This is a genomic window from Frigoriflavimonas asaccharolytica, from assembly GCF_013294015.1.
GTDB classification, from domain to species: domain Bacteria; phylum Bacteroidota; class Bacteroidia; order Flavobacteriales; family Weeksellaceae; genus Frigoriflavimonas; species Frigoriflavimonas asaccharolytica.
The window spans coordinates 1-57,671 of sequence record NZ_JABSNO010000003.1; the positions used below are offsets into that span (position 1 = coordinate 1).

49 protein-coding genes and 1 pseudogene (1 of these 50 running past the window's edge) are annotated in these 57,671 nt (G+C 32.0%); 36 read left to right on the forward strand and 14 right to left on the reverse strand.

Features of this window, described 5'->3' with window-relative positions; genetic code table 11:
* Positions 1-167 (reverse strand): annotated as a pseudogene (locus tag HNQ03_RS02405) (transposase); the annotation flags it as partial.
* 106 nt (positions 168-273) lie between these two features.
* Here HNQ03_RS02405 and HNQ03_RS16050 point away from each other — a divergent pair.
* The 5 genes from HNQ03_RS16050 (at position 274) to HNQ03_RS02430 (ending at position 3,734) form a co-directional block, all read left to right on the forward strand.
* Complete coding sequence (locus HNQ03_RS16050) at positions 274-546, forward strand: hypothetical protein (protein ID WP_194305146.1); 273 nt, start codon at positions 274-276, stop codon at positions 544-546.
* Positions 547-687: 141 nt separating this feature from the next.
* The gene (gene parS, locus HNQ03_RS02415) at positions 688-1,194 is read left to right on the forward strand and encodes a type II RES/Xre toxin-antitoxin system antitoxin (protein ID WP_173778058.1); all 507 of its coding nucleotides are present in this window, start codon (positions 688-690) and stop codon (positions 1,192-1,194) included.
* A complete protein-coding gene (locus HNQ03_RS02420) occupies positions 1,194-1,652 on the forward strand; it encodes an RES family NAD+ phosphorylase (protein ID WP_173778059.1) in 459 nt (152 codons plus the stop codon). The genes parS and HNQ03_RS02420 overlap by 1 nt, the downstream gene beginning before the upstream one ends.
* 296 nt (positions 1,653-1,948) lie before the next feature.
* Positions 1,949-3,310 carry a M20/M25/M40 family metallo-hydrolase gene (locus HNQ03_RS02425; RefSeq protein ID WP_173778060.1) on the forward strand — a complete coding sequence of 454 codons (1,362 nt, stop codon included), beginning with the start codon at positions 1,949-1,951 and terminating at the stop codon, positions 3,308-3,310.
* Between the two features lie 52 nt (positions 3,311-3,362).
* Complete coding sequence (locus tag HNQ03_RS02430) at positions 3,363-3,734, forward strand: VOC family protein (protein WP_173778061.1); 372 nt, start codon at positions 3,363-3,365, stop codon at positions 3,732-3,734.
* 36 nt (positions 3,735-3,770) lie between these two features.
* On the opposite strand, the gene HNQ03_RS02435 is transcribed toward HNQ03_RS02430, so the two are convergent.
* Positions 3,771-4,607 (reverse strand): ion transporter, encoded by an 837-nt coding sequence (locus HNQ03_RS02435; RefSeq protein ID WP_173778062.1) that lies wholly within the window; start codon positions 4,605-4,607, stop codon positions 3,771-3,773.
* 147 nt (positions 4,608-4,754) lie between these two features.
* Between HNQ03_RS02435 and HNQ03_RS02440 the strand changes: the two genes are divergently transcribed.
* Both HNQ03_RS02440 and HNQ03_RS02445 read left to right on the forward strand, forming a co-directional pair.
* On the forward strand, positions 4,755-5,852 hold the full coding sequence (locus tag HNQ03_RS02440; RefSeq protein WP_173778063.1) for a Nif3-like dinuclear metal center hexameric protein: 1,098 nt from the start codon (positions 4,755-4,757) through the stop codon (positions 5,850-5,852).
* A 3-nt stretch (positions 5,853-5,855) separates the two neighbouring features.
* Positions 5,856-6,635 carry a zinc ribbon domain-containing protein gene (locus HNQ03_RS02445; RefSeq protein WP_173778064.1) on the forward strand — a complete coding sequence of 260 codons (780 nt, stop codon included), beginning with the start codon at positions 5,856-5,858 and terminating at the stop codon, positions 6,633-6,635.
* A 185-nt stretch (positions 6,636-6,820) separates the two neighbouring features.
* On the opposite strand, the gene HNQ03_RS02450 is transcribed toward HNQ03_RS02445, so the two are convergent.
* Positions 6,821-8,596, reverse strand: coding sequence for an AMP-dependent synthetase/ligase (locus HNQ03_RS02450; RefSeq protein ID WP_173778065.1), 1,776 nt, complete (start codon positions 8,594-8,596; stop codon positions 6,821-6,823).
* 141 nt (positions 8,597-8,737) lie between these two features.
* On the opposite strand from HNQ03_RS02450, the gene HNQ03_RS02455 reads away from it, so the two are divergent.
* The 6 genes from HNQ03_RS02455 to HNQ03_RS02480 all read left to right on the forward strand — a co-directional run bounded on the left by HNQ03_RS02455 (position 8,738) and on the right by HNQ03_RS02480 (position 16,228).
* Positions 8,738-9,880: an acyl-CoA dehydrogenase family protein gene (locus HNQ03_RS02455; RefSeq protein WP_173778066.1), complete on the forward strand. Its 1,143-nt coding sequence runs from the start codon at positions 8,738-8,740 to the stop codon at positions 9,878-9,880.
* Between the two features lie 8 nt (positions 9,881-9,888).
* Positions 9,889-10,293: a hypothetical protein gene (locus HNQ03_RS02460; protein ID WP_173778067.1), complete on the forward strand. Its 405-nt coding sequence runs from the start codon at positions 9,889-9,891 to the stop codon at positions 10,291-10,293.
* 134 nt (positions 10,294-10,427) lie between these two features.
* Entirely contained in the window at positions 10,428-10,925 is a 498-nt protein-coding gene (locus HNQ03_RS02465; protein ID WP_173778068.1) for a hypothetical protein, read from the forward strand.
* 6 nt (positions 10,926-10,931) lie between these two features.
* Positions 10,932-13,187 (forward strand): reprolysin-like metallopeptidase, encoded by a 2,256-nt coding sequence (locus HNQ03_RS02470; RefSeq protein ID WP_173778069.1) that lies wholly within the window; start codon positions 10,932-10,934, stop codon positions 13,185-13,187.
* A 62-nt stretch (positions 13,188-13,249) separates the two neighbouring features.
* The gene (locus HNQ03_RS02475) at positions 13,250-14,320 is read left to right on the forward strand and encodes a DUF2891 domain-containing protein (protein ID WP_173778070.1); all 1,071 of its coding nucleotides are present in this window, start codon (positions 13,250-13,252) and stop codon (positions 14,318-14,320) included.
* A gap of 24 nt (positions 14,321-14,344) precedes the next feature.
* Positions 14,345-16,228, forward strand: coding sequence for a PEP/pyruvate-binding domain-containing protein (locus HNQ03_RS02480; protein WP_173778071.1), 1,884 nt, complete (start codon positions 14,345-14,347; stop codon positions 16,226-16,228).
* On the opposite strand, the gene HNQ03_RS02485 is transcribed toward HNQ03_RS02480, so the two are convergent.
* A complete protein-coding gene (locus HNQ03_RS02485) occupies positions 16,225-16,782 on the reverse strand; it encodes a DUF4956 domain-containing protein (protein WP_173778072.1) in 558 nt (185 codons plus the stop codon). The genes HNQ03_RS02480 and HNQ03_RS02485 overlap by 4 nt on opposite strands.
* An 18-nt stretch (positions 16,783-16,800) precedes the next feature.
* A complete protein-coding gene (locus HNQ03_RS02490) occupies positions 16,801-18,393 on the reverse strand; it encodes a peptide chain release factor 3 (RefSeq protein WP_173778073.1) in 1,593 nt (530 codons plus the stop codon).
* Positions 18,394-18,609: 216 nt separating this feature from the next.
* Here HNQ03_RS02490 and HNQ03_RS02495 point away from each other — a divergent pair, with 216 nt between their 5' ends.
* The 5 genes from HNQ03_RS02495 to HNQ03_RS02515 all read left to right on the forward strand — a co-directional run bounded on the left by HNQ03_RS02495 (position 18,610) and on the right by HNQ03_RS02515 (position 24,906).
* Positions 18,610-19,440 (forward strand): CPBP family intramembrane glutamic endopeptidase, encoded by an 831-nt coding sequence (locus HNQ03_RS02495; RefSeq protein WP_226927416.1) that lies wholly within the window; start codon positions 18,610-18,612, stop codon positions 19,438-19,440.
* A 383-nt stretch (positions 19,441-19,823) separates the two neighbouring features.
* Positions 19,824-20,390, forward strand: coding sequence for an RdgB/HAM1 family non-canonical purine NTP pyrophosphatase (gene rdgB, locus HNQ03_RS02500; RefSeq protein ID WP_173778074.1), 567 nt, complete (start codon positions 19,824-19,826; stop codon positions 20,388-20,390).
* Between the two features lie 101 nt (positions 20,391-20,491).
* Positions 20,492-21,430, forward strand: coding sequence for a ribonuclease Z (locus tag HNQ03_RS02505; protein WP_173778075.1), 939 nt, complete (start codon positions 20,492-20,494; stop codon positions 21,428-21,430).
* Positions 21,431-21,433: 3 nt separating this feature from the next.
* Positions 21,434-22,207, forward strand: coding sequence for a TIGR02757 family protein (locus HNQ03_RS02510; RefSeq protein ID WP_173778076.1), 774 nt, complete (start codon positions 21,434-21,436; stop codon positions 22,205-22,207).
* A gap of 107 nt (positions 22,208-22,314) precedes the next feature.
* A complete protein-coding gene (locus tag HNQ03_RS02515) occupies positions 22,315-24,906 on the forward strand; it encodes a choice-of-anchor L domain-containing protein (protein WP_226927417.1) in 2,592 nt (863 codons plus the stop codon).
* A 729-nt stretch (positions 24,907-25,635) separates the two neighbouring features.
* Here HNQ03_RS02515 and rsmA read toward each other — a convergent pair.
* The gene (gene rsmA, locus HNQ03_RS02520) at positions 25,636-26,418 is read right to left on the reverse strand and encodes a 16S rRNA (adenine(1518)-N(6)/adenine(1519)-N(6))-dimethyltransferase RsmA (RefSeq protein ID WP_173778078.1); all 783 of its coding nucleotides are present in this window, start codon (positions 26,416-26,418) and stop codon (positions 25,636-25,638) included.
* Between the two features lie 90 nt (positions 26,419-26,508).
* Between rsmA and HNQ03_RS02525 the strand changes: the two genes are divergently transcribed.
* The 5 genes from HNQ03_RS02525 to rluF all read left to right on the forward strand — a co-directional run bounded on the left by HNQ03_RS02525 (position 26,509) and on the right by rluF (position 30,231).
* The gene (locus tag HNQ03_RS02525; RefSeq protein WP_173778079.1) at positions 26,509-27,405 is read left to right on the forward strand and encodes a cell division protein FtsX; all 897 of its coding nucleotides are present in this window, start codon (positions 26,509-26,511) and stop codon (positions 27,403-27,405) included.
* Positions 27,406-27,407: 2 nt separating this feature from the next.
* Complete coding sequence (locus tag HNQ03_RS02530; RefSeq protein ID WP_173778080.1) at positions 27,408-27,713, forward strand: DUF3098 domain-containing protein; 306 nt, start codon at positions 27,408-27,410, stop codon at positions 27,711-27,713.
* 80 nt (positions 27,714-27,793) lie between these two features.
* Complete coding sequence (locus tag HNQ03_RS02535) at positions 27,794-28,612, forward strand: undecaprenyl-diphosphate phosphatase (protein ID WP_173778081.1); 819 nt, start codon at positions 27,794-27,796, stop codon at positions 28,610-28,612.
* Positions 28,613-28,773: 161 nt separating this feature from the next.
* Positions 28,774-29,499, forward strand: coding sequence for a tRNA pseudouridine(55) synthase TruB (truB, locus tag HNQ03_RS02540; RefSeq protein ID WP_173778082.1), 726 nt, complete (start codon positions 28,774-28,776; stop codon positions 29,497-29,499).
* 9 nt (positions 29,500-29,508) lie between these two features.
* Positions 29,509-30,231, forward strand: coding sequence for a 23S rRNA pseudouridine(2604) synthase RluF (gene rluF / locus HNQ03_RS02545; RefSeq protein ID WP_173778083.1), 723 nt, complete (start codon positions 29,509-29,511; stop codon positions 30,229-30,231).
* Positions 30,232-30,492: 261 nt separating this feature from the next.
* Here the strand turns inward: rluF and HNQ03_RS02550 are convergent, their stop codons facing one another.
* The 3 genes from HNQ03_RS02550 to HNQ03_RS02560 form a co-directional block, all read right to left on the reverse strand.
* Positions 30,493-31,125, reverse strand: coding sequence for a response regulator (locus HNQ03_RS02550; protein WP_173778084.1), 633 nt, complete (start codon positions 31,123-31,125; stop codon positions 30,493-30,495).
* Positions 31,118-32,890 (reverse strand): sensor histidine kinase, encoded by a 1,773-nt coding sequence (locus HNQ03_RS02555; protein ID WP_173778085.1) that lies wholly within the window; start codon positions 32,888-32,890, stop codon positions 31,118-31,120. The genes HNQ03_RS02550 and HNQ03_RS02555 overlap by 8 nt, the downstream gene beginning before the upstream one ends.
* 175 nt (positions 32,891-33,065) lie before the next feature.
* Positions 33,066-33,407, reverse strand: coding sequence for a MerR family transcriptional regulator (locus HNQ03_RS02560; RefSeq protein WP_173778086.1), 342 nt, complete (start codon positions 33,405-33,407; stop codon positions 33,066-33,068).
* Between the two features lie 261 nt (positions 33,408-33,668).
* Here HNQ03_RS02560 and rpsA point away from each other — a divergent pair, with 261 nt between their 5' ends.
* Complete coding sequence (gene rpsA, locus HNQ03_RS02565; RefSeq protein WP_173778231.1) at positions 33,669-35,489, forward strand: 30S ribosomal protein S1; 1,821 nt, start codon at positions 33,669-33,671, stop codon at positions 35,487-35,489.
* Between the two features lie 92 nt (positions 35,490-35,581).
* Positions 35,582-38,122, forward strand: a complete 2,541-nt coding sequence (locus HNQ03_RS02570; RefSeq protein WP_194305147.1) for a T9SS-dependent M36 family metallopeptidase — start codon at positions 35,582-35,584, stop codon at positions 38,120-38,122.
* 142 nt (positions 38,123-38,264) lie between these two features.
* Here HNQ03_RS02570 and rplS read toward each other — a convergent pair whose 3' ends face one another.
* Positions 38,265-38,621: a 50S ribosomal protein L19 gene (gene rplS, locus HNQ03_RS02575; RefSeq protein WP_173778087.1), complete on the reverse strand. Its 357-nt coding sequence runs from the start codon at positions 38,619-38,621 to the stop codon at positions 38,265-38,267.
* Between the two features lie 421 nt (positions 38,622-39,042).
* Between rplS and HNQ03_RS02580 the strand changes: the two genes are divergently transcribed.
* Complete coding sequence (locus HNQ03_RS02580) at positions 39,043-39,744, forward strand: CoA transferase subunit A (RefSeq protein WP_173778088.1); 702 nt, start codon at positions 39,043-39,045, stop codon at positions 39,742-39,744.
* 268 nt (positions 39,745-40,012) lie between these two features.
* Here HNQ03_RS02580 and HNQ03_RS02585 read toward each other — a convergent pair whose 3' ends face one another.
* From HNQ03_RS02585 to HNQ03_RS02595, 3 genes are all read right to left on the reverse strand, one after another.
* A complete protein-coding gene (locus tag HNQ03_RS02585; protein WP_173778089.1) occupies positions 40,013-41,857 on the reverse strand; it encodes an NACHT domain-containing protein in 1,845 nt (614 codons plus the stop codon).
* Positions 41,858-41,900: 43 nt separating this feature from the next.
* The gene (locus HNQ03_RS02590) at positions 41,901-43,703 is read right to left on the reverse strand and encodes an ABC transporter ATP-binding protein (protein ID WP_173778090.1); all 1,803 of its coding nucleotides are present in this window, start codon (positions 43,701-43,703) and stop codon (positions 41,901-41,903) included.
* 339 nt (positions 43,704-44,042) lie between these two features.
* On the reverse strand, positions 44,043-46,445 hold the full coding sequence (locus tag HNQ03_RS02595; protein ID WP_173778091.1) for a S9 family peptidase: 2,403 nt from the start codon (positions 46,443-46,445) through the stop codon (positions 44,043-44,045).
* Between the two features lie 148 nt (positions 46,446-46,593).
* On the opposite strand from HNQ03_RS02595, the gene HNQ03_RS02600 reads away from it, so the two are divergent.
* Positions 46,594-47,247: a 3-oxoacid CoA-transferase subunit B gene (locus HNQ03_RS02600; protein ID WP_173778092.1), complete on the forward strand. Its 654-nt coding sequence runs from the start codon at positions 46,594-46,596 to the stop codon at positions 47,245-47,247.
* Between the two features lie 319 nt (positions 47,248-47,566).
* Here the strand turns inward: HNQ03_RS02600 and HNQ03_RS02605 are convergent, their stop codons facing one another.
* Positions 47,567-48,115: a helix-turn-helix domain-containing protein gene (locus HNQ03_RS02605; RefSeq protein ID WP_173778093.1), complete on the reverse strand. Its 549-nt coding sequence runs from the start codon at positions 48,113-48,115 to the stop codon at positions 47,567-47,569.
* Between the two features lie 750 nt (positions 48,116-48,865).
* Between HNQ03_RS02605 and HNQ03_RS02610 the strand changes: the two genes are divergently transcribed.
* The 9 genes from HNQ03_RS02610 to hisC all read left to right on the forward strand — a co-directional run.
* Positions 48,866-49,972, forward strand: a complete 1,107-nt coding sequence (locus HNQ03_RS02610) for a M14 family zinc carboxypeptidase (protein WP_173778094.1) — start codon at positions 48,866-48,868, stop codon at positions 49,970-49,972.
* A gap of 32 nt (positions 49,973-50,004) precedes the next feature.
* Positions 50,005-50,541, forward strand: a complete 537-nt coding sequence (locus HNQ03_RS02615) for a C40 family peptidase (protein WP_173778095.1) — start codon at positions 50,005-50,007, stop codon at positions 50,539-50,541.
* A 37-nt stretch (positions 50,542-50,578) separates the two neighbouring features.
* On the forward strand, positions 50,579-51,391 hold the full coding sequence (locus HNQ03_RS02620; RefSeq protein ID WP_173778096.1) for a 2,3,4,5-tetrahydropyridine-2,6-dicarboxylate N-succinyltransferase: 813 nt from the start codon (positions 50,579-50,581) through the stop codon (positions 51,389-51,391).
* 187 nt (positions 51,392-51,578) lie between these two features.
* A complete protein-coding gene (locus HNQ03_RS02625) occupies positions 51,579-52,748 on the forward strand; it encodes a glycosyltransferase family 87 protein (protein WP_173778097.1) in 1,170 nt (389 codons plus the stop codon).
* A 4-nt stretch (positions 52,749-52,752) separates the two neighbouring features.
* On the forward strand, positions 52,753-53,682 hold the full coding sequence (locus tag HNQ03_RS02630; RefSeq protein ID WP_173778098.1) for a glycosyltransferase family 2 protein: 930 nt from the start codon (positions 52,753-52,755) through the stop codon (positions 53,680-53,682).
* Between the two features lie 88 nt (positions 53,683-53,770).
* The gene (locus tag HNQ03_RS02635; RefSeq protein ID WP_173778099.1) at positions 53,771-54,871 is read left to right on the forward strand and encodes a glycosyltransferase family 4 protein; all 1,101 of its coding nucleotides are present in this window, start codon (positions 53,771-53,773) and stop codon (positions 54,869-54,871) included.
* A gap of 229 nt (positions 54,872-55,100) precedes the next feature.
* A complete protein-coding gene (hisG, locus tag HNQ03_RS02640) occupies positions 55,101-55,958 on the forward strand; it encodes an ATP phosphoribosyltransferase (RefSeq protein ID WP_173778100.1) in 858 nt (285 codons plus the stop codon).
* A gap of 11 nt (positions 55,959-55,969) precedes the next feature.
* On the forward strand, positions 55,970-57,265 hold the full coding sequence (gene hisD, locus HNQ03_RS02645; protein ID WP_173778101.1) for a histidinol dehydrogenase: 1,296 nt from the start codon (positions 55,970-55,972) through the stop codon (positions 57,263-57,265).
* Positions 57,255-57,671 carry the beginning of a histidinol-phosphate transaminase gene (gene hisC, locus HNQ03_RS02650; RefSeq protein WP_173778102.1) on the forward strand. The gene runs 606 nt beyond the window's last position, so the window shows 417 of its 1,023 coding nt (coding positions 1-417); it begins with the start codon at positions 57,255-57,257; its stop codon lies off the right edge, out of view. Before hisD ends, hisC begins: the two co-directional genes overlap by 11 nt.

Sequence of the window (57,671 nt, forward strand, 5' to 3'; positions counted from 1 at the left end):
ACTTTGCTCAAAGCTTTTACAGAAAACAAATATTTATCGGTTCTTACTTTCTTTTTCCATTTCCCGTTTTCATCAATTCCACCACCTGGAACAATACAATGCAAATGCGGATGAATACTCAGATTTTGTCCCCAAGTATGCAAAATCGCTATCATTCCCAACTGCATTTGCTCCGATTTCGCGGATTTCCAATCCGTGAACTTTTGTAAACGAATCTGAATTCCAAGAATAATCTCAATTTATTTCAAAATTCTTTATTTCTTTAAATAAAAAATGTCTACATCTTACAAAGCAACAGAGATAGATACGCCGTATTATTTAACCATTACTAAAGTTGGTTGGGTAGATGTTTTCACAAGAAAAATTTATCTTTATCAAAGTATTTGTGGCTCGAAATGGGGAGATTTTGCGCAGCGGCTTTACAGTAAGCCATTCACATTTCCAGTTAAGCCATTCACATTTCCAGTTAATCCATTCACATTTCCAGTTAAGCCACCCGCATATATAGTTAAGGCAACCGCATTTCCAGTTTTGATAATAGGATAAATAATTTTAGTAGCCTAGTTTACAATATTATTCAAATCATATAGAAAATCTACAATTCAAAACTTTTATTTACAATTATTTATTATTGATATTTGTATCTAAAAGACAAATGTCGTATAATTGAGGTCAAATGTATAAGCTATGGATCCGAATTATATACAAGAATCAAATTTTCTTCTCGTAAACGAAGCAATGACGGTATACGCGAAAACCGTAAATCCTTCATCTAATTCCAATTTAAAAGAAGAAATTTCTAATGCAGATTTCTTCGGAGATAAAATGCTCGTAATTCAATTAATTAGAGCGGGTTTGCCTTATCAATTATTTAATGATATCAAAGAAATTACGCCATTTTCTGAAGAAGATTGGGCAGAATACCTCAATCTTTCTACCAAAACTTTGCAAAGAAATCGCAAAGATCCGGATTTTGTTTTCAAACCTATCCATACAGAAAAAATAATGGAATTGGCAGAAGTTACGCAGTTTGGCAACACGGTTTTTGATTCTACAGCGCAGTTTTATTTATGGCTCAATACGCCATGTTTTGCTTTAGGAAATTTAAAACCTGCAGAGCTTTTGAAAGATTCTTACGGAAAAGAATTGGTGATGGCAGAATTGAATAGAATTGAACATGGGATTTTTGTTTGATGAAAGTTTTTAGATTATCCAAGAAAAAATACGCCGAAGAATTGAGTGGAAAAGGTGCTGCAAAATTTGGAAACCGCTGGAATTCTAAGGGCACAGAAATGATTTATACTGCAGAAAGCCGAGCTTTAGAAATGGCCGAGGTTGTGGTACATCTTACAATTGGTACTTTACCGAAAGATTTTATGATGCTAGAAATTGATGTTCCAAAAGAAGTTAATATTGATATTCTAGATGAGAAAAATTTACCAATAGATTGGAACAATCATCCACCAAACAGCAGTTCTCAAAAATTGGGTGATCAGTTTATAGATGAAATGGATTTTTGCGTATTAAAGGTTCCTTCTGCTGTAGTAAAAGGAGATTTTAATTATTTAATTAATCCTTATCACAAGCAATTTAAAAAAATAAAAATTGTAGAAATTTCAAATTTTCCTTTTGATAGAAGGATGTTTGTCTAAGATTTTCACTGAAATTATTCAGTAAATGAAAAAAAATAAAATGTAAAAAATTAACCACTACTTGTTTTTTTCCAAAACGAAAACCCACAAAAGCAGTTGTGTAAGAATTTTTAAAATAAAAATAAAAATAATCAATTGCAAATGCATTTTGCTTATTTTAACTTTTGATCAGCTCAAATTTTGCAGAATACTTTTGTTCCTTTTGTGGTTTAAAATTTTTCCGACGTACTAAACAAAAATTATTAAATTAAAATACAGCAAATTTATTTGTACATTTAGCATCCAATTATTATTTCATGAAAAAAATTATCCTATTTCTTCCGCTATTTTTGGGCGGAATTTTTTTTAGCCAAGTGAAAACTGATTCTTTACAATTCAGCAAAATTTCAGATCAAATTTTAAGCGAAGGTAAAGCTTATGAAGATTTGCGAGAATTAACAAAAGGAATCGGGCATAGATTAAGTGGTTCTGCAGCGTATACAAAAGCTGAAAAATGGGCTTTTGATAAATTAAAAGCTGCTGGTGCAGACAAAGTTTGGTATGAAGATGTAATGGTGCCAGTTTGGGAAAGAGGGAAAGAATCTCTTCAGATAAAAATTGGAAATGGCAAATATAAATCGATAAAAATGCTTTCTTTGGGCAATTCCGAAGGTACAAAAGGTAAAAATATAGAAGCGGAAATAATTTTTGTTAAAAATAAAAATGAATTCGATGCGCTTTCTGAAGAGCAAGTGAAAGGCAAGATTGTTTTCTTTAATTATGCCTTCAATCAAAAATTTATAACAACAGGTCAAGCTTATGGAGATGCAGGAATTTATCGCAGATCTTCCGCATCTTGGGCTGGGAAAAAAGGTGCAAAAGCTGTGATTATTCGCTCGCTTTCTTCTGCTTTTGATGATGTTCCGCATACCGGAATGATGCGTTATGAAGCAGATGATACTACAAAAATACCAGCAGTTGCGATAGGACCAAAAAGTGCAGACGAGCTAGAAAATATTTTGAAAAATCAAAAAGTTGTTGCAAAATTAAATTCCAATTGTACGATGAAAGGCGAACAAATGGCACATTCTGTAATTGGCGAATTGACAGGAAAAAATGATCAGAGCGTAATTGTAGTTGGTGGTCATTTAGATTCTTGGGATGTTGGTGAAGGTGCACAAGATGATGGTGCCGGAATTGTGCAAAGTATTGAAGTTTTGCGAACTTTTAAAAAATTAAATATTCAGAATAATCATACGATTAGAGTGGTTTGTTTTGCTAATGAAGAAAATGGCGTGAAAGGCGGAGAGAAATATGCAGAAAATATTAAACTGAAAAATGAGAAGCATATTTTCGCCATAGAAAGTGATGGTGGTGGTTTTACGCCAAGAGGTTTTGGTTTGGTAATGTCGCCAGAAAAACGAAAAGAAATTCAATCTTGGTCATCGCTTTTTGTTCCTTATGGTGTTACCAATTTTAATGCGCAATATGCTGGTACAGATATAGAACCAATGGAAGATCAAGGTGTTGCATTGGCAGAATTGATACCAGATTCTCAAAGATATTTTGACATTCATCATACCGAAGAAGATACTTTTGAAAAAGTGAATAGAAGAGAATTGCTTTTGGGAGCTACCGTTGTGACGCAATTAATATATTTGATTGATAAAAATTGGTAAATTGCAGTAGAAAATTTTAATAGAAAATAATTAATTTTTAAAAATAAAACCCATGAAGTTAGGCGCATTCTCAATAAGTCTTGCTGTGAAAGACATCTACAAATCCAAAGAATTCTATGAAAATTTAGGCTTCAAATATAAAGGTGGAAATATCGAGCAAAACTGGATCGTTCTTAAAAATGAAAACGCCGTGATTGGTCTTTTTCAAGGAATGTTCACAGAAAATATCATCACTTTTAATCCTGGTTGGGACGGAAATGCCCAAAACGTAGAAGAATTTGACGATGTAAGAATTATACAAAATCATTTGAAAAGTTTAGGAATACATTTAACTACGGAAGCAGACGAAACTACTTCTGGTCCGGCTCATATTACTTTAGTAGATCCAGATGGAAACCAAATTTTGATAGATCAACATAGATAGAAATTGGTAAATTTCAGATATTTCACAAAATAGTATCTAAATTACGTTTGGTAATCTTTCGCCACATTTTCTGCAATAGCGCGCATCATTGCTTATATCGCCAGTTCCACATCTTTTGCATTCTCTTTCCCCGGATACTTTTTTCTGCATTTCTGCCGTCATAATTCCAGTAGGAACTGCGATGATGCTGTAACCACATAGCATCAATATCACCGATAGAAATTTCCCAAGTGCCGTCATTGGCGCAATATCTCCATAGCCAACGGTTGTAACTGTTACTACCGCCCAATAAATACTTGTCGGAATATTGGTAAAGCCATTGTTTCCTTCCTCAATCACAAACATCATAGATCCAATGATGGTTACCAAAATACAGATAAATAACAAGAAAATATAAATTTTTCGAGAGCTGCTTTTCAGCGCTTTCATGATGTATTGTCCATCATTCATATAATCTAAAAGGTTTAGAATACGGAAAACCCTCAATATTCTTAACAATCGGATGATGCTTAAAAATTTTGTAAAATGAAAAAATAAACTCAAATATAAAGGCAAAATAGAAAGCAAATCAATAATTCCCATAAAACTGAAAATGTATTGTTTTTTGTTTTTCACCACCAAAATTCTCAAAATATATTCCACAGTAAAAAATGCGGTGATTGTCCATTCCGTCCACACAAAAAATTCGTGAAATTTGATGTCTACGGCAGACATACTTTCTAGCATGATGACAATAGTACTCGTGAGAATCATCAATATCAACAAAACATCAAACAGTTTGCCTGCTTTGGTGTTGGAGTAATAGATGATAAGAAACACGCGGCGTTTCCAACCTTTTTCTGGTACGAGATTATGTTCTTTTTGAAGAGCCATACATTTATATAAAGTTCTAATGTAGGTAAAATTTTGTAATTTGCCTAAAATTTTTTAGAATGAAATCGCCATTAATTATCTTGATGAATATGTTCTAGTAAAAATATAGCGATACCATAAATTTTTTTATAAAATAAATATGTACTTATGAAACTAAATGAAATTATCCGAAATATAGAATCCGTATTTAGCATGCCTTTGGCCGAAGAATATGATAACGTAGGTTTGCTCTATGGAAATTTAGAAAGAAATATTTCTGGAATTTTAGTATCACATGATGCATTGGAAAATGTTGTAGATGAAGCAATTGAGAAAAATTGTAATCTCATTGTATGTTTTCATCCAATCATTTTTTCAGGCTTAAAATCTATTACTGGTAAAAATTATGTAGAAAAAACCGTTTTGAAAGCCGTAGAAAATAAGATTGCAATCTATGCAATTCATACTGCTTTTGATAATGATAATTTGGGCGTAAATTTTGGTATTTGCGAGAAGCTTGGTTTGATGAATCAACAAATTTTAATGCCAAAAGAAAATCATCTTTTGCAACTTACTGTGTATGTGCCGCAAGAAAATGCCATAGAATTAAAAAATAAATTATTTGAAGCTGGTGCAGGAAATATTGGAAATTATGACGAATGCAGTTTTGAAATTTCTGGAGAGGGAACTTTTCGCCCTTTGGAAAATGCGCAACCTTATGCTGGAAGTTTGAATGTGAGAGAAAATGCCAAAGAGGCACAAATTTCTGTGATTTTCGAGAAATTCAAACTCAATAAAATCCTTTCAGCCATGAAATCTGCGCATCCTTATGAAGAGGTAGCATATCAAATTCATTCTTTATTAAATGAAAATCAACATGCTGGTTTGGGGAGATTTGGAGATTTAGAAAATGAAATGGAAGAGCGCGAATTTCTTGCTTTTGTGAGAGATCAATTTAATTTAATAATAATCCGACATTCTAATTTCAGCAATAAAAAAATAAAGCGAGTAGGAGTTTTGGGTGGAAGTGGAGCTTCTGGAATTTTTGCAGCAAAAAGAGCAAATTGTGATGTATATTTAACGGGAGATTTAAAATATCACGATTTTTTTCAAGCGGAAAATAATATTCTATTATGCGATATTGGTCATTTTGAATCAGAACAATTTGTAGTTCAGCAAATATTTGATATATTGTCGGAAAAATTACCTAAATTTGCAATCTCAAAATCTGTTGAGAAAACCAACCCAGTAAATTATTTCATTTAAGATATGGCTAAAAAAATAAACGAAATTTCTGTAGAAGAAAAATTAAGAGCATTATACGATTTGCAAATCATCGATTCTAGACTAGACGAAATCCGCAACACACGTGGTGAATTGCCTATTGAAGTAGAAGATCTAGAAATAGAAATTGAAGGATTAGCAAAAAGAGCAGAAAAATCTACCGAAGAAATTAAAGAGCAAACAGATGAAATCAATACTAAAAAGGAGATCATCAATCATGCAAAATCTTTGATAGAAAAATATAAATCTCAGCAAGACAGCGTAAGAAATAATAAAGAATTTGAAGCTCTTGATAAAGAAATAGAATTTCAAGACCTAGAAATACAACTTGCAGAGAAAAGAATCAACGAATTTGACGTAAAAATCGTACACAAGCAAGAAGCTTTGGACGAATTGAACGGTAAAATTTCAAGTTTGAAAGAGCACGAAAAATTCAAGAAAATTGAGTTAGAAGATCTTGTATCTGAAACTCAAAAAGAAGAAGATTATTTGCTGAAAAAATCTGAAGATTTCTCTACAAAAATTGACGAGAGATTGCTAAAATCTTATAAAAGAATTCGTGAGAATTGTAGAAATGGTTTGGCAGTTGTAGGTTTAGAAAGAGGAGCACCAAAGGGTTCTTTCTTTACTGTTCCACCACAAAAGCAAATGGAAATTGCCCAAAGAAAGAAAATCATCATCGATGAGCATTCTGGAAAAATTTTGGTAGATGAAGAATTGGTAAATGAAGAAAACGAAAAAATGAAAAGTGTAATTAAGTTTTAATACTTATTTTTTTAAATAAAAAAATACCGGTTTGTGAATTCACATACCGGTATTTTTTATTAGTATTTTTTTTCGCCAAATTCTACGCTGATTATTAATTCATTAAAATGACGTTTTGAGTTCAGCGTTAATATTATTAAAACAAAAAAAAACCGCCTTGTAAATTTTACAAAGCGATTTATTTATTAATTATCTTTCTTGCCGTACATTTTTTCGTACAAATCTTTATAATGTTCCTTGATGATTTTTCTTTTCATTTTCAAGGTTGGTGTGAGCAAACCATTTTCTACTCCCCAAACTTCTGGCGCCAATTCTATTAGCTTTATTTGTTCCCAATTACCAAGTTTCGTATTTAAATAGTCTATTTCTTTTTCTATTCTTGCTTTTAATTCCTTGCTTTCAGATAGCTTTTTTGGATCAGCACCTAGATTCAAACCTTTCCTTTCTGCCCAAGCTTTTGCATGGTTGAAATCTGGTTGCACTATCGCACAAGGCATTTTTTCGCCTTCTCCAACTACCATTATTTGTTCTATGAATTTTGATGCTTTTGCTTGATTTTCAATTACTTGCGGTGCTATGTATTTTCCACCAGAAGTTTTGAACATTTCTTTTTTTCTATCAGTGATGTGTAAATACCCATCTTCATCAATATGGCCAATATCACCCGTCATGAAAAATCCGTCTGCAGTGAAAACAGATTTTGTTTGCTCTTCATTTTTGTAGTAACCTTTAAAAACGGATGGTCCTTTCACGGTTATTTCTCCATCTGCTTGAATTTTTACTTCTAAATTATCCAATGGATGACCAACACTTCCCACTCTCAATTTCTCCGCAGAATTTACAGAAATTACTGGCGAAGTTTCTGTCAAACCATAGCCTTCTAACACCATGATTCCAGCATTTTGAAACATTTTATTCAACCTTGGAGCTAAAGCTGCAGATCCGCAAATTAAAGTTACAACTTCACCACCGAGACCTTCTCTCCACTTTTTAAAAACTAATTTATCTGCAATTATTTCTTTCAACCCAGATGGTCTCCCGATATTTTGTTTTGCTTTATTTACGCCCAATGCCCAAAGGAAAATTTTAGATTTAAGTCCACCTGCACTTGTTCCTTTATCATATATTTTATCATAAACTTTCTCTATCAAACGTGGAACAACAGACATGTAATGAGGTTTAACTTCTTTAATGTTTTCACCCATTTTATCTATGCTTTCTGCAAAATGCAGCGAAAATCCGTTATTTTGATAAAGGTAAAAAAGCATTCTTTCAAAAATATGGCATATTGGCAGAAAACTCAAAATACGAGCATCAAAATCCTCTAATCCTTTTCTGCGTGGAATTCTTTTATTAGAAGCCAAAACATTGGAGACAATATTGGTGTGAGAAATCATTACTCCTTTCGGTTTTCCTGTAGTTCCGGATGTATAGATGATTGTGGCAAGATCTTCAGGATTTATGGTTTTAGCAATATCTTCAATCTCTGTGCTGTCATCATCTCCAAGATCCAAAACTTCTTTCCAATTTGGTTCACCAGGAATGTCATCAAAAGAAAAAACGCCTTGCAAAGTGGGAACTTCTTTTTTTATTTTTTTTACTTTATCTAAAATTTCCTTATCAGATACGAAACAAAAATTTACTTCTGCATCATTAAAAATATATTGAAAATCGTCGGAAGAAATCGTTGGATAAACGGGCACGGAAACTGCACCTATTTGTAGAATTGCAAGATCCATTACAGCCCATTCTGTGCGTGTAGCAGAGGTTATTAATGCTATTTTATCACCTGGTTTTGTACCCAATTTTAGCAATCCTCCAGAAACTTTGTTGGCAAGATTTATAAATTCTAGAGAGGATGTTTTTTTCCATTCTCCTTCATATTTGGTTACAAACATATCTTGCTTAGGAAATTCTGCGTGTGCTTGATGCGCAAAATCAAATATTCTTCTAATTGCCATATATTGTATTGTTTAAGGTAAATTTTTTTTAAGGTTTAGGTAAAAATAGTAAATTATTTTTAAATAGCTACAAAGTTCTTTTTTAGTTTTATTAAAAATCGTAAATTTACAAACATTGAAAAATTATCTAAAAAGTATTTTATGAATTTTAATTTATCTGAAGAGCAGCTAATGATACAACAAGCTGCAAGAGATTTCGCACAAAATGAACTTTTACCAGGCGTGATAGAAAGAGATACCCATCAAAAATTTCCTACCGAGCAAGTGAAGAAAATGGGAGAAATGGGATTTATGGGGATGATGGTAGATCCGAAATATGGTGGAGCTGGTATGGATAGTATTGCATACGTTTTAGCAATAGAAGAAATATCAAAGGTTGATGCTTCTGCTGCCGTAGTAATGTCTGTAAATAACTCCTTAGTTTGTGCAGGTATTGAAAAATTTTGTAATGAAGAGCAAAAGCAAAAATATTTAGTTCCTTTAGCAACTGGAGAAGCCATTGGCGCATTTGCACTTTCTGAACCAGAAGCTGGATCTGATGCTACTTCTCAAAGTACTACTGCAGTAGATATGGGAGACCATTACATGTTAAATGGTACTAAAAACTGGATTACCAATGGTGGAACTGCAAAATATTATGTAGTAATTGCTCAAACGGATGTAGAAAAAAAGCATAAAGGAATTAATGCCTTTATCGTGGAAAGAGATTGGGATGGTTTTGAGATTGGGCCAAAAGAAGATAAACTTGGAATAAGAGGTAGTGATACTCATTCCTTATTATTTACGGATGTGAAAGTACCAAAGGAAAATAGAATTGGCGAAGATGGTTTCGGATTTAGTTTTGCTATGGCAGTCTTGAACGGAGGTAGAATTGGTATTGCTTCTCAAGCTTTGGGTATTGCTTCTGGAGCTTATGAATTGGCTTTGAAATATGCACAAGTGAGAAAAGCTTTCAAAAAAGAAATTATCCACCATCAAGCTATCGCCTTCAAATTGGCAGATATGCATGTAAATATTATGGCAGCAAGATTGCTTTGCTATAAAGCAGCAGTAGAGAAAGATGAAGGTAAAGATATTTCAGAAAGTGGCGCGATGGCAAAATTATATTCCTCACAAGTTGCGATGGATACCACGATTGAAGCAGTGCAAATACACGGTGGATACGGTTACGTAAAAGAATACCATGTAGAAAGAATGATGCGTGATGCAAAAATTACACAAATTTACGAAGGAACATCCGAAATTCAGAAAATTGTGATTTCCCGAAGTATTACGAATAAATAATTTTAAAAATGGCAGATTATACAAATCCAGATAGGAAAAGTCCATTCAAGAAGTTTTTAATTATTGGGTTGCTTTTCGTTGGCCTTATTATCAGCGGGATGGTTTGGTACAATTATTTTTACGTTTTTGGAGAGGGTGTGAAAAGTGGAACGCTGAATTATGCTGTGTACAAAGGAAATCTTTTTAAAACATACGAAGGTAAAATAATCCAAGAAGGTTTCGGTGGCAACAAAACGACCGGAAATTTAACCAGTTATGAATTTGAATTTTCTATGGAAAATGAAGCTATTTTTAAACAAATGGAAAGTAATAGCGGGAAATACTTCGAGTTGCACTACAAAGAATATCACAACACGCTTCCTTGGCGAGGAAATACGGTCTATATTGTAGATAAAATAAATGCCATTAAATAAATAATAAATCCTTTCAAAATTCTTGAAAGGATTTTTTTATGATTAATTTTTAATAAAGTAAAATATTAGAAGCAAATTATCAAGCAATATTATAGAAACCTCAAAATTCCGTTAGAAAAAACTATATTTGTAATATGATGTTTTTAAGTAAACTTTCAAAATGTTTCCAAATTGTTGTATTAGTGATGTTTTTTTCTTGTAATTCACAGAGAAATATTGTCGTAAATGAGAATTTAAAATTGAATGCGCAAAATGTAAATGATTTGGAAAAAGTAAATTTTGAGGAAATCCGAAGATTAAATTTGAACATAAATTTAAAAGAAATTACTGTTTTAAATGATTTTCAAGAGACTTTAAATTTATATCAACGTTTAGAAAATGGTAAATACGCAAGATCATTTCCAATTACTAGTTTGCAAAGTGGAGAAAAATTAATCGTAATAAAGCCTTTATTATCTAAAGAAAAATATGGCGATTTAGAAATACTCAGCATAGAGAATAAGGAAGGTATTCTTAACATCAATTATAAAGAAATTGAAAACCAAGAATATTATCAAAACAAATGGAGTAATCCAATATTGATAATTAAAGTTGCTGAAAATTATAAAAAGATAAAATTGAATTTAAAATAAAAAAATATGAAAATAAAACTACTAATTTTTACATTTCTAATCTTTTTTTCTGTACCCATCTTTGCCCAACAAAATGAATGGACAAAAGCTAATGAAAGAAACATTGGAAAAAAGCATGAAAGAGGTGCAATAGTTTCAAAATTTGAACTTTTTAATCTCAATTTAGAAAATCTAAAAAATCAACTGTCCAAAGCATCAGATAGAGATATTTTGCCAAGAGCAAAAGGAGTTTTAGTAAAATTTCCCACAGAAAGTGGGAGTTTTGCTACGTATGAAGTTTTTGAATCTTCAACCATGCATCCGGATTTGCAGAAAAAATATTCAGATATTAAATCTTATATGGGGGTGAATATTGAAAACCCACTTTCCACAGTTACATTTGCTGTAGATCCCTATTTTGGATTCAACGCATCTTTTAAAAATGAAACAGATATGTTTTATTTAGAAACATATACCAAAGATAATAGCACCTATATATTATATAATAGAAACAATGCAACTTCTCTTAGTAAATTTCAATGTTTAGTAGACGAAAACAAATTGCAAAGAGAAATTTCTACGGGAGATAATTCTCAAAAAACAGTGATAGATGGTATAAAAAGAACCTACCGTCTTGCAATTACTACTTCCACAGAGTATTCAGATTTTATGATTACTGCAGCTGGAATTAGCACAGGTACAGATGCGCAAAAAAAAGCAGCGGTTTTAGCAGGTGTAAATCTTGCAGTAGCAAGGCTAAACCAAGTTTTCGAGAATGAACTTGCCTTAAGAATGGTGCTAATACCAAATACAGACTTATTGTTTTTTCTAACTACAGACACTTTTGATGCGGCAAGTACCGGACAAATGCTTGGCGAAAACGTTACCGTCACCAACGCAATTATTGGTGCATCTAATTATGATCTTGGCCATATCTTTTATTCTGGTGGTGGAGGTGGTTTAGCAGGTTTGGGCGTTATTTGTGGAAATGGAAAAGCTGGTGGTGTAACAGGAACTGGAAGCCCAATTGGAGATCCATTTGTGATAGATTATGTAGCCCATGAAATGGGACATCAAATGGGAGGAAACCATACGCAAAATAATAGCTGCAATAGAAGTGCAAACAATGCTATGGAACCAGGAAGTGCAAGCACAATAATGGGATATGCAGGTATTTGTGCACCAGATGTGCAAGGAAATAGTGATCCTTATTACCATGCGAATAGCATTAGAGAAATGTACACAATCCTTACAGGAAGTGGAAATTGTGGCGTAAAAACCGCAACTGGCAACAACGAGCCAACTGCAAATCTAGGTGAAGACAAAACAATACCTAGAGATACACCTTTTGCTCTCAAAAGTATTTCTGTAGATCCCGAAGGAGATCCAATCACTTATTCTTTTGAGCAAATGGATAAAGATGTAGCATTAATGCCTCCAAGAGGAACAAATGCTGTAGGTCCGATGTTTAGATCAATAAATCCTTCCACATCTTCCACAAGATATTTTCCGAGATTAATTACAATTGTACAAGGTTACGATCCTACAATTCTTGCAACCACAGATTTTAGAGCGTGGGAAAAACTTTCTTCGGTAAGTAGAATCTTGAATTTTTCTGTTTTAGTAAGAGATAATAATCCTTTTGGTGGACAAACCAAACGCGATGATATAAAAGTAATTGTAACTGCAGCAGCAGGTCCATTTATCGTTACTTCTCAAAATGTGGCAAATACTGTTTGGGAATTGGGAAAACCTACAACAATCACTTGGAATGTTGCCAATACCACAGCTGCACCAATAAGTACAACAGATGTTACAATACTTCTTTCTACGGATAATGGTGTCACGTTTCCTATAGTTTTAAAAGATTCTACTCCTAATAATGGAACGTACACTTTTGCAGTTCCAGAAGGTTTAGGTAAAACAGATAATGCCAGAATAATGATAAAAGCTATAGATAATATATTTTTGAATGTGAATATTAGACCTTTCAGCATCAATTCAACAATCATAGATCCAGAAGAAACATTCACTACTACAGATATTGTAGTATATCCTGTTCCTTCTTATGATGGTTTTGTATATATTAAAGCGCAGGTTTTCAAAGATTTAGCTTATACAATTTTTGCAATGGATGGTAAATTGATAAAGCCAACTAAATTACTACCAGCAGGAAATATTTTGGAAAAAATAGATGTTTCTGCTTATCCAATAGGTACTTACATCATTCAACTCGAAAATGAGACGGGAAGTTTTACTAAAAAATTAATCATCGCTAAATAAATTTCTAAATCCTTTCATTTTTTTGAAAGGATTTTTTTTATCTTCGTCTATAAAACTTATCTATGAAATATTTTTTTTTATTTTCTTTATTAATAAGCCATAGCCTATTTTCACAAAATAAAATAGAACTCACAGATGAAATTGCTTCCAAATTGGCTGAAAAACCAATACACTGTATTTCCCAAGAATACCCGAATAAAACAGCACACATTATTAATAATCCTAATGAAGCAGCTTTATCTCCTGCACAATTGCATCCCGCTTTTTTTGGCTGTTTTGATTGGCATTCTTCCGTTCATGGACATTGGATGCTAATAAAAATTTTAAAAGCAAAACCAAATATTAAAAATGCTGCCGAAATATTTAAAATCTTAGAAAATACTTTCCAAGCAGATAAAATGAATGCCGAAGCAAATTACTTCACCAAGTATGAAATTGCACAAAATTTTGAAAGAACTTACGGTTGGGCTTGGCTTCTAAAATTAGATGAAGAATTGGCAACTTGGGACAATCCGCAAGCCAAAATTTGGCATCAAAATATGAAACCACTCACCAACGAAATTTTGAGATTGTGGAAAGAATATCTTCCAAAACAAACTTATCCAAATAGAACTGGTGTACATCCAAATACCGCTTTTGCTATGGCTTTTGCAATAGATTGGGCAAGAGCAACCAACGACAAAACTTTTGAAAATGAACTGATAGAGAAGTCCAAATATTTTTATTTAAAAGATGAAAAAACACCTGCATTTCTAGAACCAGATGGCAGCGATTTCTTCTCACCAAGTCTGCAAATCGCAGATTTGATGCGCCGTATTTTACCTCAAAAAGAATTTGCAACTTGGTTTGATAAATTTTACGAAGAAAGAAGCATTAAGAATATTTCTCAAACACCAATTATCAGCGATATTAATGATTTTCAAACAGTCCATTTGGTTGGTTTATCTTTCACAAAAGCTTGGTGTATGAAGGGAATTTCTGACGCTCTACCCAATAATCATCCAAAGAAAATTGAGTTGAAAAAAACAGCAGACATTTTTCTGAATAATGCATTACCATTAGTTTTCGAAGGCAATTATGGCGGAGATCATTGGTTGGCAAGTTTTGCCGTGTACGCACTTTCTCAGAAATAGTAGTATAAAATATCAAATTTAAAAATGAAAAAATTTTTATTCGTATTATCAATATTCATATTTACAATTTCTTGCGCTCAAAAAGATTTTCAAAATACAATTTCAGATAAAGAAGAATTTCTCAAACTTGCAGGAAAGCCACTTACAGATAAGTTTACCAACATTAAGTCTGTGAAAATAGTGTACGATTTTCCTGCAAAAAAACTGTACTTTTTTAATAGTGTGAAATTTACATATCACAAAGATTTTTGCGAGCAGATTTTAAAATTCAATCCTGCTCATGAAAATTTTAATGCTGTTAGTTATAATGCCACAAACAAACGAACGTATCTTCTGGCAAATCTTAATTTTATAGAGAAATCTGATGATTGGACTGTAGAATTGGCAGCTTCAGACGAAATGAATTCGCAAATGCTTCAGTTTTTTTTTAATGAAATAAAGAAAAATGTGTACTTCGGCGAAAAATTGAAGTTTTATTTGAATACACCAAGATTAATTGCCGAAAACGAAAAAATACCCTTTAAAATTCCTGTAGTATTTTCAGATTTTATTTTCCAAAATCTTACAGAGCAATCTATACAAAAGGGTAGTGCAATCGGAATTTTAAAGTTTTATGATTTAAAAAACAAAGCAGATTTCTATCCCAATGAAAATGAAATAATCATCATCAATAAAACGCCAGAAATAATTCCTGATGTGAAAGCGATTGTGGTTACAGAGTTTCAAACACCATTAAGTCATTTAGTTTTATTAGCCAAAAACCGGAAAATACCTTTGTATGTTGATAAAACTGCATTTGAAAATAAAAAATTTAAAAATTTAGCGGGCAAAAATGTAGAAATGTCAGTTTCTGAAAATGATTATAAAATTGCCGAAACTACCAAACCAATGATCATCGATAAAAAGAAAGCGAAAATAATATTACAAAAAAATTTAACGGTAAAAAATATCCTAGATTTAAACCTAAATTTACCTGCAAATCCACAAAACATTATCGGTTCGAAAGCTTCAAATTTAGCTTATTTAAAAATTATTGAAAAAAATCTTAAATCTTTCAAAACACCAGAATATGCTTATGCAATACCGTTTTATTATTATGATGAGCACATTAAAAATAACCAATTAGAAAATAAAATTTCAGAGATTTTAAGCTTACCAAAAAATTCTGAGCAGATTAAAATTAAATTAAAAGAACTTCGAAAATCCATAAAATCTTTTAAAGTAAATCCAGAACTTTTGGCTTTGGTATATGAGAAACTTAATGCACAAAGTGAATTTAAAAAATTTAAATTCCGTTCTTCCACCAATTCGGAAGATTTGGATGGCTTTAATGGTGCAGGTTTGTATGATTCTAAATCTGCAACTTTAGGCGATTCGGAAAAAACTATCGAAAAAGCGATTGTAGAAGTTTGGGCGAGTTTTTGGAATGAAAGAGCTTTCCGAGAGCGAGAAATTTATAATATTGATCAGCTATCTGGTGCAATGGGAATTTTAATTCACAGGTCTTTTCCAGATGAATTGGCAAATGGCGTTTTGATTACAAAAAATATTTATAGAGAAAAATATAAAGGAATTACTGTAAATGTACAAAAGGGAGAAAACTCTGTGGTAATGCCAGATGATGGCGTTACTTGTGATGAATTCTATGCGCACAATTTTAATATTGATAATTATAAAATCAGTGTAGATTATCGATCAACCTCAAATTTAAATGATAAAAAACCAGTGTTAAGTTTAGCCGAAATAGAAGGTTTATTTAAATTATCGCCAAAAATAGAGCAGCAATTATTTAATATTTGGAAGAAAAACAAAGTCTCTACCAAAAAAATGCCTTTAGATATTGAATTCAAAATTGTGGGCACCAAGCGAACACTTTACATCAAACAAGCGAGAGCATATATTGACTAAAAGGTCATTTTTATTACAAGACTATTTTCTATTAAATTGATAGATTTTACTTGAAAACTAAATTTTTCGAAATTGGTGTTTTCTTTTAAAAATTCTTTTTTCTCTCCATCATTTAATTTTAAAAAATCTAAAGTTGCTATTATTTCCATCGTATTTTTCTCAGAAATAGCAGGAGATTTTTTTTCTAAATATATCAACAGAATATAGGCAGAAACGATGACTAAATTTATTCCTAATAGAAACGCGAGGTTTGAAATTGGAAGCAAAACATCCAACATAGAAAGCGTAATAGAAACAAAAAGGAAGGTAATAGTTTGTATTGAAAAACTCTCTGTCCGAAATCTTAAAATTGAAAATATAGCAAAAAGCCCAAATCCTATCCCAATACTAACTTCTACTTTCATGAAAATAAGGCACATGAAAAAAGTGCAAATACTGATTAAACTAAAAAGCGGATGCAATTGAAATTTTCTGTTTCTATTCGTAAAAAAATAAATAATTGCTATGGAAATACATAAAATTATAAAGCGCTCAACAATTTCGAAGGTTTCCATATTCGCAATTTTTTAAAATTAAGCGTTTTCGTACTCGCTGATAAAATGCAATTTTACATTCGGAAATTTCTCTTGCGTCATCGTGATGGTAAAAGAAGAATCTGCTAAAAATACAGGTCTATTGTATTTATCCCTCGCCATGAATCTTTGTTTTAATCTCGCAAACTCTTTATATTCTTCCGTACTTTCATCGGCTTCTATCCAACAAGCTTTGTGTATGGAAAGTGGTTCGTACGTACATTTTGCGCCATATTCATGCTCCAGTCTGTATTGTATTACTTCATATTGCAAAGCACCTACAGTTCCAATTATTTTTCTGCCGTTCATATCCAAAGTGAATAGTTGTGCAACACCTTCATCCATCAATTGATCTATTCCTTTTGCCAATTGTTTTGCTTTTAGCGGATCATTATTGTTTATATATCTAAAATGCTCTGGAGAAAAACTTGGAATTCCTTTGAAATTTAAATCTTCTCCTGCAGTTAGCGTATCTCCAATTCTAAAATTTCCAGTATCGTGCAAACCGACAATATCTCCCGGAAAACTTTCATCAATTACTTCTTTTCTATCGGCAAAAAAAGTATTTGGAGAAGAAAATTTCATTTTTTTCTTTTCACGTACTAAGGTGTAATTTTCGTTTCTTTTGAAGGTACCAGAAACAATTTTTATAAATGCCAAACGATCGCGATGTTTAGGGTCCATATTTGCGTGAATTTTGAAAACAAAACCTGCAAATTGCTCTTCTTCTGGCTTTACTAGACGTTCTTCTGCTTTTTTTGGTTGTGGTTTTGGCGCAATTTCTATAAATGCATCTAGCAATTCTCTAACACCAAAATTATTAAGCGCAGAACCGAAAAATACGGGTTGTAAATTTCCCGCCAAATACGCTTCTCTATCAAATGGTGGATATACGCTAACTACTAATTCTACTTCTTCTCGCAGTTCTTTCGCAGCTTTTACGCCAACAGTTTTATCAATAATTTCATCAGTAATATCAGAAATTTTCAGTGTTTCGCTAATTTTTTGTTTGTTATCACCACTAAATAACTGAATATTTTTTTCCCAAATATTATAAATTCCTTGAAAATCGCTTCCCATACCAATTGGCAAAGAAAGTGGTGTTACTTGCAAACCTAATTTTTGTTCCACTTCATCCAAAAGATCAAAAGCATCTTTTCCTTCTCTATCCAGTTTATTAATGAAAACAAGCATCGGAATATTTCTCATTCTACAAACTTGCACCAATTTTTCCGTTTGTTCTTCTACACCTTTTGCAACGTCTATCACTACGATTACGGAATCTACGGCAGTTAAAGTTCGGTAAGTATCTTCTGCAAAATCTTTGTGACCGGGAGTATCTAGAATATTAATTTTATGATCTTTATATTCAAAAGCCAATACGGAAGTTGCCACAGAAATTCCTCTTTGACGCTCAATTTCCATGAAATCCGAAGTTGCGCCTTTCTTTATTTTGTTAGATTTTACGGCACCCGCTTCTTGTATTGCACCCCCAAAAAGTAGCAATTTTTCCGTCAAAGTAGTTTTTCCAGCATCTGGATGCGAGATGATACCGAATGTTTTTCTTTTATCTATTTCTTTTTGTAAAGACATTTTATTATTTTTTTTAAAAAAGGTCGAAAATTATTCCCAACCCTAAATGTGCACTTATGTTCACTAAATTAAAACGCAATTTTAAAAACAACTTATGTATTAAAGATAAATTTGTCTTTAGTTGAACGGTGCAAAAATCGTGATTTTAATTGACAATCAAAAACCATTTTTAATAGATTAAAGTTTTACTTTATATTTGCCAAAAATTATTAGGTTTTGGAGAATAAAAATTGGTTTAAATATACCTTAAAATGGGAGCAAATTGGAATTTTGCTCGCAGGATTTTTTGTAGGGCAAATGATAGCAGCAATTGTCGCCGCATTGATGGTTTTTATATTTAAAGTAGATTATAATACTTCAACATGGTTTCAAATTGCAGCTTATGTGCTGTCTTTTGGTTGTCCTATTCTATTTTTTGATTTGTTTGTAACCAGACCAAAAGGCAATAAACTCAATTTTAATTTCGCTTCAAAATCTTTTTACACCTACGTCTTAATATTTTCTATGATGTTGGGAATGATGTTGATTTCAGAATATCTAACATCTTTTATTCCTACAGAAGGATTTATATTTGGACCTTTATACAAACTTTTTGAGGAACAAATGAATTCAATTTCCATAGAACCTTTTTCTCTAATAATAATGGTTGCTGTTTTGGCACCAATTTTTGAGGAAATTTTATTTCGTGGGATTATTATGAAAGGAATGCTGAACAATAAGATAAATCCTTATCGGGCAATAGTAATTTCGGCGTTTATTTTTGGAGCAGTACATTTTTATCCTTGGCAATTTCTAGGTGCATTTCTTTTGGGTATGGTTTTAGGATTGGTTTATTGGAAAACAAAATCTTTGCTATTACCAATGTTGATGCATGCTTTTAATAATTTCATCGCTGCAATGTTGATGATTTTTGTGAAAGTAGATAGTTTGGAAGCTTTATTTAAAATAGATGCTATTTATCTTTTCGGTATTGGAATTTTGATATTTTCAGTTTCATTGTATCTATTTCTTTCAAAATACAAAACTGCAGAAGGAAAATTGTTTTAAAACTTTTTTTTCAGTATATGACAAAAAATAAAATGTGAAAAATTAACCACAAAAGGCACAAAAGCAGATGTTTTTTAGACAGAAAAAGATAAAAAAAGTTGAAAGTCAAATATTTTCAAACTTATTTTAACTTTTGAACTACTTTTTTAGCAGTTTCCTTTTGTTATTTTTGTGGTTTAAAATTTTTGTCGTGTACTAATAACTTTTTTACTTCTTATTAAACTACAAAACGAAGATTGACAGCGTCGAACAACTTTGTTAGGTTTCTTTCGCAAATCGAAGATTCGACGAACTCAATGACAAAATAAAATATAATATTTTAAAAAATTCATCAAACCAAATAAAACAACTTCATACAAGTTGAAACTAAATAATCAAACTCAATGGAACTTTTAATAGCCACACACAACATTCACAAAAAAGAAGAAATTCAACAAATCTTAGGTTCACAATTTTTAATAAAAAGCCTCACCGATTATGAAATTTTTGAAGAAATAGTTGAAGATGGAAATACTTTTGAAGAAAATGCCTTAATCAAAGCAAAATACTGTTTTGAAAAAACTGGAATTCCGAGTGTAGGAGATGATAGTGGTTTGGTAATAAATGCATTAGACGGGCGACCAGGAATTTATTCTGCAAGATATGCCGGAGATCATGATTTCCAAAAAAACATGGCAAAAGTTTTAGAAGAATTAGATGGAGTGGAAGAAAGAAGCGCTTATTTTATTACGGTTTTATGCTATTTTAATGAAAATGGCGCACAATATTTCACCGGAAAAGTGCACGGCACTATTTTAAAAGAAAATAAAGGTCATCAAGGTTTTGGCTATGATCCTATTTTTGTCCCAACTGCTTATAATATTACCTTCGCAGAAATGGATCCTGAAAAGAAAAACGAAATCAGCCATCGCAAACAAGCATTGGATTTGTTTATGAAAGATTTCAGTTGATTATTTAAAACAGAATCCTACGTCTAAGATTAGTAATATAAGCCATTTTTAATTCCTACATTTGTAATTTAATTTTCATTCAACGTTTAGAAAATAATATTTTGAGTAATTACCTCACCATCCTCGGTTTCAATTCTGCAATTCCTACCGTAAATTCTGCAACCACTGCACAATTTTTGCAAATGGAAAGCGATCATTTTCTGATAGATTGTGGCGAAGGTACACAAGTGCAATTGCGCAAGGCAAAAGTGAAATTTTCTAAAATAAACCACATTTTTATTTCTCATCTTCATGGCGATCATTGTTTTGGTTTGCCAGGTTTGGTTGCGTCTTTCCGGCTTTTGGGCAGGGAAAAACCATTGCATATTTTTGGACCAAAAGGCATCAAAGAAATGCTAGAAACTATTTTTAGAATAAGCGAAGTGCATAGTGGTTTTAAAATTATTTATCATGAATTAGAAAGCGAAAATTCGGAACTTATTTTCGAAAATAAAAGAGTAGAAGTATATACTATTCCGCTCAATCATAGAATTTACTGCAACGGATATTTATTTAAAGAAAAAAAGAAAGACCGCCATTTGGTGATGGAAGAAATTTCTAAATATGAAGAAATTGATATTTCAGATTTTCAAAATTTAAAAAATGGAAAAGATTTTACTTTAAATAATGGGAAAATCATTGAGAATAAAATGCTAACCAAAGATCCAGACGAAAGTATTTCTTATGCATTCTGCAGCGATACTCGATATCTGGAATCTGTAATTCCAATTATTAAAGAGGTAGATTTATTGTATCACGAAGCCACATTTTTACATGAATTGAAAGAAATGGCAGAATATACAGGACATACCACGGCTTTGGAAGCTGCAAAAATTGCAAAGGCGGCCAATGTTGGAAAATTAATTCTTGGACATTTCTCTAATAGATATGATGATCGAACGGTTTTCACGGATGAGGCAAGAGAAGTTTTCCCAAAATCTTACTTACCTATCGCATTAGAAGCTGTAAAAATTGAAAGTGCCAAGCAAAAAGCTTTATAAAAAATGAATTTTGAAGAACTGAAAGATTTTCTAGACGAGAAAGCAGATTTTTACAACAATTCAGATTTTATCGCCGAAGATCCACTACAAATTCCCCATCGTTTTTCTAAAAAGCAAGATGTTGAGATTGCCGCATTTCTGACGGCTACCATTTCTTGGGGAAATAGAAAATCCATCATCAATTCTGCTACAAAAATGATGCAATTGATGGATGATTCTCCGCATGATTTTATTTTGAATCATTCTGCAAAAGAGCTAGAATCTATTAGCCAAAATACTATCCATAGAACCTTCAAAGGCGAAGATTTTTCGCAATTTATTATCAATTTAAAAAAGATTTATAGCAAAAGTGAAAGTCTAGAAAATTCATTTAAACTAGTAAAAGGAGAGACAAATTTCAAGCATGGAATTGAAAGATTCCGATCGCAATTTCTTGGCGACACATTGCACAGAAGTAGTAAGCATATAAGTTCGCCACACAAAAATTCGTCTGCAAAAAGATTGATTATGTTTTTGCGCTGGATGATAAGAGAAGATGGCAGAAATGTGGATTTTGGACTATGGAAATCTCTTCCAAAACAATTCCTATCAATACCTTTGGATGTACATACAGGAAATATTTCTAGAAAATTGAATTTAATTTCCAGAACACAAAATGATTGGAAAGCAGTAGAGGAATTGGATGTAATCCTTAGAAAAATGGATGCAAAAGATCCTTCAAAATATGATTTTGCACTTTTTGGATTGGGTGTTTCAGGCGATTTTGATAAAGTTTAAATAATTTATCTTTTTACATTATTCTTCTTAAAAGAGGGCATTTAAGATTGTGTTTTTAAAAATATCGTTACATTTGTAGCAAATCATAAAAAATGCTAAATTATAGAATGAAAAACTACTATTTAATCTTTTTCGCTTTGTTTTTTTCTCAGAACTTATTTAGTCAAGACAGAAAAGTACCTTTAAATGAAAAAATAAGCGCTGCAGCCAAAGCTGGTCAATATATTGATGTTAATGTGCCTCCATATCCAGCATCAACATTTACACCAACTCAGCTGGTAACAGACGTGCTTATCGGTGTACAAAATACATGTGCTGCGCCAAATATTTCAAATGTATCTGTTTCTCCAAATCAATCTGTTTCTAACAATGATCGTTTTTGGGGATACTTTAACAAAACAACATCAACTTTTCCATTCAATGAAGGTATAATTTTAACTTCTGGTATTGCAAGAAGAGGTGGTAACGGTCCATTAGGAAACTTGAGCGATGGGAATGGCGGAGGAAGTGATCCAGACCTTCTAGCCGCTACAGGTGTTACTGCTTCAATTATCGATGCAGGTGTTTTAGAATTTGATTTTATACCTTCAAGTACGCAATTAACTTTTAGATATCTGTTTGCTTCAGAAGAATATGAAGGTTCGTTCATGTGTCCACCATTACCTTATGATGATGCATTTGCTCTTCTATTAAAGCCAAATACACCTGGATCTACTTACAGTAATTTAGCAGTGTTACCAGGTGGTTTAGGTCCCGTTGCAGTAAGTAATATTGTTGGAACTCAATTTTCCTGTCCTACAAATCAACAATTTTTTGGTGGCACAACGCTTAATGGCACAAATTATAATGGCATTACAATTCCTCTAACAGCAACAGCGACCGTAATTCCTGGGCAATCTTATCATATAAAAATGGTTATTGCGGATGTTAGAGATGGAAGTTATGATTCTGCAGTTTTTATTGAAGCCGGATCGTTCGATATAGGTGTTCAAATCTTGGATCCTGCCGGAGTAGCTTTGCCACCAACAATACAGGTTTGCAATAATACTCCTACAGTTCTTGCACCATCTGTTCAAGTTCCTAATTCTGTATATCAATGGTTTTTAAATGGAGTGGCAATTCCTGGTGCAACATCTGCAGCTTACACAGCGTTAGTACCTGGAATATACACAATTGAAGTTTTAATACCCGGAAATACTTGCCCAGGTTCTGCACAAGTAGAAATAATTGGTGGAACTTCACCTACCGTTAATAATGTTACTTTTACAGCTTGTTATGGTCCTGGAGATGTAACTTTTAATTTACCTTTAATCGCATCTGCAGTAAGCAGTGCTCCTGGTGCAGTGTATAGATATTATTTGAATCAGGCAGATGCCGTTGCTGCTAATGGTAATTTTATTGCAGATCCTACCACTTTTCAAAGTGCTGGTGGACAAACTGTTTTTGTATCTGTGAACAATAGTTTTTGCCCAGCAGTAGCATTTATCAATTTGGTGAAAGCGCCAGAAATGGTAGCTGTTATAGAGAATCCTCAGCCAATTAATTGTGCAAACCCAACCAGAACATTAATTGGAAATGCTTCTACATATCCTGTAGGTTCTACATTTTTGTGGCAAGCTTCCAATGGAGGTACCATAGTATCTGGTGGAAACACATTAAATGCTGTTGTCAGTACTGGTGGAACATACTCATTGACGATTGTAAAAACCTATCAACCAGGAGAGGTAGCTTGTACAGCAGTGAAAACGGTGAATGTAATTGTAGACACGGCGCCACCTTTGGTTGCAGTAACTGCACCAAAAACAACAATCTGTTTAGGAGAATCTATTACGTTGACGGCTTCTGGAGGAGCAAATTACCAATGGAGTGGAAGTCTTGTGATAGCAAATACGCTCACCGTTGCTCCTTTGGTTACTACCACATACACCGTATATTCCTTTGGCGCAAATGGTTGTAAATCCACAAATCCTGCAACTATAACGATTGAAGTTGTACCTGCCATCACTTCTACATTGCCTTCTATCAGTGGTTATATCTGCGCAGGAGATGTTATTACCCTAGATGCAGGAGTTGGTGCAAACTATAGCTATCTTTGGAGTACAGGGGAAACCACGCAAACAATCTCCACCGGAGTTGCTGGAGTTTATACGGTGACGATAAGTAATGGTATTTGTTCCAAAAATTTCTCTACATCTGTAATAGAAGCAATTGTGCCACAAGTTGTAGATGTACTTTTCGAGAATGGAATCCTTACAATTACAGCATCCAACCCAAGTAATGGTTTGCTAGAGTACTCTTTGGATGATGGTTTCACTTGGCAAAACTCAAATGTATTCACCAATGTACTTCCAAATTCAGATATTTTGATAAAAGTACGTGTGAAAACTACAACTTGTGTAGGTTCTTTAAGATTTTTCACATTTATGATGTTAAATGTACTCACGCCAAACGGAGATGGGTTAAACGATCAAATAGATTTATCGGGCATTAGCAAATATCCAAACTTTGGTGCTTCCATCTTTGATAGATATGGTAAAGAAATATTTAAAATGGATAAGAACATTTTCATTTGGGATGGAAAATTCCAAAGCAGACCATTACCAACTGCTACTTATTGGTTCCAATTGCAATATGAACATCCTGCGAGCAAAAAATTGATCCAAAATAATGGATGGATTTTAATTAAAAACAGAGACTAAATAGCAACAATAAATAATGGAAACCCTTCAATTGAAGGGTTTTCTTTATTAAAAGTAGTTTTAAACTTTTAGATTTTTAACGAATTTATTTTGAGTAAATCTGCTGCTTAAAAATTTGTAGGTCGACCTTAATAATTCATAGGCTCACCGTAATATTTTGTAGGCTCGCCTAAACATTTCGTAGGCTCGCCTTAATATTTCGTAGGCTCGCCTTAATATTTTGTAGGCTCACCGTAATATTTTGTAGGCTAGCCTTTACATTTCGTAGGCTCGCCTTACTATTTTAGAGGTTTGCCTTAATATTTCGTAGGCTCGCCTAAACATTTTGTAGGCTCGCCCTACTATTTCGTAGGCGCTGGTAGAAAATGTAGGGACATGAAATTTAGTCTAATAAATGCGATTAATAATGGTAGTACTACTTGTTGTGCATTTGGGAATAAATTTTTTAACGCAAAGAATTTCAATTACTTATATTTATTTTAAGTAAGCAAAGAATGCGAATATTCGCATTTGAAGCGAGTGCGTAATCAAATCTGCTTGCAGATTCTACTTTGCTAATTTAAATATGACGTAAAAAAAATAGACTCCGCGTTTAATTTTTTTTAATAAACTGATACTATAAGTTTTATATTTTAAACTCTGAAAGCACAACAGGTTATTCCTATTGTTTTATCTGCAAAAAGCCCTTCATTCAAAGGGCTTTTATATATTGGAATTTTTTCTGAGATTTTAAATTTTTGAATTATTTTCCTCCTTCCAAAGATTTGTGAACATGATGAAATCTGCCACGGAAAGTTCTTCTGCTCTTTTCGCCATAAATTCATGAAGTAATAAAGCTTCTGGAATTTCTAAAACCTTCAAAGAATTGGAAAGTTTTTTCCTCCGTTGATTAAACCCAGCTTTTACAATTTGTTTAAAAAGGATTTCGTTGCCCTTCAATCCATCTTTTATATTTCTTGTGAGTTTTATAACCCCAGATTTTACTTTTGGGGGTGGTGTAAAGACGTTTTCGTGCACTGTCTGTAGATATTCTACATCGTAATAAGCTTGCACCAAAATAGACAATATTCCGTAGGCTTTTGTTCTTGGTACGGCTGCAGTTCTTTCTGCAACCTCTTTTTGAAACATGCCTACCATTTCTGGAACAATTTCAAAATTATCTATTATTTTAAATAATATTTGTGAAGATATATTATACGGAAAATTCCCAATTACGGCTATTTGCTTTCCCTCATTAAAAGAAAAATCAGTTTTCAAAAAATCTCCGACAAAGGTATTCTCGTTTAAATTTAAATAAGTTTGATTTAAATATTCGATAGATTCTTCATCAATCTCCGCCAGAAATAGAGGAAAATCTTTTGCTAGAAGGTACTTTGTGAGTACACCAGTTCCCGGTCCAACTTCCACGATATTGTCATATCCAGATGTGCTTAGACTTTCTACAATACTTTCGGCAATATTTTCATCGTTTAAAAAATGCTGACCTAAATGTTTTTTTGCTCTTACGTTCAATTTATTTTAAGATTTAATTAACAGTACTTTATTATAATTGTCCCGCAATTTCGGAAGATTTTTTCTATTTTTGACAAAATTATTTAATTAATGGCAAAATCCGCAGAAGATTTTAATAAAAAAAGACTCAGATCTAGCAATATAACGGTAGTTGTGAGCATTGCACTAGTATTATTTCTCGTAGGCTTATTTGGGATTATTTTACTAAATGCTCAAAAATATTCTGATTATTTGAAAGAACAATTGGTAGTCAATGCATATTTTGATGAAAACTATGCGCCTGCAGATTCTGCAAAAATCGCAAATATTGAAGCAAAAGCAGTTGAGCAGATTCAACTTTTGCCTGCTGTGAAAAAAGTGAAGTATATTTCTAGAGACGAAGCTACTGTAGAAGCAAAAAATAGTTTGGGTATAGATAGTGATGCACTTTTTGAATCCAGTATTTTCCCAGCATCAGTAGAAGTTTCTTTGAAACCAGAATTTATAGATTCTACTCAAATAAATGGAGCGTTGAAACAAATTTCCTCGGTCTCTGGTGTCAAATCTGTGAAAAACGATTCCAACAATCAAAAAGTATACAGCAGTCTCAACAAAATTTTGAAATGGATTTTAGCTTTCTCTCTTCTGTTTTTGATTTTAGCGATGATTTTAATTAATAATTCCATCCGTTTAAAAATATTTTCTAAAAGATTTATCATCAAGACAATGCAATTGGTAGGTGCAAAGAGAAGTTTTATTTTAATGCCATTCATCAAACAAGCAGTTGTATTAGGTTTAATTGGTGCTTTGATAGGTTTGTTGGCACTTTTCGGTGTGTGGTATTATTTTACAGCCACCATACAAACGCCTTTTGTGCAAGATAATTCTCAGTATTTGTGGTTAATTTTGGGCGTTATAGCTCTTGGTATTTTCATCACTGTTATTAGTACTATCTTTGCAACTTGGAGATTCTTAAGAGCAAACATAGATGATCTTTATTACTCATAAAAATGGCAAAAAAAACAAAAGAATTTTCTGCATCTAATTTTGGAACAGAAGAAAAAACAATTGAACGTTCTACATTTTACTTCGGGAAAGAGAATTATAAATGGATGTTTATTGGTTTAGGATTAATCGTTTTAGGTTTTATTCTAATGATGGGAGCAGATGCAAACACAATAGACGGAAAATTTGATCCTACAAAATGGAACGAAGATATTTTTTCTATCCGCAGAATTAGAATTGCACCGTTTTTGGTAATTGCAGGTTTCGTAGTGCAAGTTTTTGCAATTTTGAAGAGACCGAAACAAGCCTAAATTAAATATTACAATACATCTACTTTGTCAAAGTTTTCATCTTTGACAAAGTTTTTTTTTAAAATAACAAGCACATTTATATGGATATACTTCACGCCATCATCATTGCCATTATAGAAGGCCTCACAGAATTTTTGCCTATTTCTTCTACTGCTCATATGGGATTTACGGCAAATTTGATGGGCATGGAGGAAACGGAATTTCTAAAAATGTTTCAGGTTTCTATACAATTTGGGGCAATTTTAGCAGTGGTCGCAGCATATTGGAAAAAGTTTTTTGATTTTACCAATCTCAACTTTTACTACAAATTGGCCTTCGCAGTTTTACCAGCACTAGGTTTAGGTTTTCTGCTAGATGATATTATAGAAAATCTTTTAGGCAATCAAATAGCTATTTCTGCAATGCTCGTATTTGGAGGTATCGTTTTGCTTTTCGCAGATTCTTGGTTCAAAAATCCGAAAATTGATGACGAAAAAGAAATGACCATCAAAAAAGCGGTGATTATCGGCTTTTGGCAATGTCTCGCAATGATGCCCGGAACAAGCAGAAGTGCAGCATCCATCATTGGAGGTATGACGCAAGGTTTAACCAGAAAAGCAGCCGCAGAATTTTCATTTTTCCTGGCGGTTCCAACGATGTTGGCTGTTACGGTTTACTCCATTTTTGTAAAAACTTGGGGGAAAGGAACGCCAAACGCAGCCAAAGGTTACGAAATGATTTTCTCATCTTCGGATAATATTGTTGCGTTTTTAGTTGGAAATGTAGTCGCATTTATTGTAGCATTAATCGCCATAAAATCATTCATCGGATTATTGAATAAATATGGTTTCAAACCTTGGGGTTGGTATAGAATTGTGGTGGGAATCGCTTTGTTGATTTATTTTTATAAGTTTCAATAGTAATTTTAGGGCACCAATTTCCGCCTTCCGTTCCCAATCTTTTTATGATTGCGATAGAAGTGAGGCTACAGGCTGAAAAGGCGTTTACTCGCAATAATAAAAAGGATTTCCACTCAAGTCGGGGTGCGCTGCGGTTTTAAATTTTAAAAATAGATATTCAATTGACAAGTACAGATTTTTTAGAAGGACAAATAATTCTCCTCGACAAACCTATGGATTGGACGAGTTTTCAAGCTGTAAATAAGCTTAAATACAAACTTAAAAACGAATTTGATCTTCCGAAAAAATTTAAAATCGGTCACGCCGGAACTTTAGATCCAAAAGCTACAGGTTTGCTCATCGTTTGCACCGGAAAATTCACCAAAAGAATATCGGAAATACAAGATGCACCCAAAGAATATTTGGTAGAATTAAAAATTGGCGCACAAACCATATCTTACGATACAGAACATCCAGAAATAGAGATTACAGATTTTTCTGAAATTACGGAAGCTCAAATTTTAGAAACTCTGGAAAAATTTAAAGGAGAAATAATGCAAACTCCACCCGTTTTTTCTGCCTTAAAAATCGAGGGAAACCGAGCATACGATCTTGCGAGAAAAGGAATAGAAGTAGAAATGAAAAGCCGACCAACAACGATAAATTATATAAATAATTTAGAGATTAATTTACCTTTTATTAGTTTTACCGTCGGTTGTAGCAAAGGAACATACATCCGCAGTTTAGCGCACGATATTGGGCAGGATTTGGGAGTTGGCGCTTATCTCACAAAATTGAGGAGATCTAAAATTGGAGATTATTTGGTAGAAGATTCTTCTGCAGAAATTTTAGTAGACGATTTCAAGTTTGCAACCTTAGAATCTAGAGAAAATATAGTCAAATTTTAAACAAGTATATTGGAAAAAACACGCATCAACAAATATTTAAGCGAAGTAGGATATTGCTCTAGAAGAGCAGCAGACGCGCTTTTGCTAGAAGGAAGAATCACCATCAATGGAGTAGTACCAGAAATGGGTACCAAAATTTCTGCACAAGACATCATTGAGGTTGATGGAAAATTGATTTCTGAAAGCACAGAAAAACCCGTTTATATCGCCTTCAATAAACCTGTTGGCATTGTTTGTACCACAGATTCTAAAAGGGAGCAAGATAATATCATAGATTACATCAACCATCCCACAAGAATTTTCCCAATCGGAAGGTTGGACAAGCCAAGTGAAGGGCTTATTTTGCTAACGAACGATGGAGATATTGTAAATAGAATTTTGCGCGCAAAATATTCTCACGAGAAAGAATATTTGGTAAGAGTAGACAAACCAATTTCGCCAAAATTTATAGAAAATATGAGAAATGGCGTTCCAATTTTGGGACAAGTGACCAATAAATGCGAGGTAGAAAAAATAGATACTCTTACATTTAGTATTGTGCTAACGCAAGGTTTGAATCGCCAAATTCGTAGAATGTGCGAATATCTTGGTTACGAAGTGAAAAAGCTGAAACGTGTGCGAATAATGAACATCAAACTAGACATGCCACTAGGAAAATGGCGAGATTTATCTAAAGAAGAATTTCTTGAAATGAATAGAATGCTAGAAAAATCTGAAGATCGAATAGATTAACATAAAAAAAATCCTGCAATGTGTTGTTGCAGGATTTTGTTTTCATCATGTGTTTTTAAATTCCTAATGTCATCATTTATGTATTGAGAATCGCATTTCAAAATATAACCGAAGATCTTTGTGTTTTCTTATTTTTTGATGGTACAAATGTACTAGATGTTCATCATTTTTTAAAAAAAAGCCCGTAGATATAATTCTGAATGCTTGTAGATAATTATCTACTCAAAATATTGACGATTTTTATTTTTAATTTTGTCTTTGTTAATGTTGCCTTTTCATTATTTCTATTAGCTCTACAATATTTTCTATTTGTAGTTTATCAAATAATCTTTTCTTATAAGTGCTCACAGTATTCTGCTTCACGTCTAGTTCGTTTGCAATTTCTAAGTTTCCAAAACCTTTTACATATAATTCAGCAATCTCTAATTCTCTTTCTGTAAGAGATTCTAGCGGATTCACTAAAGATGGATTTTTTACAGACTGCAATATCAATTGTTGCATTGTTGAAGAGTAGTATTCACCTTCCGAATAAATTTTTTGTATTGCATTTTTGATTTCAGACTCCTCGCTCAATTTGCTGATGAAACCGTTTGCACCAACTGCAAAGTATTTCAAAATTTGTGAATTTTCTTCTGTGCCAGAAAATAACAGGATTTTTGTTTCCACATTGTTTTCCCGTAATTGGGGTAAAATTTTCAAGAGATTTCCTTCTGGAAATTGCACATCTAGTATCGCAATTTCAATTTTTTCGTCACTTGTTATTTGCAGAATTTCCTCGAAATTGCTTGCTTGAAATATTTCAAATTGCAAATCCAATTCTTCTAGGAGAAAAATAATTCCTTGCCGGATCATGCTATGATCATCTGCGATCAGTATTTTTATTTTATTAATCATTTGAAATTTTTAAAATTAAATCAAAAGTTACATTGGTTCCTTTTCCATGCTCGCTATCTACAGAAATTGTACCATCAAAAAGTTCTACAATTTCTTTGCATAAGCTTAAACCCAAACCTGCACCTAGATTTTCTACTTCATCAGAAATAATACCTTGGTAATAAGGCTGAAAAATTTCTTTCAAATCTGAGGAAGATATACCAACACCAGTATCAGAAATAGTAGTTTTCATTATTAAAGTTTGGCTATTCTTTCTTTCAATATTTGTGGTTACCGTTATTTTTCCGTTTTCTGTAAATTTGTTTGCGTTGCCTAAAATATTAATAAAAATCTGATTTATTTTCGTAGAATCTGTATATACTTGTATTTCGGAATCTATGTTTTCATTTACAATAAATTTATTATTTCTGGTTTCTAAATAAGGTTCTATCGCTTCTATGATAGATTTAAATTCTTCTTTTAAATTAAAAGTTGTGAGATTTAATTTATTTTCAATATGCTGATTTTTCGTGTAGGCGAGAATTTGGTTTGCTTGCATCAATAAGGTATTATTCGTGAATTTAATAGATTTTAGATAAGATTTTACTTCTATATCTTCAGTTCTACTATTTATTCGTTTTATGAAAATACCTATAATTTTCAATGGTGATCGCAACTCATGGCTCAACATACCTAAAATTCTATTTTTAAATTTAAGGTTTTCTGTAATTTGCTCATTTGCAGCACTCAATTTATTTTCATAAATAAATGCAATTCTGGTAAAATACATGATGAGAATAGAAACCAAAAACATCAAACCCAACAGACCTGCAACCAGATAATTTCTTATTTTATTGGTTTTAGAATTTTGTGAAGCGATTTCATTTAGAAGGTCTTTTTTAGATTTTTTTACAGCAATCTCGTAGATGTTCATCAAGTTGTTTCCATTTGCTAGCAAATCTCTGTACATCGTAAATACATCAAAATATTTGTCTTTACTTTCTATTAAATCTTCCGTATCATTGTTTTTGCTTTTAGAATTTTCTTCTTTTCTTTTTTTAATTTCTACTACATAGTAATTATTTACAATATTTATTATACTATCCACTTCATTGTTTAGCTTTTCATTTGCAGCAGATATTTTAGCTTCTCGCATGGTTACTACAATACTATCTCTTTTTCGATCTTCTTTTCCAGATATTGCATCACCCAATCTTCCAAATAATCCTTTTTTGGCGGTAGTATCTTTAATGGTTTTTACTTCTATATCTGGTATCTCTAGTTTATAATTTACCTTTATCTTTTTTAATTCTGGCAAAGGATTACTAGTTTTTACTACAGATTTTGTAGTAAATTGAAACGTAGAATCTATAAGATCTTTCAAGTTTTTCTTTTCGCTCACAATTTTCTTTACTGAAAGCAGATTTTTTTTCAGGTAAACATTTTCAGCTTTAAAATCTTTTATGCTTTCAAGATTTTTATCCAACTTCTTTATATAGAAAAAATAATTTTCCAAATCTTCAGCTTTTTTGCTTTTTGTATAAGCTTGAAGATAATATTGCGCTTTGAAAAAATCTTCTTTCGATGCTTCTGTTAGGTTTTCTACAGTATTAATATCCGTTAATTGTTTTTCAAAAAATTGAATTTTATTTCTATTATTATATTCATTGTAAACGAAACCTGCGATTGCAATCTGTATCAGAATAATACACAGTATGAGAGAATAATGAACGGTTTTTCTCCACTTAAAATTTAATTTTTCAGGAAGAAATGTTTTTGTAAACATAGTTTAGTGAATTTTGAAAAAATGAGATGATTTTGAGTGAGAAATTAGTGCAAATTTAAAAATTAACTTTCAAATAAAATTTGGTATCGTGCAATGTGTAGAGATTATTCACATAAACTTCATGATCATCTTTCTAAAATGCGTTTGCAGAAGCCGTACTTTTTTAAGATAAAAACTATTCATCTTTATCTACTAAACTTTCCTTTAATTTTAATAATTCCGCTTTTACAAAAGATAATCTATCAATAATTGAAACAGTTTCAGAAATCTTGCTATTTGTTGTTAGTGCAACTCGTGCTCCATCCAAAGTATAGCCTTTCTCTTTTACAAGATGATAGATCATTTGCAAGTTTTTCAAATCTTCTGGAGTGAAATATCTATTGCCTTTTTTATTTTTTTTTGGCTTGATGATGGGAAATTCTTTTTCCCAATATCTTATCAATGAGGTATTTACGTCAAAAGCTTTGGCTACCTCACCAATGGAATAGTAGAGTTTATCTGGAAGTTGAAGAATCATATCGATATTAATAATAGAAAACCAAAGGTAAAGAAATTTTAATTCTAAAAATTATTCTTGTTTTAGCTATGAATTATAGCAAACAAAACCATTGTCATATTAAATAAATTGCTTAATTTTGCACCACTTTTGTGGGAAAGATTTGATAAAGTAAAATATCATCAACTAACATCTTCCGGTTTTCTTAATCCACAGAATTTCAAATCATTAAGAAATTAGGAATACAAAATTTTATTATTTATGTCCGAAACGACTAAAACAATGGAAGAAGCTGCAGCAAGCGACATCCAAAAACAAGACAAACACGAAGCGGTTTCTACAGTAAATCAAAACGTAGCACCAGACCAATTTGATTGGGATTCTTTCGAATCTGGATTAGATGCTGATGCAAGACAAGAAAAAACCGATTTAGAAGAAATCTACAACGGATCTTTGAAAAACCTAGAAGACAATGACGTTCTTACAGGTATAGTTGTAAGATTAACAGATAAAGAAGCTATCGTAGATATCAACTTTAAATCTGAAGGTGTAATTTCTTTAAATGAATTCCGTTACAACTCTGGCCTAAAAGTAGGTGATGAAGTAGAAGTAATGGTAGACAAAAGAGAAGACAAAACTGGTCAACTACAATTGTCTCACAAAAAAGCAAGAATGCTTAAAGCTTGGCAAACTGTCAACGAATTGCATGATTCTGGTGAGGTTGTTAATGGTCTTGTTAAATCTAGAACGAAAGGTGGTATGATCGTAGATATTCATGGAATTGAAGCGTTTTTACCAGGTTCTCAAATAGATGTGAAGCCTATTAAAGATTACGATCAATTCGTAGGAAAAACTATGGAATTCAAAGTTGTGAAAATCAACCCAGAATTTAAAAACGTAGTTGTTTCTCATAAAGCATTGATTGAAGCAGATATCGAAGATCAGAAAAAAGAAATCATCTCTCAATTAGAAAAAGGACAAGTATTAGAAGGTGTTGTGAAAAACATTACTTCTTATGGTGTATTTGTTGATCTTGGAGGTGTAGATGGTTTGATCCACATTACAGATCTTTCTTGGTCTAGAGTGAATCATCCATCAGAATTCATCGAAGATGGAGCAACTGTGAAAGTAGTTATTCTTGATTTTGATGAAGATAAAACTCGTATCCAATTAGGTATGAAACAATTAGAAGCTCATCCTTGGGATGCACTTTCTGATAGTATGAAAGTAGGAGATCAAGTAACTGGTAAAGTAGTAGTACTTGCAGATTACGGTGCATTTGTAGAAATTGCTCCAGGTGTAGAAGGTTTGATCCACGTTTCTGAAATGTCTTGGTCTACTCATTTGAGAAGTGCAGGTGATTTCGTGAAAGTTGGTGATGAAGTTCAAGCAGAAGTTCTTACTTTAGATAGAGAAGATAGAAAAATCTCTCTTGGTATGAAACAATTGACTAAAGATCCTTGGGAAAATATTGAAGCTAAATATCCAATCGGTTCTCAGCATACAGGTATTGTAAGAAACTTTACAAACTTTGGTGTTTTTGTAGAATTAGAAGAAGGTATCGATGGTTTGGTATACATCTCTGATCTTTCTTGGACTAAAAAAATCAAGCATCCATCTGAATTCTGCAACGTAGGAGACAAAATGGAAGTTACAGTTCTAGAATTAGACGTAAATGCAAGAAGAATCTCTTTAGGTCACAAACAATTACTAGAAAATCCATGGGATAAGTTCGAAAGCAAATATGCTGAAGGAACTACACATACTGGAAAAGCAGTAGATGTTTTTGATAAAGGTGCGCAAGTACAATTTGAAGACGAAGAAGTAGAAGCTTTCTGCCCTGCAAGATTGTTAGAAAAAGAAGACGGTTCTAAAATTAAAAAAGGTGATGATGCACAATTTTTGGTAATAGAATTTAACAAAGAATTCAAAAGAGTGGTTGTTTCCCATACAGGTATCTTCAAAGAAGAAGAGAAAAGAAATGTGAAAGCAGCAACTTCTAACAATAATTCTAACAGCAATAGCAACAATGAAGAGAAATCTACATTAGGAGATATTGATGTATTAGCAGAATTGAAAAAGAAAATGGAAGGAGGTGAATAATTAAATCATCCTAAAATTTATATAAATGAAGCCACTTTTTATTAAGTGGCTTTTTTTTTATATTTTACGTATATTAGTTTAAAAAAATTTCTATGCAAAGTAAATTACGTTTTCTATATATATTTCTACTTTTTCCCACAGTTTATTATGCGCAAAGAACTGAAACTATAATTCAAGATTATTTATTTACAAATAAAAATTTGGGCAACGCCATTTCTTTTAAAATAGAAAGTGAAGAATACAGCCCATCTATGAAAAGCACCGTTGTAAAACTGCAACAAACTATTGATGATATTCCCGTTCACAATGCAGTTGCAAGTGTTTTAATAAGGAAAAAAAAAATTCAATATTTTTCAAATCAATTTAATTTTAAGATAGAAAATTCTAGAAATTCCGCCCCAAAATTGTCAGCAAAAGATGTTTTTTCCATATTAATTTTAAATTTTAATAAAAATAAAACCAACTACCAAATCTTAAATTGGGAACAACCTGAATCTGGTATTCAAAATTTTGCAAAACAAAGGCCTGTCTATTTTATCAAAGATGAAAAACCCAATCTCGCTTACGAATTTATATTTCCCGAAAATAACTCACCCAATTTTTGGAATGTTTTTGCAGATGCATCTACTGGAGAGATTTTTCATAAACAAAATTTAAATTTAGCCTGTTTTCATCAAAATACAATACATGATATAACTTTTAAACATACTAAAACACAAGAATTTTCTTTTATAAATGATGAAAAAATCGCCCCAAATCTCGCTTCCTACCATGTGTTTGCATTACCGATAGAAAGCCCTAATTTTGGCAGCAGAAGTCTTGTTACCAATCCATATGTACTCAGTGCTTCGCCAGAAGGTTGGCATTCAGATGGCTCAAACTCATTCACCATAACTAGAGGAAACAATGTTTACGCGTACGATGATTTAGGTGGAAACAACCAAATAGGATCTTCACCAGATGGAGGAAATTCAAGAGATTTTAATTTCCCTTTAAACTTAAATCAGCCAGCAATCAACAATAAATCTGCGGCAATTACCAATTTATTTTACGTAAATAATAAAAGCCATGATAATTTTTATCAATTCGGTTTCACAGAATCTTCCCGAAATTTTCAAGCAAATAATTTTGGAAAAGGCGGAAAATCTGGAGATGCAGTTTTTGCAGAAGCGCAAGATGGTGGAGATTTTAACAATGCTAATTTTGCAACCCCACCAGATGGAACTTCACCTAGAATGCAAATGTATCTTTGGCAACCTGCTTCCATCCAAAGATTGTTCTACAATGCGCCAACTCTTGCAATACCTAGAACGCCAAACTCTCGAAATGCAGATTTTGGACAAGATCTTACAGCCGCAGGAATTACCGCAAATATAGAAGTTGCAAATATTGTAAACGCCTGCAATGCTCTTCCTGCAAATTCTATGAGCCAAAAAATAGGTTTGGCAGAAAGAGGAGATTGTAGTTTTGTAATAAAAGTGAAAAATATACAAAATGCTGGTGGAGTTGGAGCAATTATATACAATGCAGCTAATTCTGTAAATTTTAATACGATGGGAGGTACAGATGCAAGCATCACAATTCCTTCTATTTTAATTGAAAATACCGAAGGTGAATTTATAAAAACAACAATTGCGAATGGTACGACAGTGAATGTAAGTTTAAAACATGATTCTAATAATGATGTTTTCATAGATGGAAGTTTTGATAACGGAATTATTATTCACGAATATACACACGGAGTTTCCAATAGAAGCACAGGAAATGGCTATTCTTGTTTGGATAGAAATATTTCGAAAGAACAAATGGGAGAAGGTTGGTCAGATTTTTTTAGTTTAATGATGACGAATACACAAGATGCAACAGCCGCAAAACCGAGATCTATTTCCACATTTGCTGCAGGACAAGATGCCGCGGGAAATGGTATACGAATTGGGAAATATTCGCCAGATTTTGCTGTGGATGGTTTTACTTATGCTTCTACAAATGGCAGAGAATTTTTAGAAGATGGCGAGTTGAAACCAGATGTGCATGCAATTGGTTTTGTTTGGGCATCAATATTATGGGATATGCATTGGAAATTTGCAAACAAATTTGGATTTTCTTCAGATATTGTTGCCAATCCAAATAGTGGTAGCGCAAAAGTGACACAATTGGTGATGGATGGTTTAAAAATTCAAGAATGCAATCCTACTTTTATTTCTGGTAGAGATGCCATCATTGCTGCTGATATCGCATCTAATAATGGCGAAAACAGATGCATGATTTGGGAAACTTTTGCAAAAAGAGGAGTTGGTGTAGATGCATCTGCAGGTGCAAAAAATAATATTAATGATCAAACAGAAGATTACAAAATTCCGGAAGAATGCATTTCTGGAAATACAAATTCAGATTTTTTTATCTATCCCAATCCTGCGAATGTTGAATTTTCTATCAATTTTCCCATAAGTACTTTTGGAAAAGTTGTCGTGCAGATATATGATCTTTCTGGTAGATTAATCTCCACAACAGAAAAATTGGTGGTGAATTCTCGACAAAAATTTAGTACACAAAATCTTTCTAATGGTAATTATTTTGTGAAAATTAATTCAATTGGTGGTGAAAAAACCTTAAAATTGATTGTAGGAAAATAGAATTTTTGAAAAAAGCCTGAATTTTTTCTATAAATTGTTATTTTTTATAGTTCTTTCGTTGAAATTTATTATTGAAACTAAGTTTTAAGAATAAGAACAAAAAAAATCCCGCAATTTGCGGGATTTTATATTTAAAAAGTAACTATTTTTTTGTGTAAGCTACATCTTTTACTCTTGCTTTTTTACCTCTCAACTCTCTGAAATAGTAAATTCTTGCTCTTCTTACTTTACCTTTTCTATCTAAAGTAATGTTTTGCAATGCTGGCATATTCATTGGGAATACTCTTTCTACACCTACATCTCCACTCATTTTTCTGATGGTAAATGTTTTCGTGCGACCAGTTCCTCTAATTTGAATTACAGTTCCTTTAAAAAACTGCGTTCTTGTTTTAGCACCCTCACGAATTTCGTAATAAACGGTAATGCTGTCTCCAGATTTGAATACTGGGAAATCCTTTGTCTCAATGTACTTTTCTTGTACGTACTTTACTAAATCCATTATTAATAATAAAAAATAATTTGAAAGCTAAACAACATTCACGGTTTTCGTCAGAGGTTGATTAACAAGTTGCAAAAATAAGACAATTTTTCAATACTAGCAATAGTTGAGAAATAATATTTGTATAAAATAATTTGATTCTCAAAATCAATTATTTAAAGATTTAACTTTAGATTTAAAGATTATAATTTTTTAATTTAAAAAAAAACTAAGTTTTCAGTTTTGATGCTAAAAACATCATCGCGGCTTTATTTTCAAGGCATATTTGATTTTAGCGAGATTATATTTATTAAAAGAATTTAAATAAAAAAAAATTGTTACATTTTCCTCACTTCTAAAATTTAATTGTAAATTTAGCAACAATATTTGAACAATGAAGATTTAATTTTTCGATTAATTTCTTCGCAAAATTTTTAGAATAATGATTGATAAAAGAGTGAAAAACGTAGAAGAAGCCATTGCTGGAATTTCTGATGGAATGACTTTAATCCTCGGTGGATTTGGATTATGTGGTATCCCAGAAAACTCTATCAATGCCTTGGTAGAAAGCGGAGTTACAGATCTTACGTGTATTTCTAATAATGCAGGAGTAGATGATTTTGGCTTAGGATTACTTTTACAAAAAAAACAAATAAAAAAAATGATCGCTTCTTATGTTGGCGAAAATGCTGAATTTGAACGTCAAATGCTTTCCGGTGAATTGGAAGTAGAACTCACTCCACAAGGAACTTTAGCTGAAAAATGCCGAGCTGCACAATGTGGAATTCCTGCTTTTTATACACCTGCAGGTTTTGGAACAGAGGTAGCGGAAGGCAAAGAAACCAAAGAATTTGAGGGCAAAATGCACATTTTAGAGCATGCCTACAAAGCAGATTATTCTATTGTGAAAGCTTGGAAAGGAGATCATGCAGGAAATTTAATTTTTAAAGGAACGGCAAGAAATTTCAATGCGCCAATGGCAGGAGCAGGAAAAATAACCATCGCCGAAGTAGAAGAATTAGTAGCTCCAGGTGAATTAGATCCCAACGAAATTCACATTCCTGGAATTATGGTACAACGAATTTTTCAAGGTGAAAAGTTTGAGAAAAGAATTGAGCAGAGAACTGTGAGGAAGAGAGACTAGAATTTTAGGTTTATATTTTGAAAAATAAACATTTATTGTGAGGGAAATGTTTTTTTTGATGTCATATTTTGATTTGTAGGAATTGGATACTCTTTAATGATGTTAATTTTAATACACCAAAATTTAAAACAATAATAATTTTAAATATTGAGAAATAAAATAGAGAATAGTGACAGAATAAATTTTAAGATTGTTCTATATTATTCGAATCTGCGAAAAAAGCAGTTACAGAAAATAATAATTGATTTATTATATTTCAATTTGTCTTTCAATAATAGATAAATTTGTTAAAGTATTGAAATGGGATTTTAAATCTTTGCGTAACATCGACAATATATAATGTTTCTTGACTAAATTCAACAGCAAAACTATCTGCAAAAAGTAAATAGCACGCATCTCCATCATCCTCATTTGGTACTGCATGAAATTCATCATCTTCAATATGTAATAAAAGTTTGCGGAATGACAGCTTAAAGTCCTTGTCATCAAAATAATTTTGAACTACAATATTAAATGTTGAAATAAATTCATTTTCAACATTATTATTCTCATCATAAATATGATCTGAGAGTAAATTAAGAATATAAATAAAACTAAAAGGGATTAAAATATTATCTTTAAAATTGGGTTTTTCATAAAGAAGTCGACTTAAAAATTCTAATATAAATTGTTTGCTTAAATTCTCTTTTGTAAACAATTCAAAAACTAATTTGTAGTAATATTCATTAGGTTTTGAAGATAATGATACCGCAATTGCTAATTCATTTGAAATATTTGTATCGTAAAATAGTTTAACTGGAATCTCTGGAAGTTTTACAATATATTCAGCAGAAAGATATTCCTGCATTGATTTATGTACAAATTCAAAGCTATCATAAGATGATTTGATAATAATTCCGATATGACTTTCAATTTCTTTTATAACCTTTCTGCTTTCTGAAGAGAGTAGGTTGAAATCTGAACAGATTAGATTATATGTGTCCAAGAAAATATCTTCGTTGTATTTTTTCTGAGAGTAATTTATTGTTAATGTATATGCAAACTGTGTCAAAAACTCAAACTTTTGTTCATTATCAAAATTAGAATACTGCGATTCGCGAACAATTCCTCTTTGTTCATCCCATTCTTCAATTAAAATTCTTATTAATTTTTTATAAATTGACCTAGGTTTGTCATAAAACTTTCCCGTACGTTCATAAATAGCACATAAATGCGCAAGAGTTAAAGGCTTAAGCGAAAGATCATAAAATTTTGAATTATTTAATTCCTCAATAAAAGTAGTCGAATTTCCCGAGTTAATAAACCATTTTTTTGTAAAATCCGTTATTTGATCATGACTTAAGTCGCAAATCTCATATTCTAAAGAATTCTCGATATTGTAATTATATGACGGACTTCTAGATGTTAAAATCACTAAAGTAGTTGAAAGATTTGCCATTAACGATTCAATTTCCTTATAAAATTTAGCAATTCGGGTTGGCTTAACTTCATCGAATCCGTCAAGTATTAATATAGCTTTTAAGCTATTCAAATAAGAGTTGATATATTTATCTCTTAGCAGAATATCGTCTACGTTAAGTGTTTTATCTTTTTCTTTACTGAACACTTCAATACCGAGAATAGATTTTAAAACTGAGTAAATTGATTCCGAATCATTTATATCTCTAAGATTAATTAGGATTGGTAAGCAATAGTTAATTTCAATTTCTGTATATAAAACTAGTTGGCAGATGTGTTTAACTGTTGTTGTTTTTCCAGCTCCTGGACCTCCTAAAATTACAATATGTTGATTATTGTGGTTTGACGTTAAGATTTTCTCTATATTTTGCTTTTCATCATTTTCTTCTTTAGATTTTCTACTTCGCGCTTCTAATTGTATATCTAATTCAATATATATATCACTTAAACTTTTGCTTCCTTTTAAATCTTTAAATGAAACTGATTTTGTACTATTTATGACAAATTGATTATGGTTGTAAATTGCTTCTTCTAAATCTGAATTTGTTACAACCAATTCAATTTTTGTATTTTCTAATATTCTCTTTAAAGAATTAATTCCTTCTTTTATTAGTGAACCTAAGGTTGTTTTTAAGAGAAATTCAGCGATTGGCATTATTATAAAATATTTTTAACAAGTTATCAAATATACAAAAACATTACATTGTTTTAGCAACCATTTTCCTTTCCCCAATCTGCTGTCTCCACATCGCATAATACAAACCTTTTTCTTCTATTAAATTAAAGTGAGAACCCATTTCTATTACATTTCCTTTCTCCAAAACATAAATCCTGTCCGCATGCATTATGGTGCTTAATCTGTGTGCAATCAAAACCGTAATTTGCTCTTTTTCTTTAGAAATTTCTCGGATGGTAGAAGTTATTTCTTCTTCAGTAATGCTATCAAGTGCAGAAGTGGCTTCATCAAAAATAAGCAAATGTGGCTTTCGCAAAAGTGCTCTTGCAATCGCAATTCTTTGTTTTTCGCCACCGCTTAATTTTAATCCTGCTTCTCCTATTACGGTTTCTATCCCTTTTTCGGCGCGCTCGATTAATGCTGTACAACTAGATTTTTTTAAAGCCAATTCAATATCAGCTTCGGTAGCATTTGGATTTACAAATAGTAAATTTTCCTTTATCGTACCGGCAAAAAGTTGCGTGTCTTGCGTTACAAAACCAATCTGATTGCGCAATTCATCAAAATCAAATTCATTTCCATTGATGTTGTTATAGAATATAGCACCTTCTTTTGGTCGGTACAGACCTACCAATAATTTCACTAAAGTACTCTTTCCAGATCCACTTGGACCAACAAATGCAATCGTTTCGCCGTTTTTTACTTCAAAAGAAATATCGTTCAGTGCTTTATAGGATGCAGATTGATGTTGAAATGCTACTTTTTGAAATTGTAATTTCTCAATTGCGCCAATTTGTTTCGGCTTCAATGGTTTTTCTTCTACCGGTTTTTTCATCAAAGTATCAAAATTATGCAAAGATGCCTCCGCTTCTCTATAAGAAATAATGATGTTTCCAATCTCCTGCATTGGTCCGAAAATAAAGAATCCGTAGAAAACCAAAGATAAATATTGTCCTGGTGTTACCACATTTTTAAATATTAACAATAACAAGGTCAACGTGATCATCTGCTGTAAAAAATTCACCAAAGTTCCTTGTATGAAACTCAAAGAACGGATGCTTTTCACCTTTCGCAATTCTAATCCCAAAATTTTGTAAGTATTGTTATTCAGTCGTTTAACTTCTTGATTCGTTAAACCCAAACTTTTTACAATCTCAATATTCCGCAAACTTTCTGTAGTACTTCCGGCCAAACTTGTAGTTTCCGAAACGATATTTTTTTGAATGGTTTTTATTCTTTTACTTAATAAATTTGTAATAAATGCGATGAAAAATATTCCTACAATATATACAGGCATTATAGACCAGTGCAAACGAATTGCATAAATTGAAACGAAAATAATACTCACCAAAATTCCGAAGAATATATTGATGAAATTGGTGATAAATTTAACAGAATCTTCTCTTACTTTTGTCAATATCGACAACGTTTCTCCACTTCTTTGGTCTTCAAATTGTTGAAAGGGTAGTGCCATAGAATGTTGCAAACCATCTGTGAAAATATTGGCCCCAAATTTCTGGGTTATCACGCTTACCACATAATCTTGAAATGCTTTTGCAATTCTACTTACCATTGCGGTTCCTATCAGCAATCCTAAAAAATAAAATACACCGTGATACAAATCTGTACCTTTAAAAAATTCATCCATTGTTCTAGGCAGCAATTCCTCTTTATCGAAAAAATTTGGATGTGTAACCAATTGATCTAGAATGTTTCCCGTAATAGCAGGACTAAACAAAGAAAAAACTTGATTGACAGTTGCTAAAAAAAGCGATAATATAAGTAGCCATTTGTGCGGTTTCAAATAGCGAAGTAATGTTTTCATTTAAAAATAATTGAGTGCAAAATTACGGATATTTATTGTAATAAATTTCCTCAAAAAAAATCCTTCCAAAAAGAAAGGATTGATAAATTCTATTGCCAGTTGTACATTTAAGGACCAATTTTTAAACGCAAAGATTTTTTAATCACTCTAAATCTTTTGAGAGAGTGCAAAGAATGCGAATATTCTCATTTTAAGCGAACGCTTAATCAAATCTTCTTGCATATTCCTCTTTGCTTATTTAAATATGACATATTAAAAATAAATTTCGCGTTTAATTTTTTTTAGTTAACTGATAATGTGATTTTTATGATTTAAACTAAAGATGTGCAATAGGTTTTTTTATTTTTTCAAACATTTTTCCAAAAATTGATCTTGTTCCCAAAGTGTATGCAAAATATTTTCTTTGGCTCTGTATCCATGAGCTTCTCTTGGCAATAAAACCATACGAACTGGTGCTCCAAGATTTTTTAATGCTTGAAAATAACGTTCTGTCTGCAAAGTGAAAGTGCCTGGATTATTATCTGCAGCTCCATGAATCAATAGTAATGGTGTTTTCATTTTATCTGCGTTCATAAAAGGAGACATGGTATTGTATAATTCTGGTACGTCCCAATAATTTCTTTGCTCAGATTGAAATCCAAAAGGAGTTAAAGTTCTATTATATGCACCAGATCTTGCAATTCCGCAAGCATAATCTTTGGAATGTGTGAGTAAATTTGCCGTCATAAAGGCTCCGTAAGAATGGCCACCAACTGCAACTTTTGTTCTATCAATATATCCTAATGCATCTACTGCATCTATTGCAGCACGTCCATCTGCAACCAATTGCGTGATGAAAGTATCATTTGGTTCGGTTTTTCCTTCGCCAATAATTGGGAAAGATGCATCGTCTAAAACGGCATAACCTTTTGTAACCCAATAGATAAAAGAACCATAACTTGGAAAAGTGAAATCATTTGGGTTTTGAGAATTTTGACCAGCCGTACTTTTATCTTTATATTCTCTTGGATAAGCCCAAATTAGCAGTGGTAATTTCACATTTTTCGCTTTTCTATCGTAGTTTGCAGGCAAATATAAAGTTCCAGTAAGTTCTACACCATCGTTTCTTTTGTAAGAAATAACTTCTTTATACACGTTTTTAATACTTTCAAAAGGATTTTTCAAATCGGTAACGGCTACGGTTTTTTTAGTTTTAAAATTTCTCTTGAAATAATTAGGATATTGCGTTGGAGATTGCTCTACAACCAAAATATCACCTTTTTTTATGTCTAAAATATCAATTATTTTCTCGCTAGAATTTTTCAATTGAGAAGTGTACAATCTTTTTTTTGTGGTTGATGTCAAGTTCATTTCATCTATAAAAGGGAATTGTCCATCTTTTGTAAATCCTTCTCCAATCAAATAGGCATTTCCATTTTGCACATCAATCACATTTCTACCAAACTGGTTTTTGGTCTGATTAAAATATCCTGGATCTTTGTAAATATCTTGAGAATTTCTATCTTCGATGGTTTTGAAACTTCCATCTTTTAAATTAATTAAAAAAGATTTACTATTTCTAGTATCATACCAAGATTCTGAAACGACAGCATAATTAGAGTTAGCCCAATCTATACCTGCAAAACGCTGTTTAGTCTTAAAAAAAGAAACGGGAGCAGAAGAAAAAGGTGCTTTCCAAGTAAAAATCTCATCACGAAACTCTGTTGCTTTGCTTTGATCTCCGCCATCCAAAGCTTCCACAAAGACTAATGTTGCAGCTTCATCATCTCTCCAAGACATCGCTCTTTTTCCTGCACGAGTAGAAGAAAATCCTTTAGGCATTATTTCGTTTAGTGGAATATCACTCACCGTTTTCACAAAATTCCCAGAAATATCATATATATCGCTAGTCATTGGAAATCTACTTAATGGTACGATGTAAGAAAAAGGTTCTTTCAAATAGGTAAGCATCAGTAAGTTACCATCTGGAGAATAAGAATTTGAAATATAAAGATTTTGCTCTTTAAATTTTTTCAAATTACCATCCAAATTTACGGTATATAATTCTGAGGCAACCAAAGTTTTAAAATTTTGCTCATCTTGTGGATTTTTCAATAAATCTTGATAAGTTCTATTTTGAGAAACTTTTCCATCTGCTGTAGAAACTGTTGGTCCAGTTGGTAAATCGTCTTCAGAATTGAGCAAATTTTCTCTGTTTGTGGGTAAAACTTTTATTAGAAATGATTGGCTGTCCTTATTCCAACTATAAGGATTTCCAACGTTTGCATTTAAATTATCATTAGTAATTTTTTTTGCGGTATAGTTTTCCAAATCTACAACCCAAAGTTCTACACCTTTTCCTGTGGTATTGGTAAAAGCTAGTTTTTTTTCATCTGGAGAAAAAGAAAAGTACGCCATTTGTGGATTTTGTGGTAGACTTTTTACCTGTTGTTCTTTTTTGTCAGCCATTTTTCTAATTTTTAGGTTATCAGAATAGGTAACGCTGCTTCCAATATTGGTAACAGGATTTATCCTCAAACCTCCTAATTTCATTTCTTTCTGGCTGAGATCTTGTAAAGTTGCATAGGTTGGACGAAAAGTCATCACCAACCAATCTTTTTTACTATTCGTCATTATAGATGGAGGACGCTCGTAATCTGCAAGTTGCAAAATTTCTGCTGAAGGTTTTTGGTAAGTTAAATTTTCTTGAGCGTAAGAAAAATTAAATAATAAAAAAACGAAAAAGGTAAATATAAGTTTCATATAATTATTTAAAAATAGTTGAATCTAGCTTTTAAAGATAATGAGAATTTTCAATTTTATTGAGGTAAAATTAAAGTAATTACAAATATTTTAATTTTTTTATAGTTGCTAATTGAATTTTTAATAAATTGCAGCATAAGATTAAACTATGCTTACAAAAGAACAAATTGCGCAAAGAATTTCCAAAGAAGTACAAGATCGATATTACGTAAACCTTGGAATTGGAATTCCTACTTTGGTTGCAAATTATGTATCAGATACTTTAAATGTTGAATTCCAAAGTGAAAATGGCGTTCTTGGAATGGGTCCTTTTCCATTTGAAGGAGAAGAAGATGCAGATCTAATTAATGCGGGAAAGCAAACAATCACAACTCTTCCCGGAGCATCTTTTTTCGACTCTTCTTTTAGTTTTGGGATGATTCGCAGCAAAAAAGTAGATTTAACAATACTTGGTGCCATGGAAGTTTCTGAAAACGGGGATATTGCCAACTGGAAAATTCCTGGTAAAATGGTGAAAGGTATGGGCGGAGCAATGGATTTGGTAGCATCTGCAGAAAATATAATTGTAGCGATGATGCACGTTAATAAAAAAGGCGAATCTAAAATTTTGAAGAATTGTACATTACCTTTAACGGGAGTTGGCTGCGTGAAAAAAGTTGTTACAGAAATGGCAGTATTAGAAATTACACCAAACGGTTTTAAACTTTTGGAAAGAGCACCAGGAGTTTCCGTGGAAGAAATTATTAAATCTACAGAAGCAGAATTGATTATTGACGGTGAAATTCCAGAGATGGAGTTCTAAAAATTTTAAATGAAGACTTCCAAATTATATCTATATTTATCCATTGCTTCAATACTTTTGACTTTTGTGACAGGAATAGGGTTTATATTAATTATAGTTATACCTTTTTTAATCCGTTCTGAAAAAAACTTTGTTGTTAAAATATAATCCAATATATCTTCGAGAAGAACTTAAGGATTTAAAAAATGCGAAAAAACTTTCAATAATTAATTTAGCGTTAAATTTCGTCTTGCTTATTTTATTAATTTTAGTGATATTACTTATTGGATATGCTTACATTTTCGGATGTTCCAATTACGGTAGATAACTTAGAATCAATTTATGGTTCAAAAGTTTCAAATTTTCCATTATCATAAAACAGTACAATTCTCTTTACTTTAACTGCTTGATTTTCAATTGTTTTATTAGTTTCAAATTTTTCCTCAATGTCTAATCGTTGAGAATCGTCTAAAATACTTTTTTTTAGAGATTGTCCAGCTGTGGGATAATCTGGAACAATAGGTTTCAAGACTTTATCTTCACTCTCAGTCGCACCAAAATTTTCGTCATCAATCAAAGAAAATAAATCGGGTAGAGTAGCTGCCTTTGGTTTTTCTATTTCTCCTTTTTTAGTTTCAACTTTCTCAATGTTTTCAATTTTATCTGTTTCGGATTTTTGCATTTCTCCCTCACCATATATCATCCAATCCCAAGTGAAGGTCGGGAACTCATTTTTAATCTTTACCAGAAAATCTAAAGATGGTTTGTTCCTTCCAGATATAATATGAGAAATGGAGGAGCGAGGTACTTCAATTGCATCGGCAAATTCTGAATTTGAAAGTTGAGAATGCTCAATTATCTTTTCAATTCTTTCATTTATATTTTTCATCAATGTAAATTTACTTAATTACAAATGTAAATAAAAATAAGTTGGTTTTCATTACAATTGTAAATAAACGAAGTTTAATATCGTTACAAATGTAAATACGCCTTAAAGTACTATATATAAGCTACTTAAAAGTAATTTGTGGATAAACTACCATGATTATTACTTTAAATATTCTTTTTGTGGATAAGTGTTTTGCCAAGAAAAGGCAGATGCTTCATTATATCCGCCAATAAATGTACTTCCATACTTACCTCATGATACTATAAAGTTTAATTTCTATTATAGATCAGAAAACTGCTTAAAAAATAAGATTCAGCATAAAAGTCCTGTTTATGGTACTTTTAAAACTTGATTTTCAATTTAAGGCTTTTTTAGCAGATTATTCAAAGAACAATTTACTATAAAATTCCTTTAAACGCGTTGAAGTATTGTTTAAAAAATGGCTTTTGAAACAAATGTAAACTCGTTAATTTATCTTACTTAATAATTTTATGTTTCGTTTAATGTTAGTTTCAGCAATTGAGGAAATACGCATGTTTTTAACTTAAAGCTAGTTTCATTATTATATTTAATTGATGGCTATAAATAATTGATTAATAGTGATTTGTAAATTATTTTTATTGAATATTTAATTAACAAAAATATCAACAGACATTCTGACATTTACACTTGTTTAAAGAATTTACAAATGTAATCATTTGCACTGTAAGAAATAAAAAATTATTTTTGATGAATATAAAATTGTAAACAATGAAAATTGTAGAACACTACCTACAGAATCCAAATTTTCCTAATCGCTATATTTCCCCTGAAATATTATTTTCTTACCTACAGAAGAATTACAGCGATTATATTTCAGAAATTGGTACATCCTATTTAGGAAAACCGATCTATCTATTTTCTATGGGTACAGGAATTTGTAATATTCTTGCATGGTCACAAATGCATGGCAATGAAAGTAATGCAACTCATGCAATGCTAGATTTGCTGGAAATTAAAAAGAATAATGAAGCACTATTCACAGATATTTTCGAAAATATTTCTTTAGATTTTGTTTTTATGCTCAATCCGGATGGATCTGAATCTTGGAACCGCAGAAATGCTTTAGATATTGATTTGAATAGAGATTATAAAATGGAATCTAGCAAGGAATTTCCAATTCTGAAAAATTTGATAAAGAAAAAAAAATACGATTATGCCTTAAATCTGCATGAGCAACGTACCATATTCAGCACAGATAGACAAAATCCGGCAACTTTATCTTTTCTCGCGCCTGCAGAAAATGTAGAAAAAGAAATTACGGATACCAGGAAAAAGGCAATGTCTGTGATATCTTATGTAAACGATCAAATGCAAAATTTAATTCCAAACCATGTTGGAAGGTATAACGATGAATTTTACCCAAATTCTACGGGAGATAATTTCACCAAATCTGGAATTCCTACCCTACTCTTTGAAGGCGGACATTTTCCAAATGATTATCTTAGAATACAAACCAGAAAATATTACACAATTGCACTCTATATAGCTTTAGAACAAATTTCAAAAGAAACAGGCAGCACCAAAAATTGGGAACAATATTTTGAAATTCCAGAAAATATAGAATCTCATTATGATATTATCTACAGAAATGTGAAGTTAAATACAGATTTTCACTGTATTTTAGACGTTGCTGTTCAATACAGAGAAGATTACAGAAAAGATCAAGATGAAATCTCATTTACGCCAATTGTTGCAGAAGTAGGAGATATTGGTAAGAAAAAAGGCTGGAAAGAAATAGATTGTACTGGCAAATTTTTCAAATGCGAAACAAAATTTCCCAAGTTGGAGGCAGAAGTAAATTTTGAAATCATCTGATACAATGTTATATTTACACAGAATTTGTTTTTATGAAGTCATTTGCCTTATTTCTTGCGTTTAGTTTTATTGTATTTTCTTGCGGAAGTTCCAAAAATGTTGTTGCAAAATCCTCAGGTAAGAAAGTAGTGGTAAAAAATGCAAGTTTAAAAAATATAGAATCCAATTATTCTGGAAAAAATAGCTCAGCAATAAATAAAATTTTGAAAGATGCAGAAAAATACATCGGTGTTCCTTATAAGTATGCAGGAAATACATCCGATGGATTTGATTGCTCGGGATTAGTTTGCAAAGTATTTATAGAAAATGATAAAAAAATAGCAAGAAGATCTTCAGATCAGGCTTTAGAAGGCAAGGAAATAAACAATAAGGAAATTAGACCTGGAGATTTGGTATTTTTTGCAACTTCTGGTGGAACAAAAGTTTCGCATGTTGGCATTGTGCACACCATCAACAGCGATGGAGAAATTACCTTTATCCATGCATCAACCTCAAAAGGAGTGATGATTTCTTCATTAAATAATAAATATTGGAACAAAGCCTACCTTTTCGCAAGAAGAGTTTTGTAAATTTGCAGCCATCAAAAAAATATAAAATAAATAAATAATGACTTTACAACAAACCATAGAAAATATTTGGGACAACCGAGAATTGCTACAAAGTGATGATAGCGGAAAAAGCATCCGAGAAGTTATTCGTCAATTAGATTTAGGCGAACTTCGCGTGGCAGAACCTACAGAAAACGGTTGGAAGGTAAACGAATGGGTGAAAAAAGCAGTCGTAATGTACTTCCCAATTCAAAAAATGGAAACCATAGAAGTGGGTCCGTTTGAATTTCACGATAAAATGCCGTTAAAAAGAAATTACGCCGAAAAAGGTGTTCGTGTAGTTCCGCACGCAGTTGCAAGAGAAGGTGCATACATCGCTTCTGGCGTTATTTTGATGCCATCTTATGTAAATATTGGTGCCTATGTAGATTCTGGAACTATGGTAGATACTTGGGCAACCGTTGGAAGTTGTGCACAAATTGGCAAAAACGTACATTTAAGTGGTGGAGTAGGAATTGGTGGCGTTTTAGAACCGCTTCAAGCAGCACCTGTAATTATAGAAGATGATGCCTTCATAGGTTCACGTTGTATCGTGGTAGAAGGTGTTCGCGTAGGAAAAGAAGCAGTTTTGGGTGCCAATGTTTGCCTCACAATGTCTACCAAAATTATAGATGTTACAGGAGATTCGCCAGTAGAAACCAAAGGATATGTGCCAGAACGTTCTGTGGTAATTCCTGGAAGCTACACCAAAAAATTTCCTGCTGGAGAATTTCAAGTTCCTTGCGCTTTAATTATTGGTAAAAGAAAAGAATCTACAGACAAAAAAACCTCTCTAAATGATGCTTTGAGAGAAAATAACGTAGCTGTTTAATATATTTAGAATTATTTAGGCAGCTTAATCCGCCTTCCGTTCCCAATCTTTTTGTCATTGCGAACGAAGTGAAGAAATCCGTTGAAAATGTATTTACTCGCAATGAAAAAAAGGATTTCCACTCAAGTCGGGCTGCAAACTTTCGCTGTTATCAATATTTTAGATCAATTTAAATACTCAATCCATTTTGAAAGAAAAATTTTTAAAATTCATCTCAAATCCCAAATATATTTTTGGGATTTATATCCTAGTTTCCATCATTTCGGCAATAACAAAATTTGTAGGTGGTGAAGGGAAGTACAACAATTATATGATTTTTAAAAATGTATTCACCAATACCTTAGCTCAAAAAAACATCTATCTTTTGTATCCAGATGTCCATTTTGATTCCAATCATTATGGTATTTTATTTAGTGTTCTAATTGCACCTTTTGCAATTTTACCAGATTGGTTGGGTATTGTTTTGTGGAATGTTGCCAATACCGCTATATTTTTATTTGCCATTCATAAATTGCCATTTTCAACGGCTAAAAAGGCGTTTTTTGCGTGGCTTTGTCTGCAAGAATTCATCACGGCAGCAGTAAGTTTACAATTTAATATCGCGTTAACGGGTTTATTAATGCTTTCTGCAACCTACATTTACGAAAGAAAAGAAACCCAATCTGCAATGGCTATCATGATTGGTTTTTTTGTAAAATTATACGGAATAGCCGGACTTTCTGCCTTTTTCTTTGTGAAAAATAAATGGAAATTTATTCTTTCATTAGTTGGTTTTGGAGCATTATTTTTAATCTTACCCATGTTGCTTTCTAGTACGCATTTTGGTTTGCAATCTTATGCAGATTGGTTTCAATCTTTATCCGAAAAAAATGCTGCTAATCAGGTTTTGGGCAACCGTCAAGATTATTCTTTAATGGGCATTGTACGCCGAGTTTTGGGAGATGCTTCAATCTCTAATTTAGTATTTTTAATCCCAGGAATGGCCGTTTTTGCTTTGCCTTATGTAAGAATTAAGCAATATAAAAACTTAGCATTTCAATTGATGATTTTGGCTTCTACGCTTTTATTTATCGTTCTTTTTAGTTCAAGTTCAGAATCTCCAACCTACATTATTGCAGTTTCAGGTGTCATGATTTGGTTCATTATCCAAAAAGAAAAATCTCCTTTGATTATCGGAATGCTACTTTTTGTTATTATTTTAACGTGCTTTTCTTTTTCAGATTTGTTTCCAAAATTCATAAAAGACGATTACATCATGAAATATTCTTTGAAAGCCTTACCTTGTTGCATCGTTTGGTTTAGAATTATTTATGAATTAATGACCAAAGATTTCGAGAAAAATTATCAACTAAATTAATTTTGTGAAAAAGATTTCCCTCGTCATTCCCGCTCATAATGAAGAAGATAATGTCGCTTTGATTCATCAAAAAATCAAGGAAGTTTTTTCTGGGCTCAAAAATTACAGATTTGAAATTATTTTTGTAAATGATGGAAGTAGAGACCAAACACAGCAAAAATTAGAAGAATTATCTAGAAATTTTGAAGAAGTAAAATTCATAGAATTTTCTCGAAATTTTGGGCATCAACCAGCTGTAAAAGCTGGTTTGGATTGTGCAGATGGAAACGCCGTGATTTCTATGGATGCAGATTTGCAACATCCACCAGAATTAATCTCAGAAATGATTGCAAAATGGGAAGAAGGTTTTGATATCGTTTATACAATCAGAAAATATCCCAAACAAATATCCCGATTTAAAAGAAAAACCTCTGCATTATATTATAAATTTTTAGCCGGTATATCTGATGTTAATTTGCGTGAAGGTGGCGGTTCAGATTTCAGATTGATGGATTCTTCTGTGGTAGATGTTGTACGAAATATGAATGAAGCAGACGTTTTTCTGCGAGGTTTATCCAACTGGATGGGTTTTAAACAAACGGGAATTCATTTTACAGCAGGAGAAAGAGCAAGTGGAGAAAGCAGTTATGATTTACAAAAAATGATGAAATTTGCCTTTACAGGAATTACATCTTTTAGTGTAAAACCCTTATATTTAGCGGCTTATCTTGGATTTATATTCTCAGCAATTGCTATTTTCGGATATGGAATTTATGTAATTCACGCTTTTTTTGCAGAAACAGAAATTTCTGGTTGGGCATCTTTAATAATGACGGTTGTCTTTTTCGGTGGCTTACAATTGATAATCTTAGGTATAATCGGAATTTATTTAGGTAAAATTTTCAAACAAGTGAAGGAAAGACCAAACTACATTATCCGAAGTAAAAATTTTTAGCAAAGAAATCGCAGAAAAGTAAATTTTGTGAAAAAAATTAGATTTCATAAAGATTCCATTTGACCTTAAAAAAAATAAATAACTGCAAATGAAAATTGGATTTGATGCCAAAAGATTTTTCAATAACAGCTCTGGTTTAGGCAACTATTCCCGAGATTTGGTGCGAATTTTAGCCACTTACTTTCCTGAAAATCAATCTATATTATTTAATAATAATCTTTCTGAAAAAGGAAAAAAAATTCTGGAATTCCCCAATGTTTCCTTCGTAGAAACTACAAAAGGAAATTTTTCTCGACAGTTGAAAATGGGGAAAGATGCACAAAATTCTGGTTGTGATATTTTCCACGGACTTTCTGGTGAATTACCTTTGAAATGGAACGAAAAACCTATTAAAAAAGTGGTTACCATCCATGATTTAATTTTCATGCGGTTTCCAAAATATTATTCTTTTTTAGATCGCAAAATTCATTTCTGGAAATTTAAAAAAGCTTGCGAAAACGCAGATCTTATCATTGCAATTTCCCTACAAACGAAACGTGATATTATTCAATATTTAAAAATCCCGGAAGATAAGATTCGTATTGTTTATCAAGGTTGTCATTCAGTTTTTAAAGAAAATCAAGATGCGCAATTTTTAAATTTAATAAAAGAAAAATATAATTTACCAGAAAGATTTATCTTAAACGTTGGAACAATAGAGGAGCGAAAAAATCTTTTAAACATCGTAAAAGCAATTGATAAAACTGAAATTCCATTAGTTGTAATTGGTAGAAAAACGAAGTATTTTAAAAAAGTTCAAAAATTCATCAATAAAAATTCGCTTCAAACTCAAGTTCAATTTCTAGAAAATGTTTCGATGGAGGAGCTTGCTGCAATTTATAAACTGGCAGAAATCTTCGTTTATCCCAGCTTTTTCGAAGGATTTGGGATTCCAATTATTGAGGCACATTTCTCTAATACTGTTGTGATTACAAGCAATTTAAGTTGTTTACCAGAAGCTGGTGGAGAAGATTCTATGTATGTAAACCCAAATGATTATTTAGATATAAAGTCCAAAATAGAATTTCTGTGGAACAATGAGGCGGAGAGAAAGCGTCGCGCTGAAAATAGTCTTAATTTTGTTCAAAAATTTAATGATGAAATAATTGGCAAAAATTTAATGTCTGTTTATCAAGAACTTATCTTTTAATTTTAAATTAAATTTGCATTCTAAAATAATTATCACCTATATTTGCACCAGTTAAAAAGATATGAAAAATTCAATCGCTTTATTCCATCATTATCATCTCATCTAAAAAGACGAGTTGATTAATTGTGGTCCTAAGTGACTAAAAATAATATAAACCGTCTGAGCAAAGACGGTTTTTTTGTATTCAAAATTAATGCGTTTGTTCAGACTAGAAATAAAAAATTCAAAAATGAACAAATTAAAAATCGCGATTCAAAAAAGTGGACGCTTAAGCGAAAAATCTCTAGAACTCTTAAAAGAATGTGGAATTAAAATTCCAGATTTTAAAAGTAAACTTAAAAATACTGCAAGCAATTTCCCGCTGGAAATTCTTTTCCTTCGCGATGATGATATTCCAAAATATGTTGAGCAAGGAATTGTAGACATCGGAATCCTCGGAGAAAATGAGGTTTTGGAACAAGAGAAAAATGTAGATTTAGTAAGAAAGTTAGGTTTTGCAAATTGCCGTCTTTCATTAGCCATTCCAAAAGACGTAGATTATCCGGGAATTCAATTTTTTCAAAATAAAAAAATTGCGACATCTTACCCTGCGATTGTAAAAAATTATTTTGAAAGTAAAAATATTGCAACAGAAATCGTTGAGATTTCTGGAAGTGTAGAAATTGCACCAAGTATAGGTTTAGCAGATACTATCGCCGATTTGGTGAGTTCTGGTAGTACTTTACTGCACAATGGATTGAAGGAAGTTGAAAAAGTTTTAGAGAGTGAAGCTGTTTTAATTTCTAATAGGAATCTACCAGAAGATGTTTCTATAATTTTAGAATCGTTTCTTTTTAGGATTCAAGCGGTAATTAATTCTCGAGAAAATAAATACATTTTATTAAATGCACCGAACGAATCCATTGAAAAAATAATTGAAGTTTTGCCAGGTATGAAATCACCTACGGTTTTACCATTGGCAAAAACTGGGTGGAGCAGTATTCACTCTGTTGTACGCGAAAATGAATTTTGGAGAATAATAGATGAGTTGAAAAAATTTGGAGCAGAAGGTATTTTGGTGATTCCAATAGAAAAAATGGTGATGTAAATTTTGAAAGAATGATAAATATAACAAAATATCCAGAATCAAATATTTGGGAAGGACTTTTAGAAAGACCCGCTTTAGAGAAAAAAAATTTAAGAGCTACTGTTCAAGATATTTTCTTAAAAGTTAAAAACGAAGGAGATGCTGCTTTAAAAGATTTGTCTTTCAAATTTGATAAAGTGCAAATCAACAATATTTTAGTTTCTGAAGCCGAGATTAATTTTGCAATTGGCCAAGTTTCGAATGAATTAAAAACAGCGATCTTGCAGGCAAAAGAAAATATTTTCCGATTTCACCTTGCACAAAAAGCGGAAATAAACGAAATAGAAACTACCGAAGGTGTAGTTTGTTGGCGAGAATCTAGAGCCATTGAAAATGTTGGATTGTACATTCCAGGTGGAACAGCGCCACTTTTTTCTACAGTGTTAATGTTGGCCGTTCCTGCAAAAATTGCAGATTGCAAGGAAATAATTTTATGCACTCCGCCACAGAAAGACGGATCTATCAATCCTGCAATTTTATACACAGCTCAATTGTGTGGAATTACAAAAATATACAAAGTTGGTGGTGCACAAGCAGTTGCAGCTTTCACTTTTGGAACTGAGACTATTTTAAAAGTTGATAAAATTTTTGGTCCGGGCAACCAATATGTGACGCAAGCTAAGCAATTAGCGATGGAATACAATGTAGCTATAGATTTACCTGCAGGTCCAAGCGAAGTTTTGGTGATTGCAGATAAAACCGCAAATCCACAATTTTGTGCTGCAGATTTATTGTCTCAAGCAGAACATGGTATTGATTCTCAAGTTATTTTTATTGCAACAGATGAATTCATTTTTAATGATACTTTAAAAGAAATTGAAAAACAGCTGGCGGAACTTCCGAGAAATGAAATAGCAAAAATTGCCATTGAAAATAGTCAGTTTATTTTGATGAAATCTATTGATGAAGCGATTGAGATGAGTAATACTTACGCGCCAGAACACTTAATTTTATCCGTGGATAAACCAAGAAATTATATTTCAAGGATACGGAATGCAGGTTCAATTTTTCTTGGAAACTATACACCAGAATCAGCTGGAGATTATGCAAGTGGTACCAATCATACATTGCCAACCAACGGTTTTGCTAGAAATTATAGCGGTGTATCTTTAGATAGTTTTGTAAAGAAAATTACGGTACAGGAAATCTCAAAAAAAGGAATTCAAAATATTGGAAAAACAATTGAATTGATGGCAGCCGCAGAAGGTTTGGATGCTCACAAAAATGCTGTTTCACTTCGTTTAAAATTTTTAGATAATGAAATTTAATTTAGATACCATGGTTCGCCCACATTTGCTTGGAGCGAAATCTTATAAAAGCTTAAGGAATTCTTATTTGGATCAAAAAATGGATTTTTTGGATGCGAACGAGAATCCATTTGGAGAATTTAATCGTTATCCAGATTCTGAACATCTTCAATTAAAAAACAAGTTGGCAGAAATTAATGAAGTACAAGCCACGCAATTATTTCTAGGAAATGGGAGTGATGAATTGATTGATTTAGCGATGCGTGTATTTTGTGAGCCCACGAAAGATGCGATCATGATGATGAATCCAAGTTTTGTGATGTATGAAATGTCTGCAAAGTTGAATAATTTAAAAGTTGAAAAGCTACAGTTAGATGAGGATTTTCAGATAGATAGAAATAAATTTGAGGAGGAAATTTCTAAAACG

Excerpts from the sequence above, each read along its gene's own strand:
- HNQ03_RS02595 (WP_173778091.1), bottom strand. The coding sequence starts at position 46,445 with ATGAAACTTATATTTACCTTTTTCGTTTTTTTATTATTTAATTTTTCT.
- HNQ03_RS02560 (WP_173778086.1), bottom strand. The coding sequence starts at position 33,407 with ATGATTCTTCAACTTCCAGATAAACTCTACTATTCCATTGGTGAGGTA.
- HNQ03_RS02585 (WP_173778089.1), bottom strand. The coding sequence starts at position 41,857 with ATGCCAATCGCTGAATTTCTCTTAAAAACAACCTTAGGTTCACTAATA.
- HNQ03_RS02610 (WP_173778094.1), top strand. The coding sequence starts at position 48,866 with ATGAAAATTGTAGAACACTACCTACAGAATCCAAATTTTCCTAATCGC.
- hisG (WP_173778100.1), top strand. The coding sequence starts at position 55,101 with ATGAACAAATTAAAAATCGCGATTCAAAAAAGTGGACGCTTAAGCGAA.
- HNQ03_RS02480 (WP_173778071.1), top strand. The coding sequence starts at position 14,345 with ATGAAAAAATTTTTATTCGTATTATCAATATTCATATTTACAATTTCT.
- HNQ03_RS02535 (WP_173778081.1), top strand. The coding sequence starts at position 27,794 with ATGGATATACTTCACGCCATCATCATTGCCATTATAGAAGGCCTCACA.
- HNQ03_RS02455 (WP_173778066.1), top strand. The coding sequence starts at position 8,738 with ATGAATTTTAATTTATCTGAAGAGCAGCTAATGATACAACAAGCTGCA.
- HNQ03_RS02605 (WP_173778093.1), bottom strand. The coding sequence starts at position 48,115 with ATGAAAAATATAAATGAAAGAATTGAAAAGATAATTGAGCATTCTCAA.
- HNQ03_RS02440 (WP_173778063.1), top strand. The coding sequence starts at position 4,755 with ATGAAACTAAATGAAATTATCCGAAATATAGAATCCGTATTTAGCATG.
- HNQ03_RS02555 (WP_173778085.1), bottom strand. The coding sequence starts at position 32,890 with ATGTTTACAAAAACATTTCTTCCTGAAAAATTAAATTTTAAGTGGAGA.
- HNQ03_RS02600 (WP_173778092.1), top strand. The coding sequence starts at position 46,594 with ATGCTTACAAAAGAACAAATTGCGCAAAGAATTTCCAAAGAAGTACAA.
- HNQ03_RS02490 (WP_173778073.1), bottom strand. The coding sequence starts at position 18,393 with ATGTCTTTACAAAAAGAAATAGATAAAAGAAAAACATTCGGTATCATC.
- HNQ03_RS02445 (WP_173778064.1), top strand. The coding sequence starts at position 5,856 with ATGGCTAAAAAAATAAACGAAATTTCTGTAGAAGAAAAATTAAGAGCA.
- HNQ03_RS02525 (WP_173778079.1), top strand. The coding sequence starts at position 26,509 with ATGGCAAAATCCGCAGAAGATTTTAATAAAAAAAGACTCAGATCTAGC.
- rpsA (WP_173778231.1), top strand. The coding sequence starts at position 33,669 with ATGGAAGAAGCTGCAGCAAGCGACATCCAAAAACAAGACAAACACGAA.
- hisD (WP_173778101.1), top strand. The coding sequence starts at position 55,970 with ATGATAAATATAACAAAATATCCAGAATCAAATATTTGGGAAGGACTT.
- HNQ03_RS02420 (WP_173778059.1), top strand. The coding sequence starts at position 1,194 with ATGAAAGTTTTTAGATTATCCAAGAAAAAATACGCCGAAGAATTGAGT.
- HNQ03_RS02515 (WP_226927417.1), top strand. The coding sequence starts at position 22,315 with ATGAAAAACTACTATTTAATCTTTTTCGCTTTGTTTTTTTCTCAGAAC.
- HNQ03_RS02615 (WP_173778095.1), top strand. The coding sequence starts at position 50,005 with ATGAAGTCATTTGCCTTATTTCTTGCGTTTAGTTTTATTGTATTTTCT.
- rplS (WP_173778087.1), bottom strand. The coding sequence starts at position 38,621 with ATGGATTTAGTAAAGTACGTACAAGAAAAGTACATTGAGACAAAGGAT.
- HNQ03_RS02450 (WP_173778065.1), bottom strand. The coding sequence starts at position 8,596 with ATGGCAATTAGAAGAATATTTGATTTTGCGCATCAAGCACACGCAGAA.
- HNQ03_RS02470 (WP_173778069.1), top strand. The coding sequence starts at position 10,932 with ATGAAAATAAAACTACTAATTTTTACATTTCTAATCTTTTTTTCTGTA.
- HNQ03_RS02435 (WP_173778062.1), bottom strand. The coding sequence starts at position 4,607 with ATGGCTCTTCAAAAAGAACATAATCTCGTACCAGAAAAAGGTTGGAAA.
- HNQ03_RS02460 (WP_173778067.1), top strand. The coding sequence starts at position 9,889 with ATGGCAGATTATACAAATCCAGATAGGAAAAGTCCATTCAAGAAGTTT.
- HNQ03_RS02485 (WP_173778072.1), bottom strand. The coding sequence starts at position 16,782 with ATGGAAACCTTCGAAATTGTTGAGCGCTTTATAATTTTATGTATTTCC.
- HNQ03_RS02465 (WP_173778068.1), top strand. The coding sequence starts at position 10,428 with ATGATGTTTTTAAGTAAACTTTCAAAATGTTTCCAAATTGTTGTATTA.
- HNQ03_RS02620 (WP_173778096.1), top strand. The coding sequence starts at position 50,579 with ATGACTTTACAACAAACCATAGAAAATATTTGGGACAACCGAGAATTG.
- HNQ03_RS02580 (WP_173778088.1), top strand. The coding sequence starts at position 39,043 with ATGATTGATAAAAGAGTGAAAAACGTAGAAGAAGCCATTGCTGGAATT.
- rdgB (WP_173778074.1), top strand. The coding sequence starts at position 19,824 with ATGGAACTTTTAATAGCCACACACAACATTCACAAAAAAGAAGAAATT.
- HNQ03_RS02550 (WP_173778084.1), bottom strand. The coding sequence starts at position 31,125 with ATGATTAATAAAATAAAAATACTGATCGCAGATGATCATAGCATGATC.
- HNQ03_RS16050 (WP_194305146.1), top strand. The coding sequence starts at position 274 with ATGTCTACATCTTACAAAGCAACAGAGATAGATACGCCGTATTATTTA.
- HNQ03_RS02425 (WP_173778060.1), top strand. The coding sequence starts at position 1,949 with ATGAAAAAAATTATCCTATTTCTTCCGCTATTTTTGGGCGGAATTTTT.
- HNQ03_RS02635 (WP_173778099.1), top strand. The coding sequence starts at position 53,771 with ATGAAAATTGGATTTGATGCCAAAAGATTTTTCAATAACAGCTCTGGT.
- HNQ03_RS02510 (WP_173778076.1), top strand. The coding sequence starts at position 21,434 with ATGAATTTTGAAGAACTGAAAGATTTTCTAGACGAGAAAGCAGATTTT.
- HNQ03_RS02430 (WP_173778061.1), top strand. The coding sequence starts at position 3,363 with ATGAAGTTAGGCGCATTCTCAATAAGTCTTGCTGTGAAAGACATCTAC.
- HNQ03_RS02530 (WP_173778080.1), top strand. The coding sequence starts at position 27,408 with ATGGCAAAAAAAACAAAAGAATTTTCTGCATCTAATTTTGGAACAGAA.
- HNQ03_RS02590 (WP_173778090.1), bottom strand. The coding sequence starts at position 43,703 with ATGAAAACATTACTTCGCTATTTGAAACCGCACAAATGGCTACTTATA.
- HNQ03_RS02475 (WP_173778070.1), top strand. The coding sequence starts at position 13,250 with ATGAAATATTTTTTTTTATTTTCTTTATTAATAAGCCATAGCCTATTT.
- HNQ03_RS02570 (WP_194305147.1), top strand. The coding sequence starts at position 35,582 with ATGCAAAGTAAATTACGTTTTCTATATATATTTCTACTTTTTCCCACA.
- parS (WP_173778058.1), top strand. The coding sequence starts at position 688 with ATGGATCCGAATTATATACAAGAATCAAATTTTCTTCTCGTAAACGAA.